Source organism: Trichocoleus sp. DQ-A2, assembly GCF_039961915.1.
Lineage (GTDB): Bacteria > Cyanobacteriota > Cyanobacteriia > Cyanobacteriales > FACHB-T130 > FACHB-T130.
This window is the reverse complement of sequence record NZ_JAMPKD010000037.1, coordinates 1-51,039: the sequence shown is the minus strand read 5'-3', so window position 1 is coordinate 51,039 and position 51,039 is coordinate 1. Positions and strand designations below refer to the sequence as shown.

Genomic DNA, 51,039 nt, shown 5'->3' with positions numbered 1-51,039 from the left:
TGAGTTTCTCGGCTTAAATCTCTAATAAATCTCATAAGTCTCTTGTTTTCTTGACTTTTGTTTTAGCTTATTCTACTTTTTATTATGTGTAATTTATTTTACATAAGCACTTATCTATTGATGTTATATAGAAACTTTCCGTATAACATCCTTATTTAGGATATTACACGGAATTTTCTGCACAACTTCCAATGGAACAACGTTCAAAGAAACTCCTCGAACAGTGCAAGATGTTATTAGGCTTAAGCACTATTCTTATCAAGCAGAGAAAACCTATATCTATTGGATTAGACGCTATATCCTTTTTCATAATAAGCGCCATCCCAAAGATATGGGAAGTAAGGAAATTGAAGAATTTTTAACACATCTTGCTGTCAATAAAAATGTGGCTGCATCAACGCCAAATCAAGCATTTCATGCTGTTTTGTTTCTCTACAAAAAGGTATTAAAACAAGATTTAGATTTGAAAGTTAATGCAGCTCGTGCAAAGAAATCTAACTATTTACCAATCGTTTTGATAAAAGATGAAGTTTTAGCAATTATTCAAAAGTTATCCGGTGCATATTAACTTTCAATTAAGTTGCTTTATGGCACTAGTTTACGCTGTGGCAATAATCCCGAATTTAGAGCGAGTGACTCTTGACCGTTCGCTGCATTTGAATAGTTAAGCTTCATCCTTTCTGATTAATGGCACCAAGTGCATCATGTAATCTCGTTTTCCAATTGGTACACCAGCCATGCGAAGAATATCGTAAGCCGTGACCATATGGAAGTAAAAGTTTGGAATTAGGAATTCATTCACATAGGCATTACCAGATAACTCGACGTAGAGGCTCTGACCCAAGTCAATGCGCGTCACCTCAGCTAGCTTTGCATCTTCAGCGTTAACACCCAAAAGAAGTTCCTTAGTGTTTGCTATGTGTTCGTATGCCTGTGTGAGAGCTATGACGTCTGGCTTTAGATTATTCGCAGGTTTGCCATCACACCACAGAGCAAAGTTGCGTGGTTGATTGCAGGTGAAAGCAATCTGTGTACCGAAGGGAAACATATCAGCTGCAATGCGCTTTTGAAGGAACGACTCGTCATCACAAAAATGAGTCTGAGCTGACTTCAAGAGATGCTCAAGAGTCGCTAAGCGGCTTTGAAAGAGGGTTCGGATTAAATCTATATTCTGGCTTTGCATTTTGTGATCCCTCAAGTCTTTTCTATGAACCCTAGCTGTACTTAGAACAAATTTCAGCCTAACGCTCTTGGTCAGCGGTTGCCAACACTTTATTTAACTCCACAAGTGGCCGCTGCACTAGGGTTGTTATGCCGCGATCGCTCCAACAGATATCAATCCTCAGTAGATTGCTTGCTGCTCCAAAAAAGTTGAAGCGCTGACTCATCAACGATGTAAGCTGACTCACCATCCCTAATCACTCGTTTACCAAGCCGAGGAAAAACGCCAACATCTAAGCGTCCTGCTTCTCCACCTATCAGATATACAAGGTCTTCATCGAATGGATTACGAAGATGATGGGGTTGTTGAGGTAGCCCAAAGCCCATGAAGTCTCCTGGTTCGACTTCGTACTCCACATCTCCAATTTCCGCAATACCTCGACCCGACAAAATTTAAACCCATTCTTCTTCATTTTGGTGAGCGTGGAAAATGAAGGATTCCTTGCCTGATGGTACACGAGCAATCGTTACACCAATGCGTTTAAGACCAACAGCACGCCCAAGGAAGCGTAAATAAATTTCTGAATTGGGGTTAAGCGGATGATGAAACTCAAACGCATCCATTGAATTGATGTCTGATGCTTTCAGCAGGGAATGTTGTTCATCAGTCACGTTGATGTCCTCCTATCAAGTTGGTAAAGGGTCTGAGCACCACAATAAAGCCTAAACCGCTCCGCAGATACCCTTCACCTGCCGCCCTACCGAAACCTCAAAATAATTCAATCCTGAACATCGACAGATAGCCCTTTGGTTGCCTCTTTACCGAAGACTCAGCAGCATAACGGTACAGTTGAGCCGATACAGATAACTTTGTGATTCCAACTAATCAATTTTGATGTTCGGCGGGTGCATGGGCGTTGTTGTACCGCGTAGTTATGGAACAAACCCAAACGAATCCATAGTTGTCGTGCTACTACTTGAGCAGGGCTATTCACCTCCAAATACGCCACAGTAACTTCTCCAATCGGAGTTCTCCCTAAAGCTTCACCAGATTCAATACTGGCCTGGAAATACTCACTCCATTGGGATTAATTGGGACTATCCACGGTTTGCAGCTTGACTCAAAGCATTCATCGCACTGACAACTTGCTGAATTCCGCTCGACTGTTGTTTAGCCGTTAGAGAGATTTGCTGACTATTCACTGTAATCGTATTGACTGCATCTACGATCTCTTCCACGGTTTTACGGCCTTCATCGGATACTGCCACAGTAGCTTTCGTCGCTTTTTGAATACTGGCTACCAGTTCACTAATCTGTTCAGCCGATTTACGGCTTCTATCCGCTAGTTTTCGAATCTCAGCAGCCACAACAGCAAAGCCCCTACCGTTTTCGCCTGCCCGAACTGCTTCGACCGCCGCATTGAGTGCCAACATGTTCGTTTGGTTAGCTAAATCACTAACTAAGTTAGAAATCGCATTGATTTGAGTCGTTTGATCTCTAAAGTGTAAGATTTGTTCTCCAATTTGTTCGACCTTCGCTTTTAAGCTAGAAGCAGTTCCAGAACCGTTTTTTTGCTCACTATCATCAATCAATATGAGAACTTGGCGCGCTCCAGTTGCAGCCGCTTCAGCTTGTTCAGCCGCTTGCCGAGAAGAGGTATTTAACTCATCCATTGTGGCAGTCGTCTGATTGACCGAAATAGCCTGCTGCTCCAGGTTTCTCTGTAATTCTGTCGTTTTAGCCTCCAATTCTGTCGTTTTAGCCTCCAATTCTGTCGTTTTAGCGGCGACCTCTCGGATCATTGTGTTGAATGCCTGTGCTAACCGACCTAACTCATCTTGGCTGCTGTCATCAAGAACCACCTGAAACTCTCCATTGGCAATTCGATTCGTTGCAACAGTGATTTCTTCTAAAGGAGTTGCAATGCGCCGACGTAAAACCCAAAACACAATTGCTACAACAATCATGAGGGAGCCAAAGCCTAGAAACAACGTAAAGCGAGCTAGCGAGATCGCTTTTTCAGCCAAAATTGCTTTGGGTAAAACGGTAACAAAGTACCAATCAGGTCCCTGTAGCGTAGTGACAGCTAAGTAATTGCTCTCGTTCGGATTATCGATGACGACTTGATCGGTTGCTTTATTTGTGACCGCCTCAAAAATACGTTTTAGCTGAGTGTCTCCTGATTCAAGAATTTTAAACTCACCTTTTTGTTGCTGAATTTGCTCCATCAATTGCGGATGAGCAATCAGGCGACCATCTTTTCGAAAAATTAGGTTATAACCGCCTTCAATGTGCTCCTCGATCGTTCGCTTAAATAAATCATTCAGTAATACATCCTGTCCAAGAGTACCGATGATTCTGTCATTAGAGTAGATAGGCGTTACACAAGAAAGAATCCAGATTTTAGCAACCCCATCGATTTGAGCCCCCGACCAAACCGTTTCTCTGGCTGGATTGTGCTTCTGGTCACCAACCCACACATATTCTTCCTTAGATAAGTCAAAGCCAACGGGGGCATCCTGTGCCCATGTTGGATAATCAGGCCAGTAAATAACAGCAATATTCTCTGGCATATTCAGGTAGAGATCCGGAAAGCGATTATGCCAGGGTGGACCATAGGCATTGATTAAATCGTAGGACGTTACTACGCGACGGCGAATGTCATCATTGATTAGAACTGGCTTATCAATGAACACGCCTGCTTGCCGTTTGCCATCGAACAAGTTGGGGCGATTGCGGGTTGCCCCATCGGGAAAACGCACAAATAGCTGATCGAAGCGAGCTTTCACGCCTTCGCTATCAGTATTTTCCAAGCGTCGTAGCCACTCCTCCTTAAAGATGGCATGGTTATCTTCTGCCATTAAAAAGATACTTTGTTCTCGTTGACCTCGCTCTATTACATGACTCTTGAGTTGGTCTAACGTCTGCGACTTGAGAGTAGAAACAATCTGAAAGTAGCTAATCGCTGTTGAGCCAACAATAACAGCCGTAACACTAAACGCAATTTGAATAAGTGTTCGACGAGCAAGTGATTTTTTCGTTTTAGCTTGAGAAGATAAGGATTTTTGACTCTGAGAGCCTTGTTTTGTAGGAGAATGAAAGTCAAACATTTATAGTTTTAAGTTAACAGTTATGTTTCAGCTTAATTAAGCTGCCCAAAAACTATCTAAACTTAGTAAAAATCCTTACAATTTGAAATAATACTGAGAGTTGTGCTAATACTGAGTAAGCGGCACCTGAGACTGTAAATTATTTTGTGAAGCGGTCAAAATTAACTCAAATATTAGAAGGTCGCCTATGCCTCGCCGTCGTCGCGAAGATAGGCATTGCATAATAGAGGGCGGACATGCAGCATAAGGAGTGCTCCGCTGCTCAGCGTGCGATCGCAATTCCCGCCGAGAGCATCGGCTCCACCCCTGTTTAAGGAACCTGCCCACCCCTAGCTGCTGTAAACAACGAGTACCACTCTTCCCGCGTCAAAGCGACTTCATCGGCTAAAGCACACGCTGCAATCCGTTCTGGCTTAGTTGACCCCACAATCGGTTGAATGCCCGCAGGATGGCGCAACAGCCAAGCGAGAACAATGGCCTCACGACTTGTCTGCTTTGCTTCAGCCAACTGACTCACGAGCTGAGCCGTCTTGCTCAACGCTGGATCGGCTTCTGCGTTGGGTTTGAAAAGCTTGCCACCTGCCAGCGGTGCCCAGGCCTGTATCAAGATATTGTGGTTGCGGCAGTAGTCCAGCGTTCCGGTTGCCAAGGCCGAGCTGATGCCAGACATGTTTGCAACAATGCCCTCATCAATCAAATACGAGTGCAGCAAGCTTAGCTCCACCTGATTGATCAGCAGCGGTTGCCCCACGCTCTTTTGCAATAGCTCAATCTGCCCCGCTGTATGATTACTGACCCCGAAGTGGCGCACCTTGCCCGATGTCTGCAACGCATCAAAGGCTCGCGCGACTTCCTCGGTTTCTACCAGCGGATCAGGGCGATGCAGCAGCAGAATATCGAGGTAGTCGGTTTGCAGTCTTTGCAAACTGCCTTCCACTGACGCGACGATGTGCTCATAGCTAAAGTCGTAGCGCTGGGGGTCGCTTGGCTGAGGATCTCCCGCGAAACGAATACCGCACTTCGACTGAAGCACAATTTGCTCACGCAAACCTGGTGAGGCTTTGAGCACATCACCAAACACCTGCTCTGACTTGCCCCGCGTGTAAATATCTGCATGGTCAAACAGGGTAATGTCCGTTTCTAGAGCTGCCTTAATGACCCGATATGCACTTTCCCGCACATCTGTAGAAAGCGGTGTATCATCCCAAGTGCCGCCAATATTCATGCAGCCATAGGCAACTCGTGAAACTCTCAAATCAGTGCCCGACAGCGTGTAGGTATGCATCAGCGTCTAGAGCTAGGTGGAGCGATGAACAGGTCACTCTGTCCCCATCCTACTGGCGGTCACAGCATCTGCCCACTAATTAGGAACACACTTTTAGGTCAACACTAAACAACTGAGAAAAGCATCTTGATACTCAGAATGAGCGAGAGAACGGCGAATATCTTCTTCAAATGAGTCTCAGGTAAACGATGAGAGTAGCAAGCACCATAGGGAGCTGCAATCGAACTTGCGATCGCGATTACCAAAAATGCTGGCACATAGATAAAGCCAATCGTATAGGGAAGGCTCAACGTTTGAGACCAGCCACTCATCATGTAGCCAACAGTACCTGCGATCGCAATGGGAAATCCAATTGCAGATGAAGTACCAATCGCCTTTTTCATCTCCATATTCTGGTAGATGAGGTAAGTGATTGTTAAAAAACCACCCCCCACCGCAGCAAGAGCGGATACCGATCCAATGCCTGTTCCCGCTAGCAATAAGCCACGTAACTTAGCTGGCTTTCGGCTAGCTTTTGGTCGCCAATTTAGAAACATCTGACCCGCGACCAGAGCCATAAACAGCGCAAAGAATATAGCGATGTAAGCTGAGTTGACCTTGGCGGCGATGCGGGTAATCAGAAAGGCACCCACCACAATGCCGGGTGCCATCCCGTAAACCACCTTCCACAATACAGTTCCCTGAGCAGCATGGGCGCGAATACTTGCGATTGAAGAAATGATCGTGCAAGCCAATGTTGTTCCTAACGCCAAATGAACGACGTTATCTGCACTGATACCCTGGTTACTAAAAATGGATACTAGCAGGGGAACGAGTATTCCACCGCCACCAACCCCCAGTAAGCCTGCCATAAAACCGACAAAGAAACCCAACAAGATGTACAACAACATCCATTCAATACTCAGCATATCAACCTAACTTTTTAGAATCTTTTGAGCAACCAAATCCTCTCAATTGCTGCAACTTTTCCCTTTAATCCACCAGTGATTTCCCTGCTTTCAACAGAGTTCAATTGATAAGCAGACGCATAATGGTGTTTTACTTCTGCTTCACCGACTGAGAACGGAGGGCCATCCATGAGTTGTTGATTGTATTCGTAAGAAATCAGCAACTGCGGTGCCGCGTGGGTGATTTCCATCAAGTGTGACGTATATTGATGACGCCTATTTTCAGGCATTGCAACCAACGCTGCGCGGTCATATAGCGCGTCAACCGGCCCAAGAACTTCAGCAGACACATCAAAAATATCGCCAACAAAGATGTCGATATCCTTGGCGGAGTAGTGGGTTAATTTACCAACTCTGGAGATTTTTGGCTTGACTCCCAGGTCGTTAAACAATTCGTTAATTGCGAGTTCGCTTAACTCTGCACCAACCACTCGATGACCACAATTAAGCAACCATGCAAGATCGCGCGTCTTGCCACACAACGGTAGAAATACACAACCGCCCTTCGCCACATTTAATTTTTCAAAATGTTCGACGAGGAATGGGTTTGCCTCACTTTGGTGAAAACCAATATCTCCCGCTTCCCATTTTTGCTGCCAAAAACTTGCTTCCATATCAACGCCTTCATTGCTCAAGGTATCCATCACTTGCCACAAACTGAATTCCGTCAGCCTTGTGCTTATTTGTGTTTGAATATACGATACAACTTCAAGTTGACTTGAAGTCAAGCAGTCGTTGCACCAAGAAAATCATGGATATCACTGAGGTCTCAAAGGCTTCTGGATTACCGACCTCAACGCTACGATTTTATGAGGAAAAAGGACTGATCCAGTCGAACGGCAGAAATGGCTTACGGAGGCTCTTTGATGCCAGTGTCATAGAACGGCTCGCTTTGATTTCCTTGGGGCGTAGCGCCGGTTTCTCACTCGATGAGATTCGTGAAATGTTTACGCCTGAAGTCCCTGAAATCAATAGAACGCTGCTCTTAGCGAAGGCAGATGAGTTAGACAAAAAAATTAAAGAACTGACTGCGATGCGCGATGGTCTCCGCCACGCGGCAGCTTGCACTGCGCCTAACCATTTTGAATGTCCAAAATTCTTGCGGCTCCTGCGTATTGCTGGTAAAAATCGTTTTAGGCAACCCAATAAATTGAAAGACAATAAGCTTTAAGCAAGAGGCTCAGGAAAAGTAATGCAAGCGATATTAAATGCTTTTAGAAATGCTTAACCTAGCCCTTTACAATACGTTCAGTTAGACAATTTAGTTTAATAACGGCCTAAATGCTTGCTGGCTAACGGCAAAAGTGAGCGACGGTAGATACCAGTGAAACTAAGCATGAGATCCTTTACACTATCCGCTTCATTAAAGTGTTAGCTTGGTGTCGTCTAAACGTTATTCAAGCCAGCGAAAAGCACGCCGTAACTCAGCAGTACCGTTATTCTCATACCAACGACCGTGGGATAGGATAACTTTTTCAGGGTTCCACTGAAGTATTTGCTGTAAGCAGCTACGTGCCTGTTCCTTTTTCCCGAGAAATGTCATTCGCAAATCCAATGGGAGTTTTCCATCGGGATCGGCAACACCCCCTAACTTAAGTAGCCAATGCAACTGCTGACTCACTTTATTTAGTTCAAAGTTTTCGATGAGATCGGCAAGGATGAGAGTGGCGCTCTTACGGTGGAAAAAGACGACTTCTTCCATAAATCGACCGCCACGAAAGATTAATTGGTCTAGGTCTGCTACCCACTCACGTGGTGGTTCATCTTCCAAGTCAGCATCAAAATCCACTGCAATTTTCTGCTGCGCGGCACGATCGCGAACACCTGGAGATGCCCATGCTACAGCTTCTGGATAGGCGCTAGTCCAAGCACCGATATGGGCGTAATGAATTTTGTTGGGCGAAATGAGGTGGCGCAGTGAACCGAGGGAGTCAATTTGAGCTTTCAGTTTTGGAGTCAATTCTGTTGGTGAATGGCACCATAGGTCACCATTGCTCAGTCGCACAATCGTCATTCGGGTTGGAAAGGGCATCTTTGCTCCATACATTGCCATCTGCACGATGGAACCATCTACGATCCAAATATCTTCGTCAACCTGCTTCAGAAGGTTGATTGGTTCATAAAGTGCGATCGCGTCGTTGCTCATAGCTATGAAAGGAAGGTAAAGGCTTACTGCTCTAGCGCGGGGTATAAAAGTAGGCTAGCAGTGCCCATCACCTGCCGCAAGTAACCTCTGCATCAAACCGATTATCTGTTGGTAGGTAGTGCGCCTGGGCGTTGTTAGCTTGGTCTTCCTTGCTAAATCACTCGCGGTTTTATAATTGAGTGATGCAAAAGCTTACGATTACCCGACCTGACGACTGGCATCTGCATCTACGTGACGGTGCAGCGCTGAAAGCGGTTCTGCCCCATACGGTGCGTCAGTTTGCCCGCGCTATCATCATGCCGAACTTGAAGCCCCCAGTACGCTCGGTAGCGGATGCTGCGGCCTATCGCGATCGCATCCTTGCGGCGATTCCGGCTGGCAAACAGTTTGAGCCACTGATGACGCTCTACCTCACCGGCAACACGAGTCCCGAAGAAATTATCCGGGCTAAAGAATCCCAGTTTGTCAAAGCGGTCAAATATTACCCAGCGGGTGCAACGACTAATTCAGACTTCGGGGTGACGGATATTCGTCAGTGCGATCGCGTCTTTGAAGCGATGCAGCAGGTAGATATGCCTTTACTCCTGCACGGGGAAGTAACCGATCAAGATGTTGATATGTTCGATCGCGAGAAAGTGTTCATCGAGCGACATTTGATCCCTCTCAAGCAGCGATTTTCCAACCTGCGCGTGGTGCTTGAACACGTTACCACCTCAGATGCTGTGCAGTATGTCCTGTCTGCGAACAACATCGCTGCAACGATCACCCCACAACATTTGTTATTTAACCGCAATATCCTATTTCAAGGTGGCATTCGCCCCCATTTTTATTGCCTGCCAATTCTGAAACGTGAGGATCATCGTCTGGCCCTTCTGCAAGCGGCAACCTCTGGTAATCCTAAGTTTTTTCTTGGCACCGATAGCGCCCCCCATCCCCGCAATGGCAAAGAAAGTTCCTGTGGGTGTGCGGGTTGCTATTCGGCTCTGCATGCTATGGAGTTATACACAGAAGCTTTTGAGAGCGTTGATGCACTCGATAAACTTGAAGCTTTCGCTAGCTTCTATGGGCCAGATTTTTATCAACTCCCGCGCAATACCGAACAGATTACTTTGGGCAGAACGACCTGGCGCGTTCCCGATGAATTGCCATTTACTGAATCTGGACTTGTGCCTTTACGGGCAGGTCAGGAGATGACGTGGCAAATGCTTGACGCTAGCATAGCTGAGGCTAATTGATTTAGGCAATCGTGTTATAGACACGCTATTCCTTAGGTTCGGAGCTGATGGGTAAAGGTAAGATAGGTACTGTGTCGAGAGGGAAATTGCGATCGCATGATTGCGCTGTGCAAGGAAGGTGAAACCCTGCTCGCATGAAAAACTGCCAGACTGAGAATAGGATGAATTTCTGAGGTTCCCTGTGAAGCTAGAGAACATATTATTCCCCGTAGGAATCCTGGTAGTAGTTGCGATCGCATTTTTCGCCTACAGTGCTACCGCCGCTCCCTTGCCAGAAGGATTTCCACCTCCAACACCAGAAGGGCAAATTGAAGTCAAACAATATCCCGCATACCGTTCTGCCACAGTTCGCTATTCAGGAGAACTCTCAATGGCAGCTAATAGAGCTTTTGACCCTCTCTATCGCCACATCAGCTCTAACAATATCTCCATGACGGCTCCGGTAGAAACCCGTTATCCAGTTAACACCCTAGAAGCCAGTGAGATGGGCGCATCCAATGAACGGGGTGAAGCGCTTGTTTCATTCCTCTACCGCAGCACTGACATCTACCCCTCTGAGATTGCACAAAACATTCAGGTAGAAGATATTGCACCCATGACAGTCGTCAGCCTTGGGCTAAAAGGCAGTTACGATTACTCAAGCTACCAAAAGAACATAGAGCGATTACGGGAGTGGTTAGCGCAGCACCCAGAGTGGACTGTCGTCGGTTCACCTCGCCGCTTCTTCTACGATGCTCCCTATGTCCCCGAACCTGCCAAGCGCAGTGAAATCCAAATTCCAATTCGTCGGGTAGATGGCTAGCGAAAAGCAACGACCTCATAGTGTTCCACTGTTGGGAACGGGTCATAGAAGTGATGCAACAAGGAACGCCACTGTTGGTACTCTGGCGATTGTCGAAACCCAATCGTGTGGTCTTCTAACGTCTGCCAGCGCACAAGTAGAATATAGCGGTTCGTGGTTTCTAAGCAACGTTGGAGTTCATGAGAGATGTACCCTGGCATGGAGGCAATGATGGTTGAAGCTGTTTTAAAAGCAGTTTCAAACTCATTAACCATACTGGGCTTAACATCAAGGATGGCAACCTCTAGTATCATGGGCTGGATGTTTTTAGCACGGATACTATAGTACAAGGTGCTATCAACTAGCGGCGGCTTTCACAGCATCGCTTTCTCTTCAGTAACATTGGTGCAGTCGAGAGTGCATGAATGATACTCAATACATCATAAGTCCACTGAGGAAGGATTAACGTCATCGCAATTTCTTCTAGGGTGTGAATAATGCCCACTGCGATCGCAAGATTCAGCGTCAATCCTCCATAACCAAAACCGAACAGAGCGATCGCTCTAATATATCGCTCTTGTGTCACTCCAGGAAAATAAAAATAGTAGCCAATGGATGAAAGCCCTACTCAATGGACAATCTAGCGATCGCTTGCCTGATAGAAACTCATGTCATAGCCTCAAATGCTAAACCTAGCTTGGTGTAAGGAGTTCAGCTTTCGCTCAGGCGAAAGTGACAAAAGAGCGATAACAAGCGGTGAAAACGGGTATCATTCATCAGTAAAGAGACAAAGGCTGAAACCTATACATATCAATAATTCCAACTCAGAGTTGCCCCAGGTTGCACCAACCTTCTATTTTTGCCTAGTCCTAATCGGGTTGAGTGCAGCGCTGTTGATAAATTTGAGCTGCTTTATCTGTAGGATTGCGGCGCAGGCACTCAGCAAATAATTGTTCAGCATCTCTAAGCTTTTGCCAATGGTAGAGTAACAAAGCTTCTTCAAATAGCGTTCTCGTGGCTACCTTGCCCTCATAAGTCTCAGGCGGATCGGCATCGAAAACTTCAAAAATCGATACCGCTTTTGATTTTCCCTTAACTTTTACGCGATCGATAAGACGGATAGCATACTGGTTAGAATCTGGCAAAGACTGGAAAGTTTTGTGACTAATTAACAGCGAAATCCCATATTTTTTAGTCAAGCTTTCTATCCGCGAGGCTAAATTCACTGCATCGCTGATCACCGTGCTATCCATCCGGTTTTTTCCCCCAACCGTACCGAGTATTAAAGAACCTGTATTGATGCCAATGCCAATCTTAATCGGCACGTGTCCAGAAGCGGTGCGATGTTGATTGTATTCGGTAAGACGACGCAGCATATCAATTCCTGCTTTCACTGCATTATCTGCCTCGCCACTAAATAGAGCCATAATTGCATCGCCAATATATTTATCAATAAATCCTTGGTTTTCAATAATGGCTGGCTCCATGTGAGACAAATAGGAATTAATAAATTTAAAATTGTCTTGAGGGTTCATACTTTCCGATAAAGTTGTGAAGTCACGAATATCGGAAAAGAGTACCGACATCTCCTGTTGAACTTGGTCGCCTACTTTAACATCAATAATACTTTCTTTATTCAAGAATTGGAGGAATTGACGGGGGACAAAGCGCTCAAAAGCTTGGTTGAGTTCGGTGAGATTATTGTAGAGGCGGGCATTTTCAATGGAAATTGCTGCCTGAGAGGAAAGCAGATTTAAGAGTTCTACACGCTCAGAAGTAAAAGCCTCTGTGGTTAGATTATTTTCTAAATAGAGAATTCCTGCCAGTTTACCTTGATGTTGGAGAGGGAAGCACAAAATTGATTTAGGCTTATGTACTTTGATATAGGGGGAATGAGCAAATTTAGGGTCATTAGCAGCATCGTTCAAGACTACACTTTCCTGCGTGCGAGCCACATAGTTAACAATTATATGAGAAATTAAAAGTTTATCCCCAGGTTCCCCTACAGACTGGATGGGGATTGACTGCAACACAGTCACATTATCTTCATCCACCGAACCCTCAGCTTCAATCAGCAATTTTCCCTTCTTGTCTAGAATCAAAAATCCCGTTTGCGCTCCGGCATTCTCAATAATAATCCGCATCAATTTTGCCAGTAATTTATCTAGCAGAATTTCTTCAGATAGAGTTTGCGAAGCTTTCATGATTGCGATCAAATCCAGTGCAGAGGAAGTGCTACTTCCTGTTGTGGTAGGCGGCGTAGATAGCTTAGTGCTAAGTGTTCCCCTGTTCGAGGGCTTTCTTTGTAATAAGTGAGGATAGCGCGTATCTAAATCGTTAACTTTAGCTGTTGCACCCCAGCGGAGATAGCAATAACGGGCATCTTGCATATAGACTTGCGCGATTTTATCTTGATCTAAAGCGAGATAAAACTTAGCGGCGAGTTCGTGCGCTAGTGCTTCTTCATTGATGTATTCATGTTCTTTAGCAAGAGCAATAGCTTTTTTGTAATAGTCCATTGCCACAACTTCTGACCCTTGAACTCGGTGCCGTTCTGCTTCTACAAGATAAAATTTATGTAAATGATTCATTGGGGCATGATGCGCCCATTTTTTAAGTTTTTTCTGGTTAGATTGTACCTTTCGAGAAAGGCGTTTTTGCTGAAATTTTGAGGGAGAAGAAGACACGGCCACTCTTGCAAGCGAATCGTAAAAGTAAAATAACGTAGTCGTCAACATCCCGGCTGCACTATCTATATATTTTTCCGCTAGTGCCGCATTGTCTAACGCTTCCTCATACTCTCCAAATAGGTAACAGAGTGTCAGTTTTTCAAGATATGTATGAAAAAGTAGGGTTTGATCATTTGCCTCAAGATCAAGGGGCAGTCTTTTTGATTCGTCATAAACATCACCAATTAAACGGCAGGGATTTTTCGATTGCCCCATCAGATTCAGAACCATCTGCCGATTTAGATTAATGTAATGAAAGTTTCGCTCTTGCTTTAATTTTTGGATAGTGTCACTGTATTTGGCTGCCTCCCGCTCAACAACAGCTAACTCTTGCCCCATGCAATAGGAATTGTAGGAGTTCCACAATATGGAATATGTCCCATATTCTAAATCTCCTGTTTCTAGTCCGCTCGAGTAGGCGAGCAGTAAAGGCTGTAATGTCTGCCTTCCATGCTCCTTCCAATGCCTGATAAAGTAATTAACAATAGCGACTGTTTTCGCTTTTACTTTCCTAGCATTGAGCCGCTCTAATAGACTTAAAGCTAGATTGCCAAATTTATAGCCGGATTCAATGTCTCCTAATACTCCGCAAAGAATCAACCCATAAGCTGCATACATCACTGCTGAGAAGGAAGCATTACCGTATTTGACCGATATATTGATACCTTTAAAAATAACCAGCGGTAATAAATTAGGAGCCGCTATATAGGAAGCAGAACTTACAATCGCTAGAATACGAATTGCTGCCAACTTATCAGGAGCAGTCATTTCCGGTAATTCGATTAAGTCCTCAATTCGTTTCCCCAGCAAGGCTAACTTTGTCCCCATCAAACCGAGTAAGATATCTAAGTTACTGGGCTTGTTAGGCAAACTTACTCCTAACAGCTTCAGAACTGTTAGTCCAGTATCGACTGCTTGTAATGGCTTGTTCTGCGTTAGATAAGCAGAGATTTTAACTTCATAAACTTTCACCTTATCCAGTAGTGCTTTGCCCTGTTGCAGCACGACTGGAACTAATCTCTCCATTTCATCGAATTGACCGCACAAATAGGCAGCTTCTGCGGCTTCTACATACAGAGCAAGTGTAGTATCGTACTGCGTCTGCCAACTTGACCCGCCTGCACTTCCCACGCCAGTTGCTACAACGGGGGAGACCCCCGCAACGCACTGGCTCCCCTTGCTAAGGGAGGACTGAGGAGGGTTCAACAAATCTAAGCCGTTTGTTAGGTAGGTAAGAGCGGGTTGATAAGCGGCTGAGGCTTTTGCTTTCTTGCCAGCTATTAGGTTTAACTTTGCCAATTCATCTCGTTTTTGCTGGTTTTCGAGCAGGTTGCTGCCAAAATTCAATTGATTCACAATGTCAAAGATTTTTTCCTCTTGCTGCTGGAGTGGGGTATTATTCAGGAGTAGCTGACCGATTTGCAGATGGCTGGCTTGCTTGCGGTGTGAGGGAATGAGAGAATAGGCGGCTTGTTGGATGCGATCGTGGACAAACCTGTAAGCTACCTTGAATTCATCCCCATTTCGGTCTGTTTGCAGAAATTTGTAATCATCTCCCACTGGAACAATTAGACCTTCTCGCACGGCTGACCAGAGCTCGGAAGCCGTTTCTTTTTGCGGCTTTTCACCTACACTTGAGAGAGTTTTTAAATCAAACTGGTTCCCGATACAAGCAGCCGTTTTTAATACTTCTTGCGTCAGTTCTGGTAGTTTTTGAATTTTTTGAGTCATCAACTCAACGACATTATCAGTAATACCTCGTGCTTGAATTTGATCTAAATTCCACTGCCAACTGCTACTGATAAAATCGAAATCTAATAGGTTTTCTGTATAAAGCGACTGGAGAAACTCTTTTAGGAAAAACGGATTACCCTGAGTTTTGGCAAGCACTAATTCGGCTAATGGCTTTGCCCTTTCAGCGTCGCACTTAAGCGTATCAGCAATTAATTGATTGATACAAGTTAAATCTAACGGCGAGAGCAAGATAGAATTTACAGTTGCTCCAGATTTTTGAATGTCTGATAAGGTTATTTTTAAGGGATGGGCTGCACTAACTTCATTATCCCGATATGCCCCAATCAGCAGTAGATACGAAGTATCTACATCGGTCATCATTAGCTGCATTAATTTCAGAGTAGCGATATCTGCCCACTGTAAGTCATCTAGAAAGATAACTAAGGGATGCTGTTGTTGACAAAAGACGTGAATGAAGTTTTGAAAGACTAAGTTAAACCGATTTTGGGATTCACTTGCTGCTAGCTCTAGGACGGCTGGTTGCTTGCCAATAATCAGTTCGATTTCGGGGATAACATCAATAATAATTTGTCCGTTTACTCCTAATGCTGATACGAGTTTGTCACGCCATAGGTGCAGTTGTTCAGACGTTTCCGTTAGCAGTTGTCGAACTAATTCTCGAAATGCACTGACGATAGCACTGTAAGGAATATTTCGCTGGAACTGGTCAAATTTACCAGAAATGTAATAACCGCGTCGTTCAGTAATTGGTTTATAGATTTCTTGAACTAATACTGATTTACCAATCCCGGAATATCCAGCAACGAGCATAAGTTGGCTAGTACCATGAGTGATTCGCTCAAAAGCTGCGAGTAACGTTTCAATTTGAGTTGACCTACCATAGAGCTTTTGCGGGATTTGAAATTTATTAGAAATATCCTGTTCACCTAAAACAAAATCTTCAATTTTCCCATCTGTTTCTAGTTGCCTTAGACATATCACAAAATCATCTCTAATGCCTAGAGCATTTTGGTATCGTTCCTCGGCTGTTTTCGCCAGGAGTTTCATCACGAGTTCTGAAACGACCAGAGGAATTTCGGGATTAATTATATGGGGTGGGATGGGTTGTTTAGCAATATGACAATGAACCAACTCCATTGCATCGATAGCATCAAAAGGCAATTGGTTTGTCAATATTTTATAAAAGGTAACTCCGAGCGAGTAAAAATCAGTGCGGTAATCGATTGCTCGATTCATCCTGCCTGTTTGTTCGGGAGAAATATAAGCTAACGTTCCTTCTAAAACATTAGGGCTTTTTAAGGCAGTGTTTTCCCTGGACAAGACTGTGGACAAGCCAAAGTCAATAATTTTTAATTCTCCGGTTTGAGGGTTTAAAACAATATTGGACAGGTTAATATCTTTATGGATAATGTTTGACTGATGAATTCTTCCCAGAGTTTCAGCGATCTGAATGGCAATTTGGAGAAATTCTAATAAGGTAAAGTATCGGTTTTTGAGTAGTCTCTCTAAAGATTCTCCACCGAAATCCTCTAATAGCATTACCAGTGTGTTGTTATGTCTTCGTAGCTCGTGAGCTTTAACAACTCCCCCTATCTCCAAGCTGCGAGTAATTTCATATTCCTGCTGGTAACGGACAAGTTCGGCAGGGGTAGGATAGTCTTCTTTGAGGACTTTCAGGATCAGCGGTTGGTTATCTTGTTCTCTAATTCCTCGATAGACCAGGGAATTGGCACTTTCGTAAATTTGGGCTAAAACTTTAATTCCAGGGAGTTTAATCATGTTTGGGTCTCCATTTTTGGCAGTCATGAACTTTACGGGCGATGGTCAACGACTGCTGATGGTACTCAATCGCCTTGGCCGAGTTGCCCAGGGAAGCGTAAACATTTTGCCAATTACCCAATGCTGACCCTTCACTTTAACGGTCTTTAATCTCTCGGTAGATAATCAATGTCTGTTGACAACACTCAAGGCTTCTTGAAATTGACTTGTCTGACTCTAGTGATTTCTTTGCTCCAACAACTTAGTATCGCAGCCAACAGGCTAGTATTTTTTCTAATATTCATCTAAGGATCGAGGATATATCGCTCTTGTATCACTCTCACCGGAGCGAAAGCTGAAACCATTACAGCAAGCTAGTTTTAGCATTTGAGCCTATGACATGAGTTTCTATCAGGCAAGCGATCGCTAGATTGTCCATTAAGTAGGGCTATCATCCATTGGCTACTATTTTTATTTTCCTGGAGTGACACAAGAGCGATAACTGCGATCTCTCTTGAAAATAGGGGTCAAGGGAGATGTCAGCCTAACCTAAACAGGTGGATGAATCGGATAGTCAGGTTGCGACTGGAAATGTTCTTCTATTGCCGCCATCACGGCTAAAACAATATCTTCACGCCAGTGACGCGCTGCAACTTGTACACCCACAGGTAATCCAACACTCCCTTGTTCTACTTTGGAAGCTGTTTGCTCACTTAACTGTGTACTAGGTAAGCGATCGCTTTCTTCACCCGGACGCACCCGCGTGACGGATACCACGCCTGCGGGCATACCCAGTAAATTGTACGGGATAGTATAAGTCGCATCTTGGAGTAAATAATTACTACTGCCATGAGTCAGTGCTGGCAGAGCGCAAACTGGAGAGAGTATCGCATCCAATTGTTTAGCTTCCATTGCTGCCATAAAAGCTGCACGGTAGCGGTTACGTTCATCAATCGTTTGCCAATATTCGCTGACGGATACTTCGCCCATATAAGGGAAAAGCTTAGCGATGAGCGACTGACCCATCAATCCAGAAATTGCGGCAATAACTCTGAGTAAAGGTTTTGGCAGAGAAGCTGTTTGAATGGTCTGATTAATTTGTGGATGCCGTTTGCTGTTACCTAACTGCCTTTTCGAGGTTACTAAGCCATCTGCACCATAGAGTTGGAGGTATAACTGTAAAGCTTTAAGCAAGTCTGGAGGTGTCCACTCTTCGACGATCGCACCACGTTTTTCAAGCGAAACAGCAGCTTCTCTCACCGCACGTCGCACGGCAGGGGAAGGAGTAATGATGCCATTGTCAGTGAAAAAAGCGATTCGCAAATTCTCCACTTTGACATCAGACGGTTCGCGCCAAGGTACGGGTGGAATACTGGGGTCAAACGCTTCCTGTCCCGGTACCGCCAGAACTTTCATCGCCAGGTTCAAGTCAGCGACAGTCCGTGCCATTGGGCCGGGTTGTGCCAGTATCGCTTCTTGACCGGGTAACAGGGGTATGTGACCGACCATCGATAACCTATTCGATGTGGGTTTCAGGCTGGAAATCCCACAGGCATGAGCAGGCATCCGAACGCTGCCGCCAATATCACTCCCCAAGCCAAAACACGAACCCAAAGCCGCGATAATCGCCGCCTCACCACCACTGCTTCCCCCTGGAGAGCGTTCCGGATTCCAGGGATTCACGGTGCGACCGTAGATGGGGTTATCCGATTCGTTCGATGCTAGCAACTGGGGGACATTGGTTTTGCCTAAAATAATCGCTCCTGCCTGTTGCAGTCTTTTGACCAGTGGCGCATCCTGCTTTGCCGTTTGGCTGAGAGCAGAAATTCCCATGTTGGAGACAGTCCCCGCTACATCAAATGACTCTTTGATGGTGATGGGTACTCCGTGTAAGGGTCCGAGTGTTTCTCCTCTAGAGCGAGCTTCATCGGCGGCTTTAGCTTGCGATCGCGCTTGGTCAAATAGAGGGATAATTACAGCATTTAAGCGAGGATTAACCTCCTCAATGCGTTGAATGTGCGCCTCAACGACTTCGCTGGCAGAAAGTTCTCCAGCCGCAATTTTTTGAGCAATTTCTGTGGCGCTGCTGCCAACAATAGCGGAAGGAATTTTGACGGTATCCATTGACCACTCGCTTGATAACTCTACATTACTTAGAATTACCTTTCTACTCCAGAGCGTCTTGTAGATTCGTCCAATTTTTTGTACGTTCTTGCTATCCTTGTCGAATATGTCTGGGAGTCACGCCTAGTAGACGTTTCAAGTGACGGTTGAGATGGCTCTGGTTGGCAAAACCAACGCTGTAAGCTACCTCAGCAATGGTGAGTTCTCCGTTGAGGAGTAATTCTTTAGCGCGTTCTACTCGATGACGAATCACATATTGATGCGGAGTCAAGCCCGTTGATTGTTTAAACAAGCGAGTAAAATAATGGGGACTCATCTGCACGATTGCTGCCAGTTCCGCTAAACCTAACTCTCGGTCGAGATGGTCGTTAATGTAGTCAATGACTTGCCGTAATTGGCGGCTAGAAAGACCTCCACTATAGTCACGTAGAATGGGTTGCTGTGCCGAGTAGTTTTGTAATAGGTGAACCGCTAGAGCATTTGCCATCGTCTCAGCATAGAGACGACTCCCTTTAGGATTGTTTTCTAACACTCCCTTAAGTGCCAGCCCAATTTGCAGAACTAGCCCGTCAGATATGGCGAACTGAGGCAATAGCTCAACGTTAGAAGACTCAGCCGATTCGTCAATAGCACGAGCGAAAACATCAGAAGCAATAGCCATAACGATAAAGTCATGTTCTGTATTCCAACAAGAACGATGACTAACTTGGGCAGGAGTAATGACTATATCCCCTTCAACGACTTGCTCATGCCGAATTTTTCCGTCTAGGGTTCGCCGTGCCTGAATTGGAGCCTCGGTTTTTGGGAAAATGAGAAGACTATGCCAAAAGAGACTGGAAACTTCAGGAGCTTCATAGGCAGGTGTGCGGAAATGTCCAAGGAAAATGTTATTCCAACCTGCCTTTTGACTTGTGAGAATTGGCGATCGCTCGAAGATTTGGATGAGATCGTCTTCATTGGCGATCGCTCTAGGTTTGGCTTCTGGCATGGGGTGAACTCATCCCTACATGCTTAGTGTATCAATATCGATCGCGTAGTTCATCGACACAAAAAGCCGCAGGCGCACAAAGATTCCATCAGAAAGATGGAGCAGCTTCTGCAATGCAACCAAAAGTCTTGTTTATTTGCATAGGAATTCATCAGAGCCAAACCGAAGGCTCCCGATCGCTCTGCGCCGGAAGAAGGCGTGGAGGATCGAGAGTTGTTGTGGATGTAGTTGCACGCCAAAAGCGATCGCACTCACCCAATACGAAACAAGTGCGATCGCTAGAGATTAAAGGAGGCAGTCTAACAGCTAGCCAGATTTTCTCTAGGCTACGGCTTGCTGAAAACTTTCTTGGAGCATTTGGGCGATCGCATCCGCGGGGACAGGACGGCTAAAGTAGAACCCCTGACCTTCTTCACACCCCCGTCTTTGCAGGTAGTCAAGCTGTTCTTGGGTTTCTATGCCTTCTGCTGTAATGTTCAACCGCAGGCTCTTTGCGAGGGCAATGATGGCATCGGTTACAGCGGCACTATCAGGATTAGATGTCACATCCTGCACAAATGACCGATCGATCTTGAGCATGGTAACGGGAAAGCGCTTCAAGTAGTTCAGAGAGGAATAGCCGGTGCCAAAATCATCCAAAGCCAGCAAGATACCCAGGTTTCGTAATTGCTCTAAAGTGTTAACAGATCGCTGAACGTCTCCCATGAGGAGGCTTTCAGTCACTTCCAGTTCTAGGTAAGATGCTTTTAACCCGGTTTCCTCAAGGGTTTGGTTGACGACTTCGACTAGATTTGGTTGTTCAAACTGTCGAGCTGACAGATTTACCGATATCCGAATTGGAGGGAATCCGGCAAGCTGCCAAGCACGAGTTTGGGCGCAAGCAGTTCGCAAAACCCATTCCCCAATTTGCACGATCGAACCATTTGCTTCTGCAATGGGAATAAACTTAGCTGGAGAAACCAACCCTAGCGTCGGGTGCTGCCAGCGAACCAGGGCTTCCATTGCCGTGATTTTTCTGGTATGCAAATCAATTAAGGGTTGGTAGTAAACCACCATTTCGTTGCGCTCAACCGCTCCATGTAATTCATTTTCTAATACCAGTCGTTCCTGCAACTGAGCATTCACTTCTGGCGAATAGAACTGATATTGGCTACGTCCTTGTTGTTTCGCCTGATATAGCGCCAGACGAGCCTGTTGCAACAGTTTATCCACACCATTGGGATCTTCTAGGTCATTAATTGCGATACCAATACTGGCGGTAATCCGAATCGAGTTTCCCTCTAAAAAGAAGGGTTTTGCCAGCGTACTTACTAGCAACTGGGATAGCTTGATCGCGCTCTCAAAGCAGGGAATTTCCGTTAGCGCGATCGCAAATTCATCTCCACTCACATGAGCCAGAATCTCTGTTTGACCCATACAGGTTGTCAAACGTTGGGCAACTGCTCTTAACAGCAAATTTAAGGTTTCCCGATCCAATGTATGACTCATATCAGTGAAATCGTCGATACCCAACAAAAGCACTGCTACCAGCCGCTGGTCGTTTTCAGATTGGGATACTATCTGATGCAAGCGATCGCAGAATAAATCCCGATTAGGTAATCCAGTCAGTCCATCGTAGTTGCTGATGTAGTGAATTAATTCATCTAACTTATGAAGAGTTTGTGAGGTATCTGCCATTAATGTGCCTGCTTCATCGGCAAATTCTGTAGGCAGTTCGGGTAACTTTTTGGTATTCAAATAGTCTTGTAATGCAGCAGATGTCAAAATGACTGGGGCGAGGAGGTGGCGTAGTGCATACAGAGTAGCTGCTGTACCCACTAATGTAGCCAACAGAGCAATCACCAGCACTCGCACTGTCATTTCCCAGGAATAAGAGTTTGAAATAACGAAAGTTATCAATAAGGTTAAAAGTGGTACGTGAGTGCCTAAAAATGCCACCAACATAATTTTGGCGGTATAGCTTTTCTTAAGCAGTCCGAACCGAGCTAGAAAGGAGTAGAGGGCAAGCTTGCAATTGAGTTTCATAGATGCTGCTCAAGGGTTAAAAGTTGGCAAATTACTTACCAAGTAATATGGCAGAACCATATCTGGCATTTTGGAGATATAGAGGACTACTTCCCTTTCAAATCAACCGATGCAAGGTTACATTTATAACCTTAAATATGGTATTCACCGAAACCAAATTTTAGATTTTTGATACATCTCACTACACAGTACATTTTTGAAATCATAAATGTTCACCGTATAATCACTGATTTATAAAAAAATGAAGAATATATAAAGCTTTTATCTCCGAGAAATTAGGGAAAGTGAAAGCGATCGCCAGAGTTTAAGTTACTCAGTGTAATGCTTTGAGCGTGGGACGACCGGGAAAGATTGCGATCGCATATACAGCATTTTTCAGTTAGGTGGAGTAGATGGCGGTTCTAACGCTCGATAGAGGCTTTTTAATTGCTATGCCGCTATAGATGTATGGCACCCAAACGAGAATTGCTATAGATTTCCAGTGACTTCGATGAGGTGGGTAGATGAGGTATTGGCGTGGGTGGGTTTCCTCACATCTTGCAACCTGGTGGTTGAAACCGCACAGCGATCGCAAGCACACAAACAAAACCTGGCTACGCAGGTTATAAAATCCTTGATTTTCGGTGAGTCTGCGCTTTTAAAGCTGGAAATGCGATCGCCCCAGAATTCTATTGTGACGGCTTACGGCTTGGTGCAAGATGCGATCGCGACTTGTAGTGAGGCGTGAGGCGACGGTTATGCAAAGCAGCTTGTCCTTGAGGATTGCAGCTTTTTTCCATCGAATCTTAGTTAATCTTAGTCAGGAGAGACTTTTCTAAATACAGAAGGGTAAATTCTATTGGTTCAGCAATCAGAACTCCAAAACAAGTCATCGATGCAGCCGCTTCAGCGGGTGCTGGGAAGTTTAAGCGCCTACCGTTGGATCTCGATAGGGGCGTTGCTCAGTTCCTTGCTTTTAACGGCTGCTTATGCCGTCACTCCCCAACTGTTTCGCTGGGGAATCGATGAAGGGATTGCCCAGCGAAACCTCCAAATTGTGTTTTACAGCGCTGGATGGATGGTCGTTGCTGCGATCGCGCGTGGGTTGTTTAACTTTGGACAAAGCTTTTGGGCAGAAACCGCATCTCAAGGGGTTGCCTACGATCTGCGGAACAAGATTTTCAGCAAGATTCAAAACCTCAGTTTCAGCTACCACGACCAATCCCAGACTTCGCAACTGCTAACTCGCGTCACGAGCGATATTGAGCAAATCCGCACGTTCCTGAGTACAAGTCTGATGCAGGTGATCGGTGCAGTCATCACGCTTCTAAGCATTGCCACAATCCTGCTGTTAATGAACTGGCAACTGGCGCTGATTACGCTAACAGTCGTGCCAATCTCAGGATGGTTGTTGGCGCAATTTCTCACCAAAAATAGCCGGTTGTTCGGGCAAGTTCAGGAGCAACTCGGTAATCTGAATACTGTATTGCAAGAGAACCTGCTGGGCGTGCGAGTGGTAAAAGCGTTTGTCCGAGAATCAGCAGAAGCAAAGCGTTACACGACGCTGAATGATGCGTTGATTGTGACCAACATGAAGACCATTCGCGCCATCCGCGATACTTTTCCGTTCATCTTTTTGCTCAGTAACTTGGTGACAGTCGTTGTCATCGGTTATGGCGGTGCAGAGGTCATTGAAAATCGGTTTTCAATTGGAGAATTGGTAGCGTTTAACTCTTACTTGCTGTTGATTCTTCAACCCGTTTTATTAATAGGATTTGCGGCTCCCGCGATCGCGCAAGCGGCAGCATCTGCCGAACGAGTCTATGAAGTAGTGGATGCAGAGATTGAAATTCGCAATCGCCCTGGTGCTGTCCCCTTTGAAACTTGCGGCGGTCGAATTACATTTGAAAATGTCTCGTTTCGCTATCCAGGAGCCACCACAGAAGCCCTGAAAGGTGTTTCTTTTGAAACTAAACCGAAAGAACTCATCGCCATTCTGGGGATGACTGGTTCCGGGAAAAGCACCATTATCAACCTGATTCCGCGCTTCTATGATGTTACGGCGGGGTCAGTTCGCATCGATGGACGAGATGTGCGGGACTTCACCCTGACAAGCTTGCGATCGCATATTGGCATCGTATTTCAGGAAACCACGCTGTTCTCTGGCACCATCCGCGAGAATATTGCTTATGCTAAGCCTGATGCAGGCTTGGAGCAAGTCATTGAAGTCGCAAAAGCTACGCAAATGCATGACTTTATTACCAGCTTGCCCGATGGTTACGAAACGATAGTTGGAGAACGGGGTGTAGGCTTATCGGGCGGACAAAAGCAACGGATCGCCATCGCTCGCACATTGCTGACAGATTACAGCATTCTCATCCTTGATGACAGCACTTCTGCCGTAGATGCCAGAACCGCTGCCCAGATTCAGGAGGAACTCGATCGCCTGATGCGCCAAAAAGCTTGCACGACCTTTGCGATCGCTCAACGCATTAGTACCGTGCGGAATGCCGATCGGATTTTGTTGATGGATAAAGGACGATTGGTAGCGCAAGGAACCCATGAAGAGTTGATGCAAAATAGTCCCCTTTATGGGGCAATTTTGGAGTCCCAGGTGAAGCGAAAGATTGAAAGTGGAGCAATTTAGTCTCAAGATAATTTGAATGTCACCTTGTTCGGGTTGTCTGTGGGACAATGCAGGAACTCAGCTTAATTCTCCGACCAAATAGGCAGAACTGTACTACTCTTGCGTAACAAAGTTATATGAGTAGTCAGGATGAAGATTGTTCAAGAGGTTTCCTTAATCAGCGTTGGCAGTTTTGAAGAATCAAGCGATTGGTCTATCATTCGCGCTGAAATTCGTGATGCTGTCTCTCTAATCGTTCATCCTCCTGGTACATCAAGCTTTACAATCAATCCAACTAAGCATGGTAATGGCGTTAAGCCAATTAAACAAGCTTGCACGATCGCGTTGAGGGACAGATACGGATGGAGGCTAGAAACTTCAATTAACTATGCAACCCGCTCGCCAGGAAAGGTAGATGCCACAAAAGTCATTGACAACCACCTTTTTGCTCTTGAGTGGGAAACGGGTAATATCTCCTCAAGCCATCGAGCAGTCAATAAAATGGTTCTTGGATTGCTACGTGGTGTTTTTCTAGGAACTGTTTTGGTACTCCCAAGTAGAAAACTCTATCCTTACCTAACCGATCGGATTGGCAACTATGAAGAGTTGGAGCCATACTTTGATGTTTGGCGGGCAGTCAGGATAGAAGAAGGTTTTCTAGCAATCTTTGTAATTGAACACGATCGAGTAGATAACAACGTACCAACGATTACCAAAGGAACAGATGGTCGTGCATTAGTCTGAATCGTTCTGCACGGAAGCTATGTAGAGTAAGGAATTGGCAGTTGTGATGCAATAGTTTTGCGTTGCTTCAATTTCTTGCTTCCCCTTGCTGATTCCCATTCCTCTATAATTCCATTAACCAAATCAGTCAATCGTTCTACTGCTGGCTCTGTATCCCCAATTTCTGAACCAATCCAGTAACGGTGTAGTTTTTCTGCTGCGTAAAATGTAGTACCAGAACCTCCAAATGGATCAACCACAATCTCACCGGGATTAGATGCCATTGCAATAATCCGTTCTAACATAATGGGAGCCAGTTCGTTGGGGATTCGTTTTTTATGCCGACGATGCCGAACTGGTGGAATATCAGTCCACATTTCCTCGGTTAATGTCCATAAAACTTCACTAGAATCAGGCTCAGGGGCATCCTCCCAAACATCCTCTGGCATATCCCAGACATCCATTAAGTTGATGCCTTTTTCATTGAGCTTTTTTCGATGTCCGCCATAGTCACGAATTTCTCCGCCACAATGCCGACAAACTTGAATGGGTGTGTAAACTTTGTTGAAGACTGCTGGTTCTCCTTTAGTGTAATAGAGTAATCCGTAGTGAGCGGGAGACATCTTTTTACCACGAGGAAAAGCTTTCGGCATTCTGCAAGCAATCCAATGCCGAAACCACATTCCTTTCTGATTGAGGTATGCACCATACTCTATGCACCATTTAGGTAGGTTGAATACAAATAAACTTCCACCAGGTTTAAGTACTCGGATGCTCTCCCCCAGCCACTGTTGCGACCAGACTAGATATTTGTCTAACTCCATCCGATCGCTTACTCCTTCACCGTATTCTTTTCCAAGATTAAAGGGTGGATCGGCAAATACAAGATTTACAGACTCATTAGGCAATGCTGACAGAAGTTTAAGGCAGTCTCCTTGATAGAGGATGCCATGCTCACTAATGTAAACCTGTTGTAATTCTTGTTGAGTTGCAACATCAGTTGCAATCAGTTGAAAAGGAAGCATTTATCTAACCTTTAGTACATTAGTATAGCTTGAGCCTACAAACTCTATTGTCCTTTGTCAATAGAGTTTGGTTCAGAAGTTGTACTCCGTGGCTGATAGGGTTTCCCCATAGGTTGATTCTTATATCTCTCTACTTCAGCAGCTTCTATGTAGTAGTAACGCCCAAGTTTGTGAGCTACAATCTGACCATTCTTAATCAGGTCGTGAACTCGCTGACGAGTTACGCATAGCAGCAAAGCTGTTTGAGCTACAGAAAGTAAGTCAGGGCTGTCCTTTGAAGCAAGGTCTGTCATACGATAAGCTAAAAGGGTGCTTTGATCTCACAAATCCTTCGTCAATATTGCATTTGTGACTTCAACTATCTGTAAGCTCTTAATTTCGCTGAGAAATGCGATCGCGTATTGCTTGAGGCACATTCTCCCAGTATTGGTCTGTCATTGGTGTTGCCGGAGCGAACTCTAACCCTTCCAGTAGAACTGATTCCAGCCGTTCCTTCGCTTTTCGTGCTCGATCCTGACGGATTAACTTGCAAAAATACTCGCTGACTGTACTATAGCCACCAGGTCATAAGAATTCCTCCAAGCCTCACAGCCTACATAATGTCAAATTATGCCATAACAAACAGTGAGCTATGACGGATGTAGGTTTGAGAGAGTCCTTCCAGACGATACGATAGCGAAGTGAAAAAATAAGTTGGGAAAAAAGCATGAGAGTCCCAGGTCCCGTTGTCGCATCCGAGCAAAAAGCAACTCACCAACTCTCAACCCTGCGGCGCTTTTTACGATATCTCCGACCCTATCGGAAAGAAATTCCCATTGCCTTAACCTTAGTGGCGATTGGGGCTGCAACGCAATCCATTGGCCCCTTCTTGATTGGTTGGTCTATTGACAATCTGATTACGCGGGGAAATCTGCGGGGATTGTTATTGATGTTGGGGGTACTGGGACTGATCTACATCCTCGGTGTTTGGGCAATTCGAGGACAGATTATGCGCGTGGGTTCGATCGTGCAGCGCGTACTGGCTCAACTGCGGCAAGATATTTTTATTAAAATCCAAAGCCTTCCGATCAGCTTTTTCGATCGCAGCGAAGCGGGTGATTTGATGAGCCGCTTGCTGAATGATGTGAATACAGTGAATCAAGCGTTTGGACAGACGATTGCCCAAATGTTGGGCAACACGTTCAGCTTAATTGGCATTATTATTGCCATGCTCTCAATCGATCTGAAACTTGGTTTGCTGAGCAATTTAGCGGTGCCGTTGATGATTTTCACGACTGGCTTGTTTTCCCGCTGGGCAAGAGCGAGATTTCGCGTCACGCGGCAGACAATCGGCGATCTTTCCGCCAAGCTAGAAGAAGGGATCAGCAGTGTCCGGGAAGCACAAGCATTTAATCGCATCCAACTCAATATTGAAGAGTTTGATGTTGTCAACGCAGCCAATCGCGATGCCAACGTTGAAGCAGTGGCAATTACGGCTGCATTTTTGCCGTCGATTGACTTTCTCAATACATTAGCTACCGCCGCAGTGCTGGCGTATGGAGGCTATCTGGCGGTAACAGGAGCCGCAACTGTGGGGGTGGTGACTTCCTTTTTACTCTACGTTCAGCAGTTCTTTCGCCCTATCCAAATTCTCAGCCAGTTTTACACCCAAGCTCAATCTGCGATGGCAGGTTTGGAGCGGATTTTTCTGCTGTTAGATGAACCTTCCCAACTGAATGATGCACCGAATGCGACTGAGATGCCGCCTATTCAGGGTGAGGTGCGATTTGAAGCGGTGACATTTGGCTATACCCCTACTCAACTCGTACTCAAAGGGGTGAATCTGCACGCTCAACCGGGACAGATGATTGCATTGGTGGGACCAACTGGAGCGGGTAAAAGTACGATTATTAACTTAATTCTGCGCTTCTACGATGTGTCTGGCGGCGCAGTTAAAATTGATGGGATTGATGTGCGGAGCGTGACGCAGGCGAGTTTGCGCCGTCAAATTGGCATTGTTTTACAAGACAATATTTTGTTCAGCGGTACAGTTGCAGAAAATATTGCTTTCGGCTGTCCCCACGCTACGCAAGCCGATATTGAAGCAGCGGCGCAATTAGCCAATGTGCATGAATTTATCATTTCCTTGCCGCAAGGATACGCGACTCAATTGGGAGAACGGGGTGCGCCTCTGAGCCAAGGACAGCGCCAGCTGGTAAGTATTGCCCGTGCTGTATTAATTGACCCTCGAATTTTGATTCTGGATGAAGCTACCAGTAGTATTGATACTCGCACAGAAGCGCTGGTGCAGGATGCGATCGCGCGTCTACTCCAAAGTCGCACCAGCTTTGTGATTGCCCACCGCCTCAGTACAGTAACGCAAGCCGATCAAGTGTTAGTGATTCAGCAAGGACAAATTGTGGAACGAGGTACTCACGCAGAACTCATCGCTCAACAAGGTGTCTATGCCAATCTCTATGCGCTGCAACTGGGGGCAAATTCTACTCAATAGGGCGGTGCAAGGATACTGGTTAAAACTTAGCGCGATCGCACTCTGCTCAATTACCGCCGATAACCAAAGATCCTGCTGTGAAAGTCGATACTACACCATTTCCTCTAGTTCTTTACCCTTGGTTTCTTTGATCAGCAGCAGCACGAAGAACAAGGAAATCGCCGCAGCAGTTGCATACAAGCCATAGGCAAAGCCTAAACCCACATCCTTGAGAGGGGGAAAGGTCGTGGACACCGCAAAGTTGGCAATCCACTGAGCCGCAGCAGCGACGGATAGTGCCGCCCCGCGAATCCGATTGTTAAACATCTCCCCTAGCATCACCCAAACGACGGGTCCCCAAGAGAAGCCGAAGCAGAAGACGTAGAGGTTAGCAGCTAGCAAGGCAATGATGCCAGAGTTTCCGGTTAGGGAGGGGTTCCCCGCGGCATCTAGGGGCGCACTGCCAAAGGTTGCCGCCAGCGTTCCCAGAGTCAGCGTCATGCCCAGAGAACCCAGGATCAGCAGAGGTTTGCGTCCAAACTTGTCCACGAAAGCGATCGCGACTAGCGTTGTCACAATATTGGTGATACTGGTAATCACCGTAATCCACAGCGAATCCTTCTCGGAAAAGCCTACCGCCTGCCACAGGACGCTGCTGTAGTAGAAAATCACGTTAATTCCTACCAACTGTTGCAGAATAGATAACCCAATACCAACCCAGACTATCGTGAGTAAGCCATGCCGACCCATAAGATCGGACAGTTGAGGTTTGCGCTCCCGCGATACCGTCTGCCGAATCTCCTGTACTTTAGCCTCAACATCTCCACCCAAAACCTTTGCCAAAACCGAAGCCGCTTCTGCGTCCCGTCCTTGAGCCACCAAGTAGCGGGGTGATTCTGGAATCCTCAGTGCGCCTATTCCATAGGCAATGGCAGGTGGGATCTCAGTCCAGAACATCCAACGCCAAGCAGGTATCCCGAACCAGAAGGGCGCTTCGGCGGAACCCGCAGCGACAGCGATGAAGTAGTCGCACAGCAAGGCGATGAAGATCCCGGTCACGATCGCAAGTTGTTGCAGAGAACCCAGGCGTCCGCGCAGGTGTGCAGGGGAGACTTCAGCAATGTAGGCGGGGGCGATAACGCTCGCAGCACCAACTGCTACCCCGCCCACCAATCGCCAAACCATGAAATCCCAAATATTAAAGGCAATACCAGAACCCACGGCGCTGATCAAAAACAGAATAGATGCGACGATCATCGTTTTTACCCGCCCGTAACGATCGGCGATCTGTCCGGCAAAGAAGGCTCCCACCGCCGAACCCAAAAGTGCGGAGGAAACAGCGAATCCCGTTGCCACACTACCGGCTTGAAAATCTTTTCCTAAAGCGGCTACCGCACCATTAATTACGGCAGTATCAAAACCAAATAAAAAGCCGCCAATCGCAGCTACCAGCGCCAGCATCAGCACATAGGATGTGCTGGCTTTAGGCATAACAGGTTTGTTGTGAATAGTCATTTGTTAATCTCTAAGTCAAACGCAAATGCAAAGCTAAATTGATTTCGATTTGCTCATCCATACAAACTTTGAAACGCAAAGCCTGCCAAGCGATAGCCAGCAACCTATTGTGGTAGCTGTCTATCGCTTGGCGATTACCTCCAGTACGTTGCGCGATCGCTTATGTACTACGGCAATTTCTACTTTTGTGAACTCCGGAGACAACGATCGGATTGTTCTCCTGGTTCAGCTTCGATAGCTAGTCTGTGTTTAATGTGAGAAATGGGATAAACCGGGTTATCAGAAAGATGTAAATTTATTTCTCACCATGAGAACATTGTTTGATCCTACCTTCTGACTAGCATCAATCTTTAGGATTAAACCTACGAAAACGTAAGAAACTGTAAGATTCAGCAAATAAACTTAACATAAATGCCTGATTAAGAGTAAATATCCCAAAATATAGGAGCGTCAGGTTGTAAATAGTATTTAAGAGCGATCGCAAGGAGAGTTATCTAGAAGCAAATTGACAGACTACACGACCTGTGAAAACACATTCATGTACCGGATGCGATCGCAAGTGTCACCGAATCAAAATTCCTCTTCACCATCACTCCGCTCGCCAGTGCGTTTTGCGGTAACATTAAGCACTCCCTAGCTTTCTGATAGCTCGTTGATTTCAGTTCCACTTCATCCCTACTCGCTCCACAATCCGTTTACTGTAATGAAGGGTGATCCTCCACCTTACGTCAGTATGTAAATTTCAATTAATAACATCCTCCTGTGAAGCTTACGCAAAAATACGGTAAATATTGCGTAAAGCTACGCTTTCACTGACAAATTTGAGGTATTTTTTGTCTAACAGATACAAGCCTAAATCTATGGGAGGAGCCTTATGAAAACTAAAACTTTTACATTTAAACCATTCATCAAGCTACTGAACCTGTCAGCTTTAATTACTTTAAGTACCGCTGCCATTTTAGACCTTGGAGCTTCTGGAGCAGATGCTGCCTTATTAATTGGTAATACTAAAACCAACAATGTAGTGCGTTATGACGATAAGACAGGAAAGTTTTTGGGTGATTTTATTGCCCCTGGTAGTGGTGGCTTATCTAACCCAGATGATTTAGTATTTGGTCCTGATGGAAATCTCTATATCAGCAGTGGTAGTAGTTCTACAGGACAGATATTGCGCTACAACGGCAAGACAGGTGCATTTATCGATGTATTTGCTTCAGGGGGAAATCTAACTCGTCCCTATGGGATAGTATTTGGACCTGATGGCTATCTTTACGTGAGTAGCTTTCTTACAGACACAATCTTGCGCTATAACGCTACAACAGGTGCATTTGTAGATGTCTTTGCTTCAGGAAATGGATTGCCCGGTGGTTTAAATGGCCCGAATGATTTGTTATTTACACCTGATGGTAAGTTGCTCGTTTCCACTCAGGGTAGCGTTGCTATAGCTGGTGATGCTAACACAGATGGCATCATTTCACCTGGAGAGTTTGTTCCTGACTTTAGCCAGGGACTTCCCAGTCAAATATTGAGTTATGACATTAAAACAAAACAGTCTACTGTTCTAGTAGATTCAGCTACTCCACTTCCCAACAGTTTTAACTTCGTCAGTTTTTTGGGTTTAGCACTTAGCCCCAAGGGAGATTTGTTCGCAACTGACTTTGCAAATGGACTTCGGGCTTATGACATTAATTCAGGAGCATTAAAAGCGACCATTCCAACTGACTATACTTCAATCCCTGGAGGTTTTAGCAATAACTTTATTGGCAATCTGACTTTCATTGGAAATACCCTCTTTACTGTTGGTTTTGACTTTACCAAAAACGATTATGGAGCGATTCTACGATATGACAGCGTAACAGGGAATGCTCAACCTTCGGCAGGTAATCAAGGTGCAGTCTTTGTCTCAACTAACAGTAATCTTCAGCGTCCAATTGGCATTACATCAATTGCATCTGTACCAGAACCGACAGCTACAATAAGTTTGTTTGCACTTGGTACATTCTGCGCGGTCTTTCTACAGAAGTCCAAGCGGAAAAACCACTGCTTGCACGCAGAAGATACAGTGTGACAGAAGAGCGTTAAGCTGTTTCGAGCATCGGGGATTCTACTTTCATCCCCAAATTGAAAGCTTGCAGGATAAAGACTACCGGGGAATGCAAAAGATCCATCCCAGCAGTCGCCTACCCTACAAGAAACCGAAGGGGGGATGACTGACAGTACAACAGAAAGCCTACAATCGCCAACTGGCTCGTGAACGGGTGGTAATTGAGCACGTCAATCGCTGCTGGAAGATTTTCAGAATTTTGGCTGAACGTTACCGCAATCGGCGCAGACGCTTTGGATTACGGTGCAATCTCATTGCTGCTTTGTACAATTATGAGCGTTCTCAATGGGCTTGCTTAAGTTAATTTGCAAGAGGTCTAATGTTGGTAGTGCTAAATAAGTAATGATGCATTGTAATGATGGATAAAATACCAGATTGCACCGATATGATTTTCTAACGATTTGGAGAAAGACAAGGTTTTTCGCACCAACCGAGACACCCGTTGTCTCAAGGTGTTGTTGAATCGCTCTTCGGTAGCTCGTTTTGCCAGTCTCTTTGCCCACTGCAAGGGTGCCGCTTGCGGGCGTAGAACTGCCCCATAGGCTGCCCAAAAATCGGTGTAAGCGATGGCGCATTGGCGATAAACAGGCGGTAAGGATTGCCACAATTTGCGTGCGGCTGCTTCATCCCGTGCGCCAATATAAACGCCAACAATTTCGCGGGTATCCGTATCGAGAGCTAACCAGACCCATTGCTTGTTTCCTTTGTTGTCCACGAATGACCACAACTCATCACATTGAAGTGTTAGCCTCCCCTTTTTTTAGCAGGCACCTGCACACTTCGAGGCACCCCGGCATATTTCTCGTTGACATAGGTTTGCAGCCATTGTTCAGAAACCTGGGCTGCACGAGCAATTCCGGCAAGCGAAATCCGTTCTAATAGCAATCGGTCAATCAATTCCCGTGTGGCTTGGTCAATCACTTTTTTGGTCGGATGTTCGACGAACTGTCGTCCACAGTCATGACATTTGAACCGTTGTTTACCGTTGTGGATGCGACCATTTTTGACGGTTTGAGTAGATGCACTTCAGGGAACAGACGGGCATAAGCGAAAAACATCAGCAAGCAACTCTTCTTCTCTATCATTACATTTTGGGCACTACCCCAAAATCGATACGAACGCTGCTTCATAGGCAGATGTACTACGCTTGGGAGCAAGTAAATTGGAAACATCAGAAACATTTAGAAAACATTGCTAAATTTTCTCGCCTTCCTCAGAACACCAAGTCACAATTGGGGCATCTGAATTCAAAGGAGATAACAGATGCCTGTGACTGGGCACCGTCAGCGTATTCTTGAAGTTCTCCAAGACTGGTTTAGGAGCCATGACTACAGCCCTACACTCGAAGAACTGTGTGTAGAACTCGGTATGTCACCTGAGCGCCGCGCGACTGTTCAGAAGTGGTTACAAACCATGCGGGGTGTTGATGTGGACTGGGAGGATAACATGGCTCGGAGTATACGGTTGCTTCAACCTGACCCAACAGTTCAGTCTGAACCTAATCTTTCAGTTGCCGAAACGCTTCGCTATCTGGCAACAGGTCTTGTTGAATGGGAAGGCTTGTCAGACGAAATTAATCAAGTTCCAGAAGCTTTCAGATTGGGACTTTCGCGTGCTTACTTGACTTCTTTATTACAAAGGGATGAGGAAGCACCGCAAAATCTATCTGAATTCTTTGACTGGGCAAACCGTCCACTAGCTGAATGGAAGCCTGCTAAAAAGGAATTGAAATATTTAGCTGATGATGTGTCTCTGATTGAGGATGGTTTATTATCTGAATTTACTCTTCAGTGGCACGTTGAGGGCAGCGACACAGAGAGACAAGTTCAGGAAAAACTTTTGCATGATGTTCTTTTATACTGCCGACAGTTTCAGAAAGAAGAAGCTTATCGGGAATTTCGCAAGTTAATCATTACCCAACCTGTTTTACGCTACCGAGAGTATCGTCAAGTAATGACTTCCTCTGCTTTGAGACCAATACGAGATTTTGTCTCAAGTGCATACATCGATCTCCCACAACTCCAGTCTGAGGATGTTTATCGTTTTTGTCCACGCTGTCAGTATCCGCAACGTCGTAAATCAGATAATAGCTATGGCTGTCGTAGTCCTGAATGCGATCGCTTACGTATCGAAAAGAATCTCAATCGCGTACTAATTATTTCTGCTGAAGAGGCTGAGGAATATAAAGTCGTTACGCCTGGAATTCACCGCTATGGAACTATCCCAGGAATTTGGGAAGTTGAACTGTACAACCAGTTAACTCAATTAGGTATTAGCGTCACACTTTGGCCAGAAATTGATGAATATGATCTACTGGTTGATTTTGGGCGCAGGCAGCGTTGGGCAATTGATTTGAAAGACTGGGCATATCTGGATCTAGAACGCCTCAAATCGGTGAGATATCGCTCAGATACTAAAGCAACGTTTGCCGTTTTCCCAGATGAGAACAATCGGCACCTGCGAATCAAAGTTGTGCGCGATCGCCTTGAACCCCAACTTGGTGGAGTTCGCCTGCGCTTAATCAGCGAAATTATTGACAAAGCTAAAGCCATTGTGGAGGGGAAAAACCATGCGTGACATTTCTACTTGGAGTAAACCCTTCCGCAAACTACTGAAGCAATCAGTAGATTTGAAAAATCATGTTAGTGCAAAATTACTTAACGCATCTCCTAAAGACCAGCAACGTGAGATTGTTCGCATCGCTCTTTTGATTGCTGAAGTGGAACTTGGTCTTGCACTATTGCAGCGAGTGGCTCCAGACAATCCCGCGATCGCAGTATCGGCACTGCTGACAGGCTATCGTTACCCAAGTGAAACCCTTCAAAATGAGGACAACTGGCGACTGGTACAGAATGCTCGTTTCTACCTAGTCGGTCGCAAAGGTAAAGACTGGGAACGCTATCTTGCTGAGTATTTAGAACTGCCTGTAATATTGCGTGGCTTCAATCTTGCCTCTAAGGACGATCCGCCCCAAGATATTCCCACAAGTATCTATCCAACGCGCCACCGACTATATCAAGCGACTCTTGAAAAAACTCCTCTTCATCGTCAAAAAAAAGTTGAGTTAGCAACTGAAGGCACTTGGTACGCACGTATTACTCATAAAGGACAAGCTCCTGTTGAAGTGCCAATTGCCATTCCTGCAAGTGTTGCTCAGTTGGCTCCTGATTCTGAAGTTACTTTCAGGCTTACCAGAACTGCCCAAAATCCATCGGTAACGGTTTCTGTAGCACAATTGCGCGAAACTGCTCGTGAAATGGACGAAAAACTGGAAAAACTGGGTTATCAAAAGGAAAACTATTGCGCTCGCTTACAAAACATTGCATTACAACTCTATTGCCAAAGTAGTAATGATTTTCAAACAGGCTCAGAGTTAACCATTAATCAACTCGTGCATATTGTTGGACTCCTCAATGTTGGTAAATCAACCTTTATTGAAATTTTGATTTATCATCTAGCCAAGCAAGAGCGACGATGTGCGCTCATTGTTAATGATGTAGCGAGTGCGGTTCGGATTGCCTCAAAGTTTGCCCATCAGTTTGAGATTCCAGCAGTTCCTATCCTGGGTAATAAGCGCTTTGAGCAATTCAATAAAATTTCTGAACCAATCCTTTCGCAGGGAGGAGAAGACATTTCGCAGGGAGGTGTTCATCCAGCTTGGCGATGGTTTAGTCCTATTTGTCCCTTGCTTGGGCTGGTTCAAGCGGAAGAAAAATGGAGTTTTGGAGCGGAACCTTGTCATACACTATACCAAAAAGAAAAGTCTCCCAAAGGTGAAGATGAAGACGAAGTTTGGGAAGAAGAAGGAGCGACTTCTACTTCCACCTGTCCGCTTTATTACAAATGTCCTCGTCACCAAATTGAGCGAGATACTGCTCAGGCAATGGTTTGGGTGCTTACGCCTAGTAGCTGGATTCATACACGAGTTCCACTCCAACTATCTAATACAAAACTGACGTTTGCTGAAGCAGTTTATCGAGAATGCGATTTTCTATTTGTTGATGAAGCTGATCGCGTACAGGTTCAACTTGATGAAGCTTTTGCTCCTAGCGAAGTTTTGCTCGATAATTCTGGCAGTTCTTTTCTCAATCGCCTTGGCATTAATGTTTCCGCAATTTACACTTCTAATCGCAGTCGTTTGGCTGGAAACTTATTAGCTGATTGGAAACGTGCCAGTGATAATGCCCAAATTGCGACCGATCGAATTTGTCATCAACTCTACAACGATAATAAACTCTCAGGTTGGCTTGGGCCTACCCCTTTTACTGGGCGATCGCTTTTTGCCCGCTTAGTTAGAGAACTAATTGATTTGCAAGAAAACTCTTCAGCAACAGTAATTTCATCTAATCCACCATCTCGTCAAACGCGCCAACAACGCTATCAACAAAAACAACAGCAAATTTTAGCTGGTTTGCCATCCCTAAAACAGCGCGAACGTCAGCAGGTTCTGATGCAAACCCTGGAAGGGTTTCTATCAGCTCCCCTAGATATGCGTCAAGGAAAAGAACTGAGCCAAATTGCCTTAGCACTACTGGCACTTGAAGGACTTGAGGAAGTGTTACCAGAGGTCGCAGACTGGTGGCGTAAATGGGCAAAAGAACATAACTATCTCTTACCTACAGGGGATGAATGGGAATCTTTCCAACGCAAAACATTACTTGCCATTGCGATCGCTGTTTTAGATAATCGTTTAACCTTTCTTGTCGATCGCTTGCCAGCAGTTAGTCGTTTTCTAGATTTGCATGAGTTGAGTCAAGCACTGGTTTACCGTCCACCCCGCGATTATTTACCTGTCATTCCAAATGCTCCAGTAGGTAATATTTTAGGTTTTCGATACAGCAGGGAAGAGAAGGCACCTGGAGGGAAACTTGACTATTTCCGGTATGTTGGCGTTGGTCGAGCTTTACTACTAAATTTTCCCACACTATTTGCCGCAGATGGTTTGGATGGGGCGCATACAATTTTAATTTCTGGTACAAGTTATGCACCAGGCTCACCTGTTTACAATATTGCAGTTCGTCCACAAGTGCTGTTGGAACCAAGTCAGAAAAATGGAATTGGTATCAGAGACAGTGAATTTGCGTTTAGTCCACAAAAAAGTGTAAGGAGTCAGCCTATTGCGATTTCTGGGTTGTATACGGATGTACGTCGAGCAGCTGCTATTGAAATGGTTGGAGCATTGTGTCGTACAACAGGAGGAATCAAAAGTTTTCTGGACGAACTTCTGGAAGATTTAAAAAACCGCGAACAAACAGAGTCAAAATATTGGAGCGATCGCCAACGAATTCTGGTTATCACCAATAGTTATGACGAGGCAGACTGGGTTAAAGAACAACTCAATCGGCATTATCCAACGTGCAATATTGATGATGTTGCTGTATTACGGCGCGATAGTGCCCCAAAATCACTTCATGGTATCCGCCGCAGTCAGATCGGGGATCTCAACAAACTTCCCACGAAAATAGTAGTTGCGCCTTTGATGGCTTTAGAACGCGGATACAACATTCTCAACGAGCAAAAAATTGCTGCTTTTGGTGCTGCACTCTTCTTTTGCAGACCTATGCCAGTTCCTGATGATTGGCAATCGACAGTAAGACAACTAAATACCTGGGCGCTGGAAAACTATGCAGATTCAGCCAACTACATTAACTTGAGTTCGCGATCGCTATCAGACTTTGAGGAGCGCTTTTACCGTCTTGCTATTACTGAACTGAATAGGCTCAATTGTCGTGCCTTCAGGTTCGATCAACTAACTGAACAAGAGCGTCAAGTCCTCTGCTGGAATCAACTTGTTAGTATTTGGCAAGTAATTGGGCGATTGGTAAGGGGAAATGTACCTTGTATTGTCCATTTCTTAGATGCCAAATTTGCGCCTGAATTGGCGGAATCTGATTTTCAACAGCTTGATACGACCGCAACCTCTCTATTGCTCGGAATCTGCGAGATTTTGCAACAAGCTATTGAGGGAAATAATAAATCTCCTTACGAGGTTACGCTAGCGCGATCGCTCTACAACGATTTCTTTACAGCACTTACACAAACCAAAGGATTGCAATATGGCAGTTAAAACACTTTTACCTGGAGCATGGTCATTACGTTCAGATAAAAAATTTGAACTATTTACAATTACAGTACCTCCTACTTGGCAACGAGCGGCTCAGGCACTCGCTCAAAAACGATATACAATGCAAGGCAAAGGTTATCCATCTGTGCCTGTTTATTCCCTTGATCGGATTGTTACAGCTAGCTTTCCTCAAATCATTAAAACTGAGCGTAATGCTTGGAAAGAAAATGGCAATCATTGGATAGTTGCAAAAGAAAAAGTAGAGATTTCGTATTTACCAGAACTGATTAAAAATTGGTTACGGGAAGAATTTATCTGTTTAAGTGAGGACGAAGTTGAATCAACTCTTTCTCGGCTAGACGAGCGACTTTGGGAATGGGATGAAAAGCCACTCTTTTATCCACTTGAGAACTTATTAGCAGAATATCAGCAAAATAATCTCTTTTTTTCGGCTATTCCTGATTACCTAGTTGACCAATTATTAGAACACCCAGAAATTAGCTTTGCAGGTGAAAATCACTCTTTCCAACTAAAGTTTTACCGCGTTGTGGGACAAGCGGCTGAGTTAATGTCTTGGCCACCAATAGAAGTTACGGGTTTGAAAAGAGGAGAAGAAGTTGCAGTAGCGAAAATATCTTTTGTTATTTCCTTCTCAGTGCAAACAATTCCTTGGCGTAAAGAGCCAGTTGTATATCACACTCTATCTATTCGACGTTGGATTGATAGCCCGTTTAAGGGATTACCTTACCCTAGTGTTACCGTTCATATCGGTGATTCATACCGATGGTTAGATGGGGAACGTCAAACTCTCAGATTTATGCAAATTAGAGTACAACGTCTAAATGGACAATTAAGCTGGCCTCGTGCATTAAAGGAATTATTAGCTATCAATGACTGTCAATTACCAGATTTACAAGAGATTATTCAACAACCAGACACAAATTGGCATTCTGAAAATTTATCAATTAGAGAAATACAAACTGTGATCGCTTATCACAGTAGTTACAGCAGTAGCGGAATAAAAACTCTGTGTCTACCTGGTGTGAGTCCGCGAGATCTTGCTAGCCTCGATCAAGCAATTTGCGATCGCCTCCCTGTAGAAAGAGTAGGTAAAGCCAACATTCTCACTGCCTTCAAACCTTCTCAAGATTCACTGTTAAGAGATTTATGGGACTCAAGGGCAGGAAAGCGTAAGGTGCAAATGCTACAACCTGAGTATGCTCAAAAAGCAGTACTGCAATTATGCAATCAAAACACTTTATCTATCTTGATAGTTTGGGAAACAGAATCTTGTAGAGATGCGATTATTTACGAAATTTGCCAATTACTTGACCTGCAACCAACAAATGATGAACAGATTTATAGCGGAATAATAGGAAGCGTTAAAATTCAGACATTTCATGTTTCTGACTTGACGCAACCGTTAGATATTCCAGCAAATCTTCACCCTCAACAGAGACAGCAGCTACGCAGAAAATTCATGGAGGAGCGAATTAGAGCGATCGCTAACTATCTTCCCAATCCAACTGGACTCTGTGGAGTTATTGTCGAAATTAAGCAAAAACGAGATTACTTTCCAAAAGAAGCAGATCCGAAACTGGCATGGCGGATTGGAGCAATGAAAAAAGGCTATCCCAATCAGCATATTCATGCTCTGAGTAATAGTAAGAGAAAAATAAAAGCAGACCAAGAACGTTTTAAACGTGCGGTTATAGACCTACTCCGTCAATTAGGCGCAATGCCTAACCCTATTGTAGGGATGGAACTAGACGGATTGAGTTCCAATTTATGGTTAACTTGTTTTTATGTCATCCGTCGTAATCGCAAAACTACAGTTAATGGCAAAGACGTAAAAGTTGCGCTGATGGTTAGAGTTAATGCAGCAACTGGAGAAATACAACTAACAACTTCTTCAATCTTTAGTACTCAAGGTTGGCTTTCTTATCCACAAGGACTTAAGCGATTACTTGACGAAAAGTGGGCAGATGAATCAACTCCTGAATCTGGGGAAGAAACCCTTAGTAAGGATCGCAAACAAGCTGAACAGCAACGTATTGGACAATTTGTCAGCCAATGCCTGAAAAGCTGCTTGAATTTGCCTGCTGAGGGCAAGGAGTTACCGCGTGTATTATTTATGGCATCAGCGCAAAATGCACGAGATTTATTACCCTGGTTAAAAAATCCTCAGTTACCTAAAAATAAACTACCGGATGGACTAGCACGACAATTAAATAACTCAGAGTGCGATCGCTTGTGGATAGTTCGCCTTAGAGAATTAGAACGAGGGGAAACCCCTGTAGCTATCGCAGAAGGTGAATCAGGTACTAGACGTACAGTTGGGGGAATCTTTAAATGGGAAGAAGTATGTGACTCAAAAGAGGATGCGGTTTATCTCAGTCTTAGAAATTTGTTAATAACTGAGAAGTATCCTCTAGCAAAGCGTCAATCACGCTTAGATAATGGTGGCGCTCCAGCAGCCAATCCAAAGCCATTGGAAATAGCAGTTATTCACCATCCAGATATTGAAGAAGAGAGACTTGTATGTTTAGTACATGCTCTGAGAAATCGCTGGCCTTATTTTGCAGATGACGTATCTTTACCCTTGCCTTTTCCTTTTGCAATTAAGGCTAAGGAGTATGCTGTTAGTCCACAAGACAGCATAGATACTTCAGAAAGTAATGACGAAGATTCTGACTGTACAGACTAAACTTCTATGCCTTGTATTAATTACTCAAAGCCGAATGTTAGGTACGCTTGTCCCAAGTAGTCTTATTTACCTGCGGGGTTTATCTACCAAGCTATGCAAACGCCCCTAGCCATCTATTCCAACCAGAATCCAGCAGAGAGAGTAGGGGCGAATTTATCTAGTCTCAGCGTTAGCAGAGCGAATGTTCGCAGCAGTGGAATCAGCGTTGCCGGAAATTCAGATGTCTGCTATACGCAATCCTAAATCAATGTGACTTTTCCGGTATCCAGATCGTAACGACCTCCGACAATTTTGAGCTTGTCATCTAGCAATCGTTCCGAAACGATCGTTGAATTTTGTTTTAATTTCTCAATTTGATACCGAACGTTTGCAACTACAGCGTTATCAACCGGATCGCCTGATTCATCTTTTGTCTTAGCGATCGCAGGTTTGATGGCTTTAACAAAAGAATTCATGCTTCCAGGGAGACGTTCCCCCTGGACTGCGGCAGTGACAGCACCACAGCGTTCGTGACCTAAAACCATAATCACAGGAGTACCGAGGATAGCGACAGCGTATTCCAAACTGCCAAGCACTTCTGGAGTCACAATATTTCCGGCAACCCGGATATCAAATAAGTCACCGAGTCCTTCGTCAAACAAAATTTCCGCAGATACCCGCGAATCCGCGCAGGTTAGCAGCGTTGCAAAAGGGTGTTGTGCTTGGGCAATTTCTTTAACCCGTGCCTCTGATTGATCGGGATGTTTAGCCTTGTGTTGCACAAACCGTTGATTGCCCTCCATCAACCGTTTTAGGGCGGCATCAGGGCTGGGAGGCTCAACGGTCGCTGCGATCGCTCGATTTGCTTGCACACCCCAGAATGCACTTCCTGTCACAGCAGCCATCAGTGCTATTCCGCCAGTTCCCGTTAAATTCAAGAAATTGCGCCGCCCCATCAACCCATTGTTTTGATTCATCGCTATTGAAGAAGTAAAAGTTGCAGAATAAACGATTCAAAGTTCAAAGCCGAAGCTAGACTTTATTTTTGTTTTTTAGTTTCTTCAGATTTCACAGAAGATAGAAACAGCCGCCTTACAATGAAGCAACGCATCTCGTCGAGCGAATTTCCATCGCATCAGAAATGTAACAACTGCCTCCAAACTTGTTGAGGATTGGTCGAATAATTTCCACAGCACCTTTAAGTTTTTCTGGCGCACAAAATGCGATGACATAGACATTATCCAGCATCGTCATATCTAAATCTTCAGAACCCCCTCTAAGCCCCTGTCCGGCAACATTTCGGATAACTAGGTGCCCGGTTACACCTGATTTTTTTAAACTGTCTAAAATTTTGCCAAGTTCAACTGAATTTGCAATGACTTCTATTCGTTTAACTGAATGCATGATGTTATCTCCAAAGCATCTCAATGCCGTACAGATATACGGGAATTCCGACAATGATGTTGAAAGGAAACGTTACAGCTAGTGCGGTAGAAACGTACAAGCTAGGATTCGCTTCAGGAACCGTTAAACGCATAGCGGCGGGAACAGCAATATAAGAAGCACTTGCACAAAGTACCGCAAATAAGAGCGCGTCCCCCTTGGGCATTCCGATGAATTTTGCAATCAAAATTCCAATGCCTGCATTGAGGATTGGGATTAGTATTGCAAAAGAAATGAGAAAAACGCCCGTTTTTTGCAAGTCCTTAATCCTTCTAGCTGCAACCAACCCCATGTCGAGCAAAAAGAAGGTCAGGATACCGTAGAACAATCCCTGAGTAAAGGGTTCTAAAGTGTGCCAACCGCGTTCTCCAGTTAGGACTCCGATGATCAGGCTACCAACCAGCAGAAATACGGAGCTATTCAGGAAGGCTTCTTGCAACACTTCGGGCCAGGAAAAGTCCCGATCTCCCTGGCTGGGTGTGAATAGATTGACCAGAATCAGCCCGACGATGATAGCCGGAGATTCCATAAGCGCTAGGGCTGCAACCATATAACCATCATAATCAATCCCCAACTCGGTCAAAAAAGCTCCTGCCGTGATAAAAGTTACGGCACTGATGGAGCCATAAGTCGCGGCGATCGCTGCTGCATCGTAGATATCCAGCTTCAGCTTCAGGATAAAAAAGGTATAGATCGGGACGGCACACGCCATCAATACGGCTGCCAGCATGGTGAATATCACTTCCTGGGTTAAGCCGCTTTTAATCAGTTCTACTCCTCCCTTAAAGCCAATAGAAAATAGTAGATAAAGTGACAGTAACTTGGGGAAAGGAGCCGGAATTTCCAGATCCGATTTAACAAAAACTGCCACCATACCTAGAAAGAAGAATAGGATTGGTGGATTTAGGATATTAGAAACGATCAGGCTTGTATCCATATCTACTCCCCATCCTGGATAACCAAGAATTTGAAAAAGGTTTTAATCATGACTGAAGTGACACAGTGGTTCTACGCAACATCTGATGCGTAGAACCACTGTATGGCAATTGAGCCGCTAAAAAGATATAGGAAATTTTTATACTAAGTATAAATAAAACCTTTCTAACTACCGAAATCAGCCGGGAGATGGGTTTGACAAGAACTGAAGTCGCTACTGCAACAACAGCGCCGATTACGGGCGAATTGTAGTGAGAATGGCAGTACCTCCCCAGGAGATGGAGGCGTTGATGCCATTTCTCGATACGTTTAGGCTTAGCTATAGGGATGACAGCCAGAACTCAGGAATCTGTTTTTGGGCTAGGGCGATCGCGCGTATACCCATAACGCTCCAGACCCATTAAGAATTGTCAACTCCGATACGTCAAGCGCTTTCATCCAGCCGTTTAATGTAGTGAGGGGTTAAATCTCATCGTCAGGAAACGAAACCGACATAATTGTACTCTGAGAGAGATACACACTAAAGCGATCAGAAAATTGCATTACTGGTTTCTTTTGTGCATCAAGTTCCTCTTCATCAAGTAGCAGTTTGATTGACCAACGCTAGTTTTTACAATATATTACCAAAAGTATCCGAATTAAAAGGACTTGTTGACCAGACATATATGCCCGAATGAAGTGGTATAAATCGGACTGTAGTAGTTAAAAATAATCCTTGAGCAGTTTTTTTTCGCTTACCCCAAAGCTATTGGTAGATAATGTGGTTTCAAAATTATGTTTGCAGTCGGTTTACAGATAATGTGATTTGATTTGCAGCTATGGGGGTTTAGACTAACCTTTTATTTGCAATTTAATGTAGTTTCAGTTTTGTATTGGAAAGCGGTTTGAAGCGTTTGGGTTTGCAGTTCGCTACAATTATATCTTTCTGCTGCTTGTCCAAACTACTTACAATCTTTGGTAATTTAACCTTGTCTGCTACTTGACGGGGTATACAGAGGCATTGCAACTTCTGTTGCTTGCTGCCCGAACCTGCTCAAACTCAATCAAACCCACATCTTGGAAACTTTCCCTTACCTGCACGCATGCAGAGAATCAAGAACGATGTCTAATCAAGCGTCTGACCGTCTTAAGCAAAATGCTGAAAGAATTATGCATCTGTGGGAGGAGCGGGCGCGTGATGAAGTCAAAGCATCAATGCATCATGAGTCTCTTGTTTTACGAAATTCGCTACCTCTGTACTTAAACCAACTGGTAGATGAACTCTCAAACAGAATTGACAGGACACCTGCCCGAATCGCAGCCGACAAGGTAGAAAGCACTCGGATTGGCAAGAAGCATGGGCATGAGCGGGCCGGTTATGCCGACTACTCCATGACTCAACTCATTTTCGAGTACCACATCCTTCGTCAAGTCATCTTTCAAGTTTTAGAGGAAGAAGCACCTTTAGACGTGAGGGAACGAGACATCATTATCGACTCCATCGAGCAAGCCGTTAATGACGCTGCCACTCAATTCTCCGAGACGCTGCGAGATATTCAAGAGCTATTTATGGTGACGCTAACTCACGACCTCAGAGGCCCCCTTAATGTTGTAAAAATGGGAACTCAACTGACTCTGCGTCGGGTGGAACGAGGAGATAGCCACGTGGATATAGCCGCGAGGATGCTCAATGCAATCAATCGGCTGGATTCGATGATTCAAAATCTGCTTGATGCAAGTCGGCTGCGGACAGGGCAGAGTTTAAAGATTGAATTTGAAGAATGCGATTTAGAGGTGCTAGTTCAAGAGGTAGTAGAGGATTTGAGCTTCGCTTATGGAGATCGGTTTGTTGTGGTTTGTGATTCTGATATCAGGAGTTATTGCAGCCGTAAAGAAATACGGCGGGTGATTGAAAACTTAGCAGTTAACGCTGTGAAATATGGGGCGTCTGGCACGCCGATTACACTCACGCTTCAGCAAACTGAAACGCAGATCAGCCTTACTATCCATAATGAAGGCGATCCGATTAGCCTAGACGCTCAATCAATCCTATTTCAACAATTTCGTCGAACTATCTCTGCTGAGGAGCAAACGGGATGGGGACTAGGATTATTTTTGGTAAAGAGTATTACTGAAGCACATGAAGGGACGATTGAAGTTGAAAGCGCTGAAGGCAAGGGAACAAGCTTTATCATCAAGTTACCCAAAGTTCCCGATCAGGTGGCATAGTGGCTAAGGTTCTTCGCTGATTTTGGTGAAAAGAAGGACGGTCGCCAATTTCTGTAACCTGGATTCTAGGCTAAAAATCTTTCCAGAGAATTGCCCGTATACATGACACTCCTCAATAGCGATCGCACTTGACATCTTGCCGCCGGCAGTCGGACGTAAGTCGCTCGAATTGCTACGGTTTCGGCAAGCGCGATCGCTATTCGCTGTTAGATAGTCTGCGATGTCCAGGTGGGACCCTCACAGCGCGGGCCATCCGCCGTCCAAATCAATTTATCTAAGCACATTCGCCGCGCTGACCTGCCCGTGTCCCAAGCATGGTAAGCGATGTAATCAGTTTTACCATCGGGACCGACAACGATCGAGTTATGACCGGGACCGAGAACCCGATCGACAACAGTTTTCAATACGCGGGGACCCGCTTCATTCCCTTCATCGGAGTAGGGACCCATGACGCTATCTGCAACACCATAATCGACACCGTAGTTTTCCGTTTCCCAGCACCCACCACTGTAAAAGCAGTAGTAGAGATCGCCATGTTTGCGGACACTGGGACCTTCTAAGGTATGCCAATCATAGCGATCGCCGTACATCAAACGGTTTGCCAGAAACCGCTGCCAGTCAGAGCGGGCGCGTAAAACAACTTTCCCCTCTCCAGCCAGTTTTGTCATCCCTATCAATCGGTCTACCATCAGCGCCGTTCCAGCCCTTACTCCGCCTTCTGTATCCAAGAAATCGCGGGCGTAGAACAGATACCATTGCCCATCGTCATCCCGAAAGGCATGAGGATCGATGGCGAAAGAACACGATTCAGGGTCTATGAGGGGTTCACCGATGTCTTGATAAGGTCCCAACGGGCGATCGCTCGTTGCAACCCGTAACTGATGCCGCTTGTCTTCGTGTCCTACGGAGTAGTAGAGATAGAACTTGCGATCGCAATAAGCAACTTCGGGTGCCCAATAGTTATCTCCCAAAGCAGCGTCTGGGCGCAGCAGTGCATTACCCGCAAACTCCCAGCTTACAAAGTCCTCAGAACGCAAGAGGGGAAAGACGCGCTGTTTGCCGATTTCGTCCACCTCTCCCTCTGCTTCTGCTGCACCCGTGCCGATTGCGTAATATACTCCCTCGTGTTCCCAAACAAACGGATCGGCAAAATAGCCGTTGTACACCGGATTGGTATAGGTGCGCTTGCTAGGGAATTCTTCAGGCGTCGGCTCAAATTGAGACATTATCGTCCTAATACTTGAAATTCACGTAGGTTTCAACTTTGTTCTCTGGCAACTGCTCCACCACCTGGCACCGCAGTAATTCCCTTATTTCCTCTGGCAGACTTTCATAATAGTCTCGTTGCACAGTCAAGTCCACTTTCGCGGTATGCAGCCAATGCATCACATAGCCCATCACAACCATCGGTCTCGGTGTGTTTGTCCGGTTGGGTGAGCCTCGATGCAGCGCCAGCGGCGACCGAATCATCACATCACCCGGCTGCATATAAAAGGATTCCATCGGAATTTCGCCAGCAGCCACTTTCACTAACCCTTCCTCACGAGGTAAGACATGAGTCCCCCGCGCCATTTGAAACGGCCCATTGTCCGCCGTTACTTCTACCAGCGGAAAGTTAACCGCCAGCGCATAGAGTGGCGTTACTATCTGATCTGAGAAAAGTGGGCGAAAGTCCCGGTGAATTTCTTGGTAATCCGAACCCTGTACTGGAATATCAGCCCCCAATTGCACCATCTTATATTCTTGGTAGAATACGCGATTGAGAATCCCCAAAATGACTGGATTCGCAAACACATCTACATTGGCAAAGGGAGCAACCCAGGGGAAGGTTAGATAGAAGCGGGCTTGTTCGCGAGGTGCCAGACCACCCGGTTGATTTTGGCGCTTTTGGAATAATTCATTAAAAGCGTCTCCCCACTCTTCGATTAATCTTCTGTCAAACAGACCCCGAATCACACAAATTCCATCTCGATTGAGTTCTTCAGCAAAGCGATTTAGGTCAGTCGTCGAAAACTTAGCTGTATCTGTAGTTTGAATCATGTTCTGCTCCAATTCAGGGCGTTAGAGTTGAAGTAAAATCTAGCTTTCAAGAGCAAAGTGTTTCAGGAAGCTAGTTTGCTGCTCCCCAAACCTTCCGTATAATTACTGCTTAACAAGGTGTTCAAGAGTTCAGTAATTTTCACGCTTCGCGCTTATGGAATCTCCTGAACTTTCAGATGAAACTGTGACCGAGCTGCTTAATCAGCAGGCAAAGAATGAAGCTGTAAAATCTTCACTCACCCTCAACGGTTGAATTATTAACCACTATCGTCCAATCGTCATTTCCATATCCACAAGCCTTAGTGACCTAGCTTCTCGAAGTTTCATCGCTGCTACTAAAACTGATTCCTCATTGCCTAAAGAAAAACATAGCGTCATCTACTTAAATACTATTATTCCCCGCGATAGATGCAGAATAGCAATCACTACTTGAAATCTTAAAAAAACTTTGGGTTAGTTTTGCAAGTTGAGCAACACTATTTTTCTCTGGATGAAGACTGGCGATGAGATGGCGAATGCTTACAGCACGCTATGCGATCGCGCTATTCGGGTAGATAAGTTCCGGGAGACTCTGGCAGTGGTAGCTTGCCTAATTAATACTTGATAATTGCTTCCCACACTGAGACAACACTCAGATATACCTCATTGTCTGGATCGCAGATACTGCCTTGCGGTCATTTGATAATCGACAATCGCCACTGATGAACAAAAGAAACACATGGGTATCAAACAGTAGTTTCATGTACCCTCAAATGCAGTCAGAATGTCTTTTGGTAAAGGAGTGTCAAAATCATCTGGTACGGTGAACTCTCCAGCACACAAAGCAAAAGGTCGAAGTTGCTTAACGGTTGGCGAAATCGGTCTAATTTCAGCAACTGGCTTTCCTGCTTCCATGACAATAAGAGTCTCACCTGCTTCGACTTGGTGAACGTAAGTTGCAATATCTCGCTGAATTTCCTCAATCGTTACCGTTAGCATAGTGTCACCACTTTTGCATGGTTATGGCTTTTCCCTTAATCCCTCTTGTGTTTCTCAATCAGTAAAAATATCATGCTGCTCCTTAAAATGTCTCTCGGTAATAGCCAAGCCTAAATCGGTAGCTAGGAAATCAACACCGTCAATAATTTTGGGTATCTGAACTTTATCAACTTGCAGATTGAGAAAGCATTCCTGCCTGTAATCTGGTCTTTCCTGAAAGCGTGCGATCGCAAGTTTTAAAGGACGTATAACTTCATACGCTTTCTCAGCTTTCTCAATTGATTCCTGAGGAATTGAAGATTGCAGCCTAAGAATTGCTAAATCGATTAAATCTCTTGCCTCAACGCTGTCGTCCATGTAGCGATCGCAATTTGAAAGCAGCTTGGATGTGAAACAGTCATTGAGGCTTAAGCAGGCGACAGATGACCACTTTGGATATCTTGGCGGATCTAGTTGAAAACGAGCTTCAGCGATAATTTCAGCCTTGATGGGGATATTATCAACAATAACCATCATCCGAATTCCATACTGGTCAGTGGTGCCACGTCCAACTTGGATTCTACTCAGATCGCGAAACAATGCTTCATATCCACCATCAAATATGACTGTGCGGAGGTATTTGTAGCCTGATTCACCAACAGGAGAGATAAAATCAACGTCCTTACTCCAGCGGTATTCTTCAAAATCAAGTGCAAGAAGGGTTCCACCACCGAAGTAAGCAGAACCCTTCCTAAGTACCTCAGCATCTAAACTTTCAAGAATCGTGAGAATTTTATGATGGTGATCAAACCTGAAGGTCATAAACAGGCTTGTAGCCAGGAATTATAGCGTTTTGCAAGTTCTTTGAGGAAACTTAGTTCTTCGTCTTCAAGATTGCTAAATAGCTGGCGATATTTCCAACCCCGCTCATAGCGACTCAGCATTTGCTCCGGAGTAAACCGATAGACATCTCCTGTTTGCCAGCAGATTGACTCCAAAAAAAGCAGCCTTTTTGGGACAAGAGGTGAATTAGTTGTTGGTGTAGCGGTTGTCATAGCTCCTCTAATCGACAACTTTTGCTAACTCTACTTCTAGAATAGCCCAATCATTGGTGCTCACAGGCTTCGCCTACGTGCAAACAAAACCAATTTACAGGAGCGATCGCTTTATTCGTTCTTGCTGGCGATCTCACTTTGCTTCCTGACCCAAATACTTGGACGGGAGTTAATCAAATTCTTGCCTAGTTTTTGGGAGTGTGCTCAGCGGGACACGCCTCTGTGTCCACTACAACAAGGTGTTATCTGCTCAGATTTCCTATGATCTTGACAGATGCTTTAGAAATTCATCAACAACCTGAGCAGGACTGTTGTAACATTCTTTAGCATCGTAGAATTCAATGAAATACAATCCATAGTCTTTGAATAACCTTGCTCGGTCGTGGTCTCGCATTGCAGTAGCGCTTGGATGATACTGATCTCCCATAACCTCCAGAATTCCCCACTTTCCATCTTGACAGACTAAGAAATCTGGCTCTCTTTTCACATCTTTTCCACCTAATACAGCGGTTGCATTGGAGAAAAACAGTACATTTCGCCTCTTTAGTTCATTGTAAACTTTCACTTCAGAGCGAGAGCGAAACCTTAAGCCGTCATGCTCAATAGTTCCACTAGAGACAAGCGATGCAGAATTTGATAATAGCTTTCCATCATCTGGTGGAGCTTCGATAATAGGCGATATTTCTAAGTCATTTATTTCATAACCAACTTCTTTTGGAAATACAGTATAGACAGCAGCCAGTAACTCTTTTTTCACACTCTCTGTGAATTTGGGTAGGTGTGCAACGGGTACGCAAAATCTTACAGTAGCATCGTAAGAGTCCCACCGAACGTGAGAAAACGAACCAGATGAAACAACTTCGTAAGTCGAATTGATAAGTAGAGTGTCAATGTCATCTTTTTTTATCGCTCGCAGGTAGCTCCTAAGCGTATGGAGAAAAGCTGGCGATTCCGGCGGACTGTAGGTAAACTCTGTCAACTTTTACTCTCCAACTAACCTTTATTTCACTGTAGATAAGTGCTTAAGCAAAATTAATTACATATTCGGTTCCGACTTTTTTTAGCACATTTTTGACATACTTTACTAAACTTTTCCAGTCCCGATAAGCCTCTATCTCTATCCATTCATATTTCATAAACTTCCATAAGATTTCAATTAAGTT

Annotated in this window: 40 protein-coding genes and 6 pseudogenes; 18 read left to right on the top strand and 28 right to left on the bottom strand. The window is 44.9% G+C overall.

Features of this window, described 5'->3' with window-relative positions; translation table 11 throughout:
* The first annotated feature begins 223 nt into the window (after positions 1 to 223).
* Positions 224 to 568 (top strand): phage integrase N-terminal SAM-like domain-containing protein, encoded by a 345-nt coding sequence (locus NC997_RS25455; protein ID WP_347276042.1) that lies wholly within the window; start codon positions 224 to 226, stop codon positions 566 to 568.
* 96 nt (positions 569 to 664) lie between these two features.
* On the opposite strand, the gene NC997_RS25450 is transcribed toward NC997_RS25455, so the two are convergent.
* The 6 genes and pseudogenes from NC997_RS25450 to tmpT all read right to left on the bottom strand — a co-directional run bounded on the left by NC997_RS25450 (position 665) and on the right by tmpT (position 7,118).
* On the bottom strand, positions 665 to 1,183 hold the full coding sequence (locus tag NC997_RS25450; protein WP_190524822.1) for a DUF1993 domain-containing protein: 519 nt from the start codon (positions 1,181 to 1,183) through the stop codon (positions 665 to 667).
* A 152-nt stretch (positions 1,184 to 1,335) separates the two neighbouring features.
* Positions 1,336 to 1,833 (bottom strand): annotated as a pseudogene (locus tag NC997_RS25445) (cupin domain-containing protein).
* Positions 1,834 to 2,259: 426 nt separating this feature from the next.
* On the bottom strand, positions 2,260 to 4,272 hold the full coding sequence (locus NC997_RS25440) for a methyl-accepting chemotaxis protein (protein ID WP_190434248.1): 2,013 nt from the start codon (positions 4,270 to 4,272) through the stop codon (positions 2,260 to 2,262).
* A gap of 310 nt (positions 4,273 to 4,582) precedes the next feature.
* Entirely contained in the window at positions 4,583 to 5,557 is a 975-nt protein-coding gene (locus NC997_RS25435; RefSeq protein WP_190524820.1) for an aldo/keto reductase, read from the bottom strand.
* Between the two features lie 104 nt (positions 5,558 to 5,661).
* Positions 5,662 to 6,465, bottom strand: coding sequence for a sulfite exporter TauE/SafE family protein (locus NC997_RS25430; protein WP_190524818.1), 804 nt, complete (start codon positions 6,463 to 6,465; stop codon positions 5,662 to 5,664).
* A 14-nt stretch (positions 6,466 to 6,479) separates the two neighbouring features.
* Positions 6,480 to 7,118, bottom strand: coding sequence for a thiopurine S-methyltransferase (gene tmpT, locus NC997_RS25425; RefSeq protein WP_190524825.1), 639 nt, complete (start codon positions 7,116 to 7,118; stop codon positions 6,480 to 6,482).
* 137 nt (positions 7,119 to 7,255) lie between these two features.
* Between tmpT and NC997_RS25420 the strand changes: the two genes are divergently transcribed.
* A complete protein-coding gene (locus tag NC997_RS25420) occupies positions 7,256 to 7,675 on the top strand; it encodes a helix-turn-helix domain-containing protein (RefSeq protein ID WP_190524816.1) in 420 nt (139 codons plus the stop codon).
* Between the two features lie 222 nt (positions 7,676 to 7,897).
* On the opposite strand, the gene NC997_RS25415 is transcribed toward NC997_RS25420, so the two are convergent.
* A complete protein-coding gene (locus NC997_RS25415) occupies positions 7,898 to 8,650 on the bottom strand; it encodes a DUF4336 domain-containing protein (protein WP_190524814.1) in 753 nt (250 codons plus the stop codon).
* A 182-nt stretch (positions 8,651 to 8,832) separates the two neighbouring features.
* Here NC997_RS25415 and pyrC point away from each other — a divergent pair, with 182 nt between their 5' ends.
* Together pyrC and NC997_RS25405 are read left to right on the top strand one after the other, a co-directional pair.
* Positions 8,833 to 9,885: a dihydroorotase gene (gene pyrC / locus NC997_RS25410; RefSeq protein WP_190524812.1), complete on the top strand. Its 1,053-nt coding sequence runs from the start codon at positions 8,833 to 8,835 to the stop codon at positions 9,883 to 9,885.
* Positions 9,886 to 10,066: 181 nt separating this feature from the next.
* Positions 10,067 to 10,687 (top strand): heme-binding protein, encoded by a 621-nt coding sequence (locus NC997_RS25405; RefSeq protein ID WP_190524811.1) that lies wholly within the window; start codon positions 10,067 to 10,069, stop codon positions 10,685 to 10,687.
* Here the strand turns inward: NC997_RS25405 and NC997_RS25400 are convergent.
* The 3 genes from NC997_RS25400 to NC997_RS25390 form a co-directional block, all read right to left on the bottom strand.
* A complete protein-coding gene (locus NC997_RS25400) occupies positions 10,684 to 10,980 on the bottom strand; it encodes an antibiotic biosynthesis monooxygenase (RefSeq protein WP_190412859.1) in 297 nt (98 codons plus the stop codon). The two genes, NC997_RS25405 and NC997_RS25400, sit on opposite strands and share 4 nt — an antisense overlap.
* Before the next feature lie 47 nt (positions 10,981 to 11,027).
* Complete coding sequence (locus NC997_RS25395; RefSeq protein ID WP_190524809.1) at positions 11,028 to 11,252, bottom strand: hypothetical protein; 225 nt, start codon at positions 11,250 to 11,252, stop codon at positions 11,028 to 11,030.
* Positions 11,253 to 11,535: 283 nt separating this feature from the next.
* Entirely contained in the window at positions 11,536 to 16,929 is a 5,394-nt protein-coding gene (locus NC997_RS25390; protein ID WP_190524808.1) for an AAA family ATPase, read from the bottom strand.
* On the opposite strand from NC997_RS25390, the gene NC997_RS25385 reads away from it, so the two are divergent.
* Positions 16,928 to 17,056 carry a hypothetical protein gene (locus NC997_RS25385; protein ID WP_277881785.1) on the top strand — a complete coding sequence of 43 codons (129 nt, stop codon included), beginning with the start codon at positions 16,928 to 16,930 and terminating at the stop codon, positions 17,054 to 17,056. The two genes, NC997_RS25390 and NC997_RS25385, sit on opposite strands and share 2 nt — an antisense overlap.
* 401 nt (positions 17,057 to 17,457) lie before the next feature.
* On the opposite strand, the gene NC997_RS25380 is transcribed toward NC997_RS25385, so the two are convergent.
* From NC997_RS25380 to NC997_RS25370, 3 genes are all read right to left on the bottom strand, one after another.
* Positions 17,458 to 19,032, bottom strand: a complete 1,575-nt coding sequence (locus NC997_RS25380) for an amidase (protein ID WP_190524807.1) — start codon at positions 19,030 to 19,032, stop codon at positions 17,458 to 17,460.
* 91 nt (positions 19,033 to 19,123) lie between these two features.
* Positions 19,124 to 20,020 (bottom strand): AraC family transcriptional regulator, encoded by an 897-nt coding sequence (locus NC997_RS25375; RefSeq protein WP_190524806.1) that lies wholly within the window; start codon positions 20,018 to 20,020, stop codon positions 19,124 to 19,126.
* A gap of 321 nt (positions 20,021 to 20,341) precedes the next feature.
* A complete protein-coding gene (locus NC997_RS25370; RefSeq protein ID WP_190524805.1) occupies positions 20,342 to 22,045 on the bottom strand; it encodes a bifunctional diguanylate cyclase/phosphodiesterase in 1,704 nt (567 codons plus the stop codon).
* Positions 22,046 to 22,535: 490 nt separating this feature from the next.
* Here NC997_RS25370 and NC997_RS25365 point away from each other — a divergent pair, with 490 nt between their 5' ends.
* From NC997_RS25365 to NC997_RS25355, 3 genes are all read left to right on the top strand, one after another.
* Positions 22,536 to 22,772 (top strand): hypothetical protein, encoded by a 237-nt coding sequence (locus NC997_RS25365; RefSeq protein ID WP_348257833.1) that lies wholly within the window; start codon positions 22,536 to 22,538, stop codon positions 22,770 to 22,772.
* Between the two features lie 147 nt (positions 22,773 to 22,919).
* Positions 22,920 to 24,671: an ABC transporter transmembrane domain-containing protein gene (locus NC997_RS25360; RefSeq protein ID WP_190524823.1), complete on the top strand. Its 1,752-nt coding sequence runs from the start codon at positions 22,920 to 22,922 to the stop codon at positions 24,669 to 24,671.
* A 129-nt stretch (positions 24,672 to 24,800) separates the two neighbouring features.
* Positions 24,801 to 25,394 (top strand): restriction endonuclease, encoded by a 594-nt coding sequence (locus NC997_RS25355; RefSeq protein WP_190524801.1) that lies wholly within the window; start codon positions 24,801 to 24,803, stop codon positions 25,392 to 25,394.
* Positions 25,395 to 25,411: 17 nt separating this feature from the next.
* On the opposite strand, the gene NC997_RS25350 is transcribed toward NC997_RS25355, so the two are convergent.
* Together NC997_RS25350 and NC997_RS25345 are read right to left on the bottom strand one after the other, a co-directional pair.
* Positions 25,412 to 26,398 carry a site-specific DNA-methyltransferase gene (locus NC997_RS25350; RefSeq protein ID WP_190524799.1) on the bottom strand — a complete coding sequence of 329 codons (987 nt, stop codon included), beginning with the start codon at positions 26,396 to 26,398 and terminating at the stop codon, positions 25,412 to 25,414.
* A 44-nt stretch (positions 26,399 to 26,442) separates the two neighbouring features.
* Positions 26,443 to 26,691, bottom strand: coding sequence for a helix-turn-helix domain-containing protein (locus NC997_RS25345; protein WP_190524797.1), 249 nt, complete (start codon positions 26,689 to 26,691; stop codon positions 26,443 to 26,445).
* A gap of 413 nt (positions 26,692 to 27,104) precedes the next feature.
* Between NC997_RS25345 and NC997_RS25340 the strand changes: the two genes are divergently transcribed.
* Positions 27,105 to 28,889 carry an ABC transporter ATP-binding protein gene (locus NC997_RS25340; RefSeq protein WP_190524795.1) on the top strand — a complete coding sequence of 595 codons (1,785 nt, stop codon included), beginning with the start codon at positions 27,105 to 27,107 and terminating at the stop codon, positions 28,887 to 28,889.
* Positions 28,890 to 28,979: 90 nt separating this feature from the next.
* Here NC997_RS25340 and NC997_RS25335 read toward each other — a convergent pair whose 3' ends face one another.
* Complete coding sequence (locus tag NC997_RS25335; protein ID WP_190432911.1) at positions 28,980 to 30,383, bottom strand: sugar porter family MFS transporter; 1,404 nt, start codon at positions 30,381 to 30,383, stop codon at positions 28,980 to 28,982.
* A gap of 109 nt (positions 30,384 to 30,492) precedes the next feature.
* Between NC997_RS25335 and NC997_RS25330 the strand changes: the two genes are divergently transcribed.
* From NC997_RS25330 to NC997_RS25320, 3 genes and pseudogenes are all read left to right on the top strand, one after another.
* Entirely contained in the window at positions 30,493 to 30,621 is a 129-nt protein-coding gene (locus NC997_RS25330; RefSeq protein WP_277881784.1) for a hypothetical protein, read from the top strand.
* 636 nt (positions 30,622 to 31,257) lie between these two features.
* Entirely contained in the window at positions 31,258 to 32,451 is a 1,194-nt protein-coding gene (locus NC997_RS25325; RefSeq protein WP_190524794.1) for a PEP-CTERM sorting domain-containing protein, read from the top strand.
* Between the two features lie 154 nt (positions 32,452 to 32,605).
* Positions 32,606 to 32,791, top strand: a pseudogene (locus tag NC997_RS25320) (transposase family protein); the annotation flags it as partial.
* 27 nt (positions 32,792 to 32,818) lie between these two features.
* Here the strand turns inward: NC997_RS25320 and NC997_RS25315 are convergent.
* A pseudogene (locus NC997_RS25315) lies at positions 32,819 to 33,480 on the bottom strand (IS1 family transposase).
* A gap of 270 nt (positions 33,481 to 33,750) precedes the next feature.
* On the opposite strand from NC997_RS25315, the gene NC997_RS25310 reads away from it, so the two are divergent.
* The 4 genes from NC997_RS25310 to NC997_RS25295 all read left to right on the top strand — a co-directional run bounded on the left by NC997_RS25310 (position 33,751) and on the right by NC997_RS25295 (position 41,501).
* Positions 33,751 to 35,064, top strand: coding sequence for a Fis family transcriptional regulator (locus NC997_RS25310; protein ID WP_190524793.1), 1,314 nt, complete (start codon positions 33,751 to 33,753; stop codon positions 35,062 to 35,064).
* Positions 35,057 to 38,554 (top strand): hypothetical protein, encoded by a 3,498-nt coding sequence (locus tag NC997_RS25305; protein WP_190524792.1) that lies wholly within the window; start codon positions 35,057 to 35,059, stop codon positions 38,552 to 38,554. Before NC997_RS25310 ends, NC997_RS25305 begins: the two co-directional genes overlap by 8 nt.
* Positions 38,544 to 41,258 (top strand): DUF3962 domain-containing protein, encoded by a 2,715-nt coding sequence (locus NC997_RS25300; RefSeq protein WP_190524791.1) that lies wholly within the window; start codon positions 38,544 to 38,546, stop codon positions 41,256 to 41,258. Before NC997_RS25305 ends, NC997_RS25300 begins: the two co-directional genes overlap by 11 nt.
* A 93-nt stretch (positions 41,259 to 41,351) precedes the next feature.
* Positions 41,352 to 41,501, top strand: coding sequence for a hypothetical protein (locus NC997_RS25295; protein WP_348257832.1), 150 nt, complete (start codon positions 41,352 to 41,354; stop codon positions 41,499 to 41,501).
* On the opposite strand, the gene NC997_RS25290 is transcribed toward NC997_RS25295, so the two are convergent.
* From NC997_RS25290 to NC997_RS25280, 3 genes are all read right to left on the bottom strand, one after another.
* Positions 41,498 to 42,214, bottom strand: a complete 717-nt coding sequence (locus NC997_RS25290; protein WP_190524790.1) for a carbonic anhydrase — start codon at positions 42,212 to 42,214, stop codon at positions 41,498 to 41,500. The genes NC997_RS25295 and NC997_RS25290 overlap by 4 nt on opposite strands.
* A 115-nt stretch (positions 42,215 to 42,329) precedes the next feature.
* Positions 42,330 to 42,641, bottom strand: a complete 312-nt coding sequence (locus NC997_RS25285) for a P-II family nitrogen regulator (RefSeq protein ID WP_190412390.1) — start codon at positions 42,639 to 42,641, stop codon at positions 42,330 to 42,332.
* A 4-nt stretch (positions 42,642 to 42,645) separates the two neighbouring features.
* Positions 42,646 to 43,617 (bottom strand): sodium-dependent bicarbonate transport family permease, encoded by a 972-nt coding sequence (locus tag NC997_RS25280; protein WP_190412389.1) that lies wholly within the window; start codon positions 43,615 to 43,617, stop codon positions 42,646 to 42,648.
* Between the two features lie 220 nt (positions 43,618 to 43,837).
* Between NC997_RS25280 and NC997_RS25275 the strand changes: the two are divergent.
* Together NC997_RS25275 and NC997_RS25270 are read left to right on the top strand one after the other, a co-directional pair.
* Positions 43,838 to 44,020 (top strand): annotated as a pseudogene (locus tag NC997_RS25275) (hypothetical protein); the annotation flags it as partial.
* A 697-nt stretch (positions 44,021 to 44,717) separates the two neighbouring features.
* The gene (locus NC997_RS25270; protein ID WP_242031243.1) at positions 44,718 to 45,824 is read left to right on the top strand and encodes a HAMP domain-containing sensor histidine kinase; all 1,107 of its coding nucleotides are present in this window, start codon (positions 44,718 to 44,720) and stop codon (positions 45,822 to 45,824) included.
* Positions 45,825 to 46,030: 206 nt separating this feature from the next.
* Here NC997_RS25270 and NC997_RS25265 read toward each other — a convergent pair whose 3' ends face one another.
* The 8 genes and pseudogenes from NC997_RS25265 to NC997_RS25230 form a co-directional block, all read right to left on the bottom strand.
* Entirely contained in the window at positions 46,031 to 47,050 is a 1,020-nt protein-coding gene (locus NC997_RS25265; RefSeq protein ID WP_190524789.1) for a glycoside hydrolase family 43 protein, read from the bottom strand.
* A 7-nt stretch (positions 47,051 to 47,057) separates the two neighbouring features.
* Complete coding sequence (locus NC997_RS25260; protein ID WP_190524788.1) at positions 47,058 to 47,864, bottom strand: phytanoyl-CoA dioxygenase family protein; 807 nt, start codon at positions 47,862 to 47,864, stop codon at positions 47,058 to 47,060.
* A gap of 454 nt (positions 47,865 to 48,318) precedes the next feature.
* Positions 48,319 to 48,606: pseudogene (locus NC997_RS25255) on the bottom strand (type II toxin-antitoxin system VapC family toxin); the annotation flags it as partial.
* Positions 48,603 to 48,842 (bottom strand): type II toxin-antitoxin system Phd/YefM family antitoxin, encoded by a 240-nt coding sequence (locus NC997_RS25250; RefSeq protein ID WP_190524784.1) that lies wholly within the window; start codon positions 48,840 to 48,842, stop codon positions 48,603 to 48,605. The gene NC997_RS25250 and the pseudogene NC997_RS25255, both read right to left, overlap by 4 nt.
* A 54-nt stretch (positions 48,843 to 48,896) precedes the next feature.
* Positions 48,897 to 49,643: a nucleotidyl transferase AbiEii/AbiGii toxin family protein gene (locus NC997_RS25245; RefSeq protein WP_190524782.1), complete on the bottom strand. Its 747-nt coding sequence runs from the start codon at positions 49,641 to 49,643 to the stop codon at positions 48,897 to 48,899.
* Positions 49,640 to 49,876: a hypothetical protein gene (locus tag NC997_RS25240; RefSeq protein WP_190524781.1), complete on the bottom strand. Its 237-nt coding sequence runs from the start codon at positions 49,874 to 49,876 to the stop codon at positions 49,640 to 49,642. Before NC997_RS25240 ends, NC997_RS25245 begins: the two co-directional genes overlap by 4 nt.
* 259 nt (positions 49,877 to 50,135) lie before the next feature.
* The gene (locus NC997_RS25235; protein ID WP_199302972.1) at positions 50,136 to 50,633 is read right to left on the bottom strand and encodes a hypothetical protein; all 498 of its coding nucleotides are present in this window, start codon (positions 50,631 to 50,633) and stop codon (positions 50,136 to 50,138) included.
* 265 nt (positions 50,634 to 50,898) lie between these two features.
* Positions 50,899 to 51,039 (bottom strand): annotated as a pseudogene (locus NC997_RS25230) (IS630 family transposase); the annotation flags it as partial.

Excerpts from the sequence above, each read along its gene's own strand:
- NC997_RS25450 (WP_190524822.1), bottom strand. The coding sequence starts at position 1,183 with ATGCAAAGCCAGAATATAGATTTAATCCGAACCCTCTTTCAAAGCCGC.
- NC997_RS25440 (WP_190434248.1), bottom strand. The coding sequence starts at position 4,272 with ATGTTTGACTTTCATTCTCCTACAAAACAAGGCTCTCAGAGTCAAAAA.
- NC997_RS25435 (WP_190524820.1), bottom strand. The coding sequence starts at position 5,557 with ATGCATACCTACACGCTGTCGGGCACTGATTTGAGAGTTTCACGAGTT.
- NC997_RS25430 (WP_190524818.1), bottom strand. The coding sequence starts at position 6,465 with ATGCTGAGTATTGAATGGATGTTGTTGTACATCTTGTTGGGTTTCTTT.
- tmpT (WP_190524825.1), bottom strand. The coding sequence starts at position 7,118 with ATGGAAGCAAGTTTTTGGCAGCAAAAATGGGAAGCGGGAGATATTGGT.
- NC997_RS25420 (WP_190524816.1), top strand. The coding sequence starts at position 7,256 with ATGGATATCACTGAGGTCTCAAAGGCTTCTGGATTACCGACCTCAACG.
- NC997_RS25415 (WP_190524814.1), bottom strand. The coding sequence starts at position 8,650 with ATGAGCAACGACGCGATCGCACTTTATGAACCAATCAACCTTCTGAAG.
- pyrC (WP_190524812.1), top strand. The coding sequence starts at position 8,833 with ATGCAAAAGCTTACGATTACCCGACCTGACGACTGGCATCTGCATCTA.
- NC997_RS25400 (WP_190412859.1), bottom strand. The coding sequence starts at position 10,980 with ATGATACTAGAGGTTGCCATCCTTGATGTTAAGCCCAGTATGGTTAAT.
- NC997_RS25385 (WP_277881785.1), top strand. The coding sequence starts at position 16,928 with ATGTTTGGGTCTCCATTTTTGGCAGTCATGAACTTTACGGGCGATGGT.
- NC997_RS25390 (WP_190524808.1), bottom strand. The coding sequence starts at position 16,929 with ATGATTAAACTCCCTGGAATTAAAGTTTTAGCCCAAATTTACGAAAGT.
- NC997_RS25380 (WP_190524807.1), bottom strand. The coding sequence starts at position 19,032 with ATGGATACCGTCAAAATTCCTTCCGCTATTGTTGGCAGCAGCGCCACA.
- NC997_RS25375 (WP_190524806.1), bottom strand. The coding sequence starts at position 20,020 with ATGCCAGAAGCCAAACCTAGAGCGATCGCCAATGAAGACGATCTCATC.
- NC997_RS25370 (WP_190524805.1), bottom strand. The coding sequence starts at position 22,045 with ATGAAACTCAATTGCAAGCTTGCCCTCTACTCCTTTCTAGCTCGGTTC.
- NC997_RS25365 (WP_348257833.1), top strand. The coding sequence starts at position 22,536 with ATGAGGTGGGTAGATGAGGTATTGGCGTGGGTGGGTTTCCTCACATCT.
- NC997_RS25360 (WP_190524823.1), top strand. The coding sequence starts at position 22,920 with ATGCAGCCGCTTCAGCGGGTGCTGGGAAGTTTAAGCGCCTACCGTTGG.
- NC997_RS25355 (WP_190524801.1), top strand. The coding sequence starts at position 24,801 with ATGAAGATTGTTCAAGAGGTTTCCTTAATCAGCGTTGGCAGTTTTGAA.
- NC997_RS25350 (WP_190524799.1), bottom strand. The coding sequence starts at position 26,398 with ATGCTTCCTTTTCAACTGATTGCAACTGATGTTGCAACTCAACAAGAA.
- NC997_RS25345 (WP_190524797.1), bottom strand. The coding sequence starts at position 26,691 with ATGACAGACCTTGCTTCAAAGGACAGCCCTGACTTACTTTCTGTAGCT.
- NC997_RS25340 (WP_190524795.1), top strand. The coding sequence starts at position 27,105 with ATGAGAGTCCCAGGTCCCGTTGTCGCATCCGAGCAAAAAGCAACTCAC.
- NC997_RS25335 (WP_190432911.1), bottom strand. The coding sequence starts at position 30,383 with ATGACTATTCACAACAAACCTGTTATGCCTAAAGCCAGCACATCCTAT.
- NC997_RS25325 (WP_190524794.1), top strand. The coding sequence starts at position 31,258 with ATGAAAACTAAAACTTTTACATTTAAACCATTCATCAAGCTACTGAAC.
- NC997_RS25310 (WP_190524793.1), top strand. The coding sequence starts at position 33,751 with ATGCCTGTGACTGGGCACCGTCAGCGTATTCTTGAAGTTCTCCAAGAC.
- NC997_RS25305 (WP_190524792.1), top strand. The coding sequence starts at position 35,057 with ATGCGTGACATTTCTACTTGGAGTAAACCCTTCCGCAAACTACTGAAG.
- NC997_RS25300 (WP_190524791.1), top strand. The coding sequence starts at position 38,544 with ATGGCAGTTAAAACACTTTTACCTGGAGCATGGTCATTACGTTCAGAT.
- NC997_RS25295 (WP_348257832.1), top strand. The coding sequence starts at position 41,352 with ATGCAAACGCCCCTAGCCATCTATTCCAACCAGAATCCAGCAGAGAGA.
- NC997_RS25290 (WP_190524790.1), bottom strand. The coding sequence starts at position 42,214 with ATGAATCAAAACAATGGGTTGATGGGGCGGCGCAATTTCTTGAATTTA.
- NC997_RS25285 (WP_190412390.1), bottom strand. The coding sequence starts at position 42,641 with ATGCATTCAGTTAAACGAATAGAAGTCATTGCAAATTCAGTTGAACTT.
- NC997_RS25280 (WP_190412389.1), bottom strand. The coding sequence starts at position 43,617 with ATGGATACAAGCCTGATCGTTTCTAATATCCTAAATCCACCAATCCTA.
- NC997_RS25270 (WP_242031243.1), top strand. The coding sequence starts at position 44,718 with ATGTCTAATCAAGCGTCTGACCGTCTTAAGCAAAATGCTGAAAGAATT.
- NC997_RS25265 (WP_190524789.1), bottom strand. The coding sequence starts at position 47,050 with ATGTCTCAATTTGAGCCGACGCCTGAAGAATTCCCTAGCAAGCGCACC.
- NC997_RS25260 (WP_190524788.1), bottom strand. The coding sequence starts at position 47,864 with ATGATTCAAACTACAGATACAGCTAAGTTTTCGACGACTGACCTAAAT.
- NC997_RS25250 (WP_190524784.1), bottom strand. The coding sequence starts at position 48,842 with ATGCTAACGGTAACGATTGAGGAAATTCAGCGAGATATTGCAACTTAC.
- NC997_RS25245 (WP_190524782.1), bottom strand. The coding sequence starts at position 49,643 with ATGACCTTCAGGTTTGATCACCATCATAAAATTCTCACGATTCTTGAA.
- NC997_RS25240 (WP_190524781.1), bottom strand. The coding sequence starts at position 49,876 with ATGACAACCGCTACACCAACAACTAATTCACCTCTTGTCCCAAAAAGG.